Annotated in this window: 52 protein-coding genes (2 of these 52 only partly in view); 21 read left to right on the top strand and 31 right to left on the bottom strand. The window is 67.4% G+C overall.

Features of this window, described 5'->3' with window-relative positions:
* The 17 genes from B7P44_RS00525 to B7P44_RS00445 form a co-directional block, all read right to left on the bottom strand.
* A protein-coding gene (locus tag B7P44_RS00525) for an ATP synthase subunit I (RefSeq protein WP_084899494.1) crosses the window boundary here: on the bottom strand, window positions 1-380 show its 5' portion. It extends 148 nt beyond the left edge of the window; only the first 380 of its 528 coding nucleotides appear in the window; the start codon lies at window positions 378-380; the stop codon falls past the left edge of the window.
* A gap of 390 nt (window positions 381-770) precedes the next feature.
* Entirely contained in the window at window positions 771-1,901 is a 1,131-nt protein-coding gene (locus B7P44_RS00520; protein ID WP_084906310.1) for an SLC13 family permease, read from the bottom strand.
* 13 nt (window positions 1,902-1,914) lie between these two features.
* Window positions 1,915-2,808, bottom strand: coding sequence for a ParB/RepB/Spo0J family partition protein (locus B7P44_RS00515; RefSeq protein ID WP_084906308.1), 894 nt, complete (start codon window positions 2,806-2,808; stop codon window positions 1,915-1,917).
* Between the two features lie 31 nt (window positions 2,809-2,839).
* Window positions 2,840-3,616: a ParA family protein gene (locus tag B7P44_RS00510; protein WP_010093111.1), complete on the bottom strand. Its 777-nt coding sequence runs from the start codon at window positions 3,614-3,616 to the stop codon at window positions 2,840-2,842.
* 51 nt (window positions 3,617-3,667) lie between these two features.
* Window positions 3,668-4,354, bottom strand: coding sequence for a 16S rRNA (guanine(527)-N(7))-methyltransferase RsmG (gene rsmG / locus B7P44_RS00505; RefSeq protein ID WP_084899491.1), 687 nt, complete (start codon window positions 4,352-4,354; stop codon window positions 3,668-3,670).
* Complete coding sequence (gene mnmG, locus B7P44_RS00500; protein WP_084899489.1) at window positions 4,351-6,321, bottom strand: tRNA uridine-5-carboxymethylaminomethyl(34) synthesis enzyme MnmG; 1,971 nt, start codon at window positions 6,319-6,321, stop codon at window positions 4,351-4,353. Before mnmG ends, rsmG begins: the two co-directional genes overlap by 4 nt.
* 708 nt (window positions 6,322-7,029) lie before the next feature.
* The gene (locus B7P44_RS00495; RefSeq protein WP_084899486.1) at window positions 7,030-7,785 is read right to left on the bottom strand and encodes an ABC transporter ATP-binding protein; all 756 of its coding nucleotides are present in this window, start codon (window positions 7,783-7,785) and stop codon (window positions 7,030-7,032) included.
* The gene (locus B7P44_RS00490; protein ID WP_084899484.1) at window positions 7,782-9,566 is read right to left on the bottom strand and encodes a branched-chain amino acid ABC transporter ATP-binding protein/permease; all 1,785 of its coding nucleotides are present in this window, start codon (window positions 9,564-9,566) and stop codon (window positions 7,782-7,784) included. The genes B7P44_RS00495 and B7P44_RS00490 overlap by 4 nt, the downstream gene beginning before the upstream one ends.
* Before the next feature lie 4 nt (window positions 9,567-9,570).
* On the bottom strand, window positions 9,571-10,626 hold the full coding sequence (locus tag B7P44_RS00485) for a branched-chain amino acid ABC transporter permease (RefSeq protein ID WP_084899481.1): 1,056 nt from the start codon (window positions 10,624-10,626) through the stop codon (window positions 9,571-9,573).
* 193 nt (window positions 10,627-10,819) lie between these two features.
* Window positions 10,820-11,977 carry an ABC transporter substrate-binding protein gene (locus B7P44_RS00480; protein ID WP_084899478.1) on the bottom strand — a complete coding sequence of 386 codons (1,158 nt, stop codon included), beginning with the start codon at window positions 11,975-11,977 and terminating at the stop codon, window positions 10,820-10,822.
* A gap of 898 nt (window positions 11,978-12,875) precedes the next feature.
* Complete coding sequence (locus tag B7P44_RS00475) at window positions 12,876-13,850, bottom strand: branched-chain amino acid ABC transporter permease (RefSeq protein ID WP_084906306.1); 975 nt, start codon at window positions 13,848-13,850, stop codon at window positions 12,876-12,878.
* Window positions 13,850-14,734 (bottom strand): branched-chain amino acid ABC transporter permease, encoded by an 885-nt coding sequence (locus B7P44_RS00470; RefSeq protein ID WP_084899476.1) that lies wholly within the window; start codon window positions 14,732-14,734, stop codon window positions 13,850-13,852. The genes B7P44_RS00475 and B7P44_RS00470 overlap by 1 nt, the downstream gene beginning before the upstream one ends.
* A 121-nt stretch (window positions 14,735-14,855) precedes the next feature.
* A complete protein-coding gene (locus B7P44_RS00465; protein WP_084899473.1) occupies window positions 14,856-16,055 on the bottom strand; it encodes an ABC transporter substrate-binding protein in 1,200 nt (399 codons plus the stop codon).
* A gap of 76 nt (window positions 16,056-16,131) precedes the next feature.
* Window positions 16,132-16,887 (bottom strand): ABC transporter ATP-binding protein, encoded by a 756-nt coding sequence (locus B7P44_RS00460; protein WP_084899470.1) that lies wholly within the window; start codon window positions 16,885-16,887, stop codon window positions 16,132-16,134.
* Window positions 16,884-17,663: an ABC transporter ATP-binding protein gene (locus B7P44_RS00455; RefSeq protein WP_084899467.1), complete on the bottom strand. Its 780-nt coding sequence runs from the start codon at window positions 17,661-17,663 to the stop codon at window positions 16,884-16,886. Before B7P44_RS00455 ends, B7P44_RS00460 begins: the two co-directional genes overlap by 4 nt.
* Window positions 17,664-18,151: 488 nt before the next feature.
* Window positions 18,152-19,837: a GMC family oxidoreductase gene (locus tag B7P44_RS00450; protein ID WP_084899463.1), complete on the bottom strand. Its 1,686-nt coding sequence runs from the start codon at window positions 19,835-19,837 to the stop codon at window positions 18,152-18,154.
* Window positions 19,838-20,042: 205 nt separating this feature from the next.
* The gene (locus tag B7P44_RS00445) at window positions 20,043-21,557 is read right to left on the bottom strand and encodes a CoA-acylating methylmalonate-semialdehyde dehydrogenase (protein ID WP_084899459.1); all 1,515 of its coding nucleotides are present in this window, start codon (window positions 21,555-21,557) and stop codon (window positions 20,043-20,045) included.
* A 144-nt stretch (window positions 21,558-21,701) separates the two neighbouring features.
* On the opposite strand from B7P44_RS00445, the gene B7P44_RS00440 reads away from it, so the two are divergent.
* Together B7P44_RS00440 and B7P44_RS00435 are read left to right on the top strand one after the other, a co-directional pair.
* Complete coding sequence (locus B7P44_RS00440) at window positions 21,702-22,601, top strand: LysR family transcriptional regulator (protein WP_084899457.1); 900 nt, start codon at window positions 21,702-21,704, stop codon at window positions 22,599-22,601.
* Between the two features lie 269 nt (window positions 22,602-22,870).
* Window positions 22,871-23,404 carry a class IV adenylate cyclase gene (locus B7P44_RS00435; RefSeq protein ID WP_084899454.1) on the top strand — a complete coding sequence of 178 codons (534 nt, stop codon included), beginning with the start codon at window positions 22,871-22,873 and terminating at the stop codon, window positions 23,402-23,404.
* Window positions 23,405-23,470: 66 nt separating this feature from the next.
* Here B7P44_RS00435 and B7P44_RS00430 read toward each other — a convergent pair whose 3' ends face one another.
* Complete coding sequence (locus B7P44_RS00430) at window positions 23,471-23,956, bottom strand: Lrp/AsnC family transcriptional regulator (protein ID WP_010093131.1); 486 nt, start codon at window positions 23,954-23,956, stop codon at window positions 23,471-23,473.
* A 138-nt stretch (window positions 23,957-24,094) separates the two neighbouring features.
* Here B7P44_RS00430 and phhA point away from each other — a divergent pair, with 138 nt between their 5' ends.
* Both phhA and B7P44_RS00420 read left to right on the top strand, forming a co-directional pair.
* Window positions 24,095-24,988: a phenylalanine 4-monooxygenase gene (phhA, locus tag B7P44_RS00425; protein WP_231716634.1), complete on the top strand. Its 894-nt coding sequence runs from the start codon at window positions 24,095-24,097 to the stop codon at window positions 24,986-24,988.
* 120 nt (window positions 24,989-25,108) lie between these two features.
* Window positions 25,109-25,417: a 4a-hydroxytetrahydrobiopterin dehydratase gene (locus B7P44_RS00420; RefSeq protein ID WP_084899449.1), complete on the top strand. Its 309-nt coding sequence runs from the start codon at window positions 25,109-25,111 to the stop codon at window positions 25,415-25,417.
* 90 nt (window positions 25,418-25,507) lie between these two features.
* Here B7P44_RS00420 and B7P44_RS00415 read toward each other — a convergent pair whose 3' ends face one another.
* Window positions 25,508-25,738 carry a DUF3717 domain-containing protein gene (locus tag B7P44_RS00415; protein ID WP_084899447.1) on the bottom strand — a complete coding sequence of 77 codons (231 nt, stop codon included), beginning with the start codon at window positions 25,736-25,738 and terminating at the stop codon, window positions 25,508-25,510.
* Window positions 25,739-25,861: 123 nt separating this feature from the next.
* Here B7P44_RS00415 and B7P44_RS00410 point away from each other — a divergent pair, with 123 nt between their 5' ends.
* Both B7P44_RS00410 and B7P44_RS00405 read left to right on the top strand, forming a co-directional pair.
* Window positions 25,862-26,554 (top strand): response regulator, encoded by a 693-nt coding sequence (locus B7P44_RS00410; RefSeq protein ID WP_006401494.1) that lies wholly within the window; start codon window positions 25,862-25,864, stop codon window positions 26,552-26,554.
* 129 nt (window positions 26,555-26,683) lie between these two features.
* A complete protein-coding gene (locus tag B7P44_RS00405) occupies window positions 26,684-28,171 on the top strand; it encodes a sensor histidine kinase (RefSeq protein ID WP_084899444.1) in 1,488 nt (495 codons plus the stop codon).
* Between the two features lie 81 nt (window positions 28,172-28,252).
* On the opposite strand, the gene B7P44_RS00400 is transcribed toward B7P44_RS00405, so the two are convergent.
* The 7 genes from B7P44_RS00400 to mnmC all read right to left on the bottom strand — a co-directional run bounded on the left by B7P44_RS00400 (window position 28,253) and on the right by mnmC (window position 37,063).
* On the bottom strand, window positions 28,253-28,774 hold the full coding sequence (locus B7P44_RS00400) for an SET domain-containing protein (protein ID WP_084899441.1): 522 nt from the start codon (window positions 28,772-28,774) through the stop codon (window positions 28,253-28,255).
* 156 nt (window positions 28,775-28,930) lie between these two features.
* On the bottom strand, window positions 28,931-30,043 hold the full coding sequence (locus B7P44_RS00395) for an NADH:flavin oxidoreductase/NADH oxidase (protein ID WP_084899438.1): 1,113 nt from the start codon (window positions 30,041-30,043) through the stop codon (window positions 28,931-28,933).
* A 114-nt stretch (window positions 30,044-30,157) separates the two neighbouring features.
* Entirely contained in the window at window positions 30,158-30,868 is a 711-nt protein-coding gene (locus B7P44_RS00390; protein WP_084906303.1) for a glutamine amidotransferase, read from the bottom strand.
* Window positions 30,869-30,896: 28 nt separating this feature from the next.
* The gene (locus B7P44_RS00385; protein ID WP_084899435.1) at window positions 30,897-31,541 is read right to left on the bottom strand and encodes a MarR family winged helix-turn-helix transcriptional regulator; all 645 of its coding nucleotides are present in this window, start codon (window positions 31,539-31,541) and stop codon (window positions 30,897-30,899) included.
* A gap of 529 nt (window positions 31,542-32,070) precedes the next feature.
* Window positions 32,071-33,186: a YbdK family carboxylate-amine ligase gene (locus B7P44_RS00380; protein WP_084899432.1), complete on the bottom strand. Its 1,116-nt coding sequence runs from the start codon at window positions 33,184-33,186 to the stop codon at window positions 32,071-32,073.
* 15 nt (window positions 33,187-33,201) lie between these two features.
* On the bottom strand, window positions 33,202-34,416 hold the full coding sequence (locus B7P44_RS00375; protein ID WP_084899430.1) for a cation:proton antiporter: 1,215 nt from the start codon (window positions 34,414-34,416) through the stop codon (window positions 33,202-33,204).
* 676 nt (window positions 34,417-35,092) lie between these two features.
* Window positions 35,093-37,063: a bifunctional tRNA (5-methylaminomethyl-2-thiouridine)(34)-methyltransferase MnmC2/FAD-dependent 5-carboxymethylaminomethyl-2-thiouridine(34) oxidoreductase MnmC1 gene (gene mnmC / locus B7P44_RS00360; RefSeq protein WP_084899424.1), complete on the bottom strand. Its 1,971-nt coding sequence runs from the start codon at window positions 37,061-37,063 to the stop codon at window positions 35,093-35,095.
* On the opposite strand from mnmC, the gene B7P44_RS37330 reads away from it, so the two are divergent.
* Window positions 37,062-37,238, top strand: a complete 177-nt coding sequence (locus tag B7P44_RS37330; protein ID WP_157915382.1) for a hypothetical protein — start codon at window positions 37,062-37,064, stop codon at window positions 37,236-37,238. The two genes, mnmC and B7P44_RS37330, sit on opposite strands and share 2 nt — an antisense overlap.
* 214 nt (window positions 37,239-37,452) lie before the next feature.
* A complete protein-coding gene (locus B7P44_RS00355; RefSeq protein WP_006401505.1) occupies window positions 37,453-37,731 on the top strand; it encodes an HU family DNA-binding protein in 279 nt (92 codons plus the stop codon).
* A gap of 105 nt (window positions 37,732-37,836) precedes the next feature.
* Here the strand turns inward: B7P44_RS00355 and B7P44_RS00350 are convergent, their stop codons facing one another.
* Window positions 37,837-39,159 (bottom strand): GTP-binding protein, encoded by a 1,323-nt coding sequence (locus B7P44_RS00350; RefSeq protein WP_084899422.1) that lies wholly within the window; start codon window positions 39,157-39,159, stop codon window positions 37,837-37,839.
* Between the two features lie 148 nt (window positions 39,160-39,307).
* The gene (locus B7P44_RS00345; protein WP_010090227.1) at window positions 39,308-39,757 is read right to left on the bottom strand and encodes a lytic transglycosylase domain-containing protein; all 450 of its coding nucleotides are present in this window, start codon (window positions 39,755-39,757) and stop codon (window positions 39,308-39,310) included.
* Window positions 39,758-40,123: 366 nt separating this feature from the next.
* On the opposite strand from B7P44_RS00345, the gene gspD reads away from it, so the two are divergent.
* Genes gspD through gspF form a run of 3 tightly spaced genes read left to right on the top strand, consistent with a single transcriptional unit; the run spans window position 40,124 to window position 45,169 of the window.
* Window positions 40,124-42,454: a type II secretion system secretin GspD gene (gene gspD / locus B7P44_RS00340; RefSeq protein WP_133117982.1), complete on the top strand. Its 2,331-nt coding sequence runs from the start codon at window positions 40,124-40,126 to the stop codon at window positions 42,452-42,454.
* Window positions 42,451-43,947: a type II secretion system ATPase GspE gene (gene gspE, locus B7P44_RS00335; RefSeq protein WP_084906302.1), complete on the top strand. Its 1,497-nt coding sequence runs from the start codon at window positions 42,451-42,453 to the stop codon at window positions 43,945-43,947. Before gspD ends, gspE begins: the two co-directional genes overlap by 4 nt.
* A 4-nt stretch (window positions 43,948-43,951) precedes the next feature.
* Window positions 43,952-45,169 carry a type II secretion system inner membrane protein GspF gene (gene gspF, locus B7P44_RS00330; RefSeq protein ID WP_084899419.1) on the top strand — a complete coding sequence of 406 codons (1,218 nt, stop codon included), beginning with the start codon at window positions 43,952-43,954 and terminating at the stop codon, window positions 45,167-45,169.
* Window positions 45,170-45,195: 26 nt separating this feature from the next.
* On the opposite strand, the gene B7P44_RS00325 is transcribed toward gspF, so the two are convergent.
* Complete coding sequence (locus B7P44_RS00325; RefSeq protein WP_084899417.1) at window positions 45,196-45,606, bottom strand: general secretion pathway protein GspC; 411 nt, start codon at window positions 45,604-45,606, stop codon at window positions 45,196-45,198.
* Between the two features lie 180 nt (window positions 45,607-45,786).
* On the opposite strand from B7P44_RS00325, the gene gspG reads away from it, so the two are divergent.
* The 8 genes from gspG to B7P44_RS00285 are packed head-to-tail and all read left to right on the top strand — an operon-like array spanning window position 45,787 to window position 51,759.
* Entirely contained in the window at window positions 45,787-46,239 is a 453-nt protein-coding gene (gene gspG, locus B7P44_RS00320; protein WP_084899414.1) for a type II secretion system major pseudopilin GspG, read from the top strand.
* 41 nt (window positions 46,240-46,280) lie between these two features.
* Window positions 46,281-46,814 carry a GspH/FimT family pseudopilin gene (locus B7P44_RS00315; protein ID WP_084899411.1) on the top strand — a complete coding sequence of 178 codons (534 nt, stop codon included), beginning with the start codon at window positions 46,281-46,283 and terminating at the stop codon, window positions 46,812-46,814.
* A gap of 2 nt (window positions 46,815-46,816) precedes the next feature.
* Window positions 46,817-47,254, top strand: coding sequence for a type II secretion system minor pseudopilin GspI (gene gspI / locus B7P44_RS00310; protein ID WP_157721040.1), 438 nt, complete (start codon window positions 46,817-46,819; stop codon window positions 47,252-47,254).
* Entirely contained in the window at window positions 47,232-47,909 is a 678-nt protein-coding gene (locus tag B7P44_RS00305; RefSeq protein ID WP_084899406.1) for a PulJ/GspJ family protein, read from the top strand. Before gspI ends, B7P44_RS00305 begins: the two co-directional genes overlap by 23 nt.
* On the top strand, window positions 47,906-49,021 hold the full coding sequence (gene gspK, locus B7P44_RS00300) for a type II secretion system minor pseudopilin GspK (RefSeq protein WP_084899404.1): 1,116 nt from the start codon (window positions 47,906-47,908) through the stop codon (window positions 49,019-49,021). Before B7P44_RS00305 ends, gspK begins: the two co-directional genes overlap by 4 nt.
* Before the next feature lie 24 nt (window positions 49,022-49,045).
* Window positions 49,046-50,428, top strand: coding sequence for a type II secretion system protein GspL (gene gspL, locus B7P44_RS00295; RefSeq protein WP_084899402.1), 1,383 nt, complete (start codon window positions 49,046-49,048; stop codon window positions 50,426-50,428).
* Entirely contained in the window at window positions 50,425-50,928 is a 504-nt protein-coding gene (gene gspM / locus B7P44_RS00290) for a type II secretion system protein M (RefSeq protein ID WP_084906300.1), read from the top strand. The genes gspL and gspM overlap by 4 nt, the downstream gene beginning before the upstream one ends.
* A 42-nt stretch (window positions 50,929-50,970) precedes the next feature.
* Complete coding sequence (locus B7P44_RS00285) at window positions 50,971-51,759, top strand: type II secretion system protein N (protein WP_084899401.1); 789 nt, start codon at window positions 50,971-50,973, stop codon at window positions 51,757-51,759.
* A 27-nt stretch (window positions 51,760-51,786) separates the two neighbouring features.
* Here the strand turns inward: B7P44_RS00285 and B7P44_RS00280 are convergent, their stop codons facing one another.
* Together B7P44_RS00280 and B7P44_RS00275 are read right to left on the bottom strand one after the other, a co-directional pair.
* Window positions 51,787-53,316, bottom strand: coding sequence for an efflux transporter outer membrane subunit (locus B7P44_RS00280; RefSeq protein WP_084899399.1), 1,530 nt, complete (start codon window positions 53,314-53,316; stop codon window positions 51,787-51,789).
* A 241-nt stretch (window positions 53,317-53,557) separates the two neighbouring features.
* A complete protein-coding gene (locus B7P44_RS00275; protein WP_084899396.1) occupies window positions 53,558-53,845 on the bottom strand; it encodes a multidrug ABC transporter ATPase in 288 nt (95 codons plus the stop codon).
* 167 nt (window positions 53,846-54,012) lie between these two features.
* Between B7P44_RS00275 and B7P44_RS00270 the strand changes: the two genes are divergently transcribed.
* Together B7P44_RS00270 and B7P44_RS00265 are read left to right on the top strand one after the other, a co-directional pair.
* A complete protein-coding gene (locus B7P44_RS00270) occupies window positions 54,013-54,501 on the top strand; it encodes a MarR family winged helix-turn-helix transcriptional regulator (protein WP_084899393.1) in 489 nt (162 codons plus the stop codon).
* 187 nt (window positions 54,502-54,688) lie between these two features.
* Window positions 54,689-56,020: the 5' portion of a DHA2 family efflux MFS transporter permease subunit gene (locus tag B7P44_RS00265; RefSeq protein ID WP_084899390.1), read on the top strand. It continues 240 nt past the right edge of the window; 1,332 of the gene's 1,572 nt are visible here — the first part of the coding sequence; its start codon is at window positions 54,689-54,691; its stop codon lies beyond the right edge, outside the window.

Below are 56,020 nucleotides of genomic sequence, written 5' to 3'. Positions count from 1 at the left end.
CAGCTCATCACGGTGGCCGAGCCACCTGCCTTCAGTCTTGCCACGAACAACGCACTCGGCACCCAGCCGATCGCTCCGCCCAGAAACGCGGATTGCGCAGCGGCGCCCGGCGACTTCGAAAACAGCCACCACGCCAGCGTTGCAACCAGGGACAAGGCCACTTGCGCGATCACCACCTTGTAGGGGGTGATACGCGAGGGCCGACTCACGTTCGGGCCGAACAGCTTCTCGGCTTCTGCCCGCGTGAGCGGAACGATGTTGTCATCTTGCTGCTCGGCATCCCAGTCATCGCCGGAGGATTCGCGCCGCTCGCCAGCCGCTGAAGCGGTGCGTTGCGCGCGGTGATCATCGTGCCCACTTTTCGGCGCCTGACCCGCCATCGCAGTCTTCCGCAAAATCCCTGAACCCGGCCCCAAGCTTTCCGAAAGCTTTCAGGGGCGCCTAGCTAACAAATCCGGGCGATTGTAAGCGATAGTTGCAGGTGATTCAAGGCTTTAGACGCGACAAAAACCTGCGTAAAACGACGCCTCATGATGTGAAAAACGCGTGAATCCACGAGGTACGATGACAGTTGTAAGGTCAATTTTTTGCACAGTCTTTCGTGCGTGGAGAAGGTCGTGGACGGGATGGGCCGGCGATCGCGTTTGGTGCGAATGATGGGGTGCTGTGGATGAGTCGTTGCGGATGTGACGCTGCGGATGAACTGCTGTGAACGCCCCGCTTTCGATGCATCACTGTGAATACAGCGCATCGAAGCGGTGTTGCGCGACTCACCCGTGAACGAGCAGCCACCCGCCGAGCACGGCGCTTGCGATCGCAAACGGAATCGACACGAGGTGAAACGGCAGCCACATACGCGGCTCCTTCGCGAGCCGCACCGCAATCAGGTTCGCGAGCGAGCCGATCGCGACGCCGAAGCCGCCGACGGATACCCCGAACGCAAGCGCGCGCCAATCCCGCGTGAACTCCGACAACAGGATCGCGGCCGGCACGTTGCTGATCCCTTGCGACAACATCGCGCCAGCCGCGAACACGCGCAGCGGCGTGTCGAGACGCGCATGCGCGATCACATCGTGTATCGCGGGCAGCGCAGCCGCGGTGCGCAGCACGACGAACATCAGCACGAATATCAGCAACAGCAGCCAGTCGATCCTCAACACTGCGTCGCGCCGCACGACCGCCAGCACGACGGCAACAGCGATCAGGCCATGCAGAGCATGATGCGCATCGGCAAGCAGCACGAACGCGGCGAACAGGGCCGTCGCGACGAGTGCCTGCATGCGCTGCACCGGCAACGCGACGACATCGGCGGACAGGTCGAGCGGCTTCGCACGAAACGCACAAGCAGTCACCACGAGCAGCAGGATCATCAACGCAATCGCGAGCGGCCCGAGCGTGAGCACGAAGCGGCTGAACGACACGCCGCTCAACTGCCACAGGAACAGGTTCTGCGGATTGCCGAGCGGCGTCGCGACCGACCCCGCGTTGACGGCCAGCGCGACGACGATCAAGAGCCGCCGGAACGGGAGCGGCGTCAACGAGCGCAGCGACACCATCAACGGCACGACGACGAACAGCGCGACGTCGTTGGTGAGCCACATCGCGAGTGCAGCGGAGAACCCGACGAGCAGCATCGCGAGCGCGCGCTCGGAATGCACGTGATGCACGATGCGATGGGCCAGCCACATCAGGCACCCGGACAGCTCGAGCGCCTTCGTCAGCATCAGCAGGCCGGCAAGCGTCGCGACCGTCTGCCAGTCGACGCGATCAACCAGCACTCCGAATGGTTGCGGACGCATCCATTGCAGCAGGATGAAGCCGGCGACCAGCACGGCCAGCACCGGCTCCTGCGCGAGCCAGCCCAGCCACCGGCGCGGCGCCGAAGCGCCCGCGTTGTCCATCGGCGACACCCCGTTACTCTTCCGCCGTCACGTTGCCGCGCAAACGCGCGAGGATGCCCTCGAGCGCATCGAGGCTGCCGAAATCGACCGTCACCTGCCCTCGCCCGCGCCGTCCGAGCTTGATCTTCACCGTCGACGCCAGCAGGTCGGACAACTCCTCTTCGAGACGGCGCGTGTCGCGGCCGCCGTCGTCCTTCGCGCGCGCCTTCACCGCCGGCGCTTCCTTCGTCGTCTGCGTGACGAGCTTCTCGGTCTCGCGCACCGACATGCGCTTGTTCACGACCTGGTGCGCGAGCGTGATCTGCGTCGCCGCATCGACCGCCAGCAGCGCGCGCGCATGGCCCATGTCGAGATCGCCGGCGAGCAGCATCGTCTGCACCGGTGCCGCGAGATTCAGCAGGCGCAGCAGGTTCGACACCGCGCTGCGCGAACGGCCGACCGATTCGGCGGCCTGCTCGTGCGTGAAGTTGAATTCGTCGAGCAGGCGCTGGATGCCGTGCGCCTCTTCCAGCGGATTCAGGTCTTCGCGCTGGATGTTCTCGATCAGCGCCATCGCGGCGGCGGCTTGATCGGATACATCCTTCACAAGCACCGGCACTTCCTCGAGGCCGGCGAGGCGCGCGGCACGGAAACGCCGTTCGCCCGCGATGATCTCGTATTTGTCTGATGAAATGGGGCGAACCAGGATCGGCTGCATCACGCCCTGCGCGCGGATGCTCGCCGCCAGTTCCTGCAGGCTGCCCTCGTCCATTCGGGTCCGCGGCTGGTACTTGCCTGCCTGCAGCTTCGCAAGCGCGAGCGTGTTCGGCGCACCCTCGATCTTCACCGCTTCGGTGATGTCGGCACTGCCGCCGAGCAGCGCTTCGAGGCCACGACCCAACCCTTTCTTCTTTGGCACCGCGTTCATGTCTTTCTTCCTCGCTTCGCTCATGTCCGGATCACGCATCGAACGCGCGCACGCGCTCGATCATTTCGGCGCCGAACTGGAGATAGGCTTGCGCACCGCGCGAGCCGCGGTCGAACACGACGCCCGGCAACCCGTAACTCGGCGCTTCCGCGAGGCGAACGTTGCGCGGAATCACCACGTCGAACACCTTGTCGCCGAAGTGCGCCTTCAGTTGATCGGAAACCTGCTGCTGCAGCGTGATGCGCGGATCGAACATCACCCGCAGCAAGCCGATGATCTTCAGGTCGCGGTTCATGTTCGCGTGCACCTGCTTGATCGTATTGACGAGATCCGACAGGCCCTCGAGCGCGAAGTACTCGCACTGCATCGGAATCACGACGCCATGCGCCGCGCACAGGCCGTTCAGCGTCAGCAGCGACAGCGTCGGCGGGCAATCGATCAGCACGAAGTCGTAATCGTCGGCCACGCGCTCGAGCGCCGCCTTCAACCGGCGCTCGCGATTGTCGATACCGATCAGCTCGATTTCGGCGCCGGACAGCTCGCGGTTCGCCGGCAGCACGTCGTACGTCACCGCTTCGGGGCGCACACGCGCATCGGCAACCGTGACGCCGTCGACCAGCACCTCGTACACGGTCGACTCGACGCCCGCCTTGTCGATCCCGCTACCCATCGTCGCGTTGCCTTGCGGGTCGAGATCGATCAGCAGGACACGTTGCTCCTGCGCTGCAAGGCTCGCGGCGAGATTGACCGTTGTCGTCGTCTTGCCGACGCCCCCCTTCTGGTTCGCAACGCAGAAGATCTTTGCCATCGTTGGTGTGTCCTTCTAACTTCAAACAATCGGCGCGCCGACAGCGCGCCGTCAATTCGCCTCGCCGACGGCGACTTCGATCAGATGCCGTTCGGCATCGAGCATCGGCACCGCCAGCCGAATGGTCTGCTTCACGTGGCTGCCATCGGGCAGCCGTGCAATCTCGTCGTCCGGGTGCACGCCCTTCATCGCCCAGATCGATCCGCCCGGCGCGACCAGATGTCGAGCAAGTTTAACGAAGTCGGAGAGATCCGCGAAAGCACGCGATACGATTACGTCGAATTTTTCCGGCACTTCGATGCCCGGCTGCAGCGTTTCCACGCGCCCGGTCACGACAGACAGGTTCGCGAGCTTCAGCTCGGCCCGGGTTTGCGTCTGGAATGCAGACTTCTTGTGAACGATATCGTTCAGTGTGATCTGCCAGGCCGGCAGCACGATCGCGAGCACGATGCCCGGTAACCCGCCGCCCGACCCGACGTCGAGCACACGCGCTGACGCGCGGCCACGCAGATGAGGAACGATCGAAAGCGAATCGAGAATGTGCTGAATCAGCATCTGCTGCGGATCGCGAATCGCGGTCAGGTTATAGACCGCGTTCCACTTCCCGAGCAGCGCGACATAGTCGAGCAGCTGGTTCCGCTGGGCATCCGTCAGCGCGACGTCGAGCGTGGCTGCACCGTCGACGAGCATTCTTTCCAGTACGTCCCGATTAACCGCCGGCGCGCGACGCGCCGTCATTGTTGCGTCGGGACGCTGCCGTCCCCCTGCTCCACTGCGTCGGCGGCATTGCCGTTGCGACGACCCAGGCCGCGACGCTTCAGGTGCACCATCAGCAGCGAAATCGCCGCCGGCGTGACACCCGAGATGCGCGACGCCTGGCCGATCGTTTCCGGCCGGAACTGATTCAGCTTCTGGCTCACTTCGAACGACAGGCCGCGTACTTCGCGGTAGTCGATGCCTTCCGGCAAGCGGGTGTTTTCGTTCGCGTCGTTGCGCTCGATCTCGCTCGCCTGACGCTCGATATAGCCCTGATATTTGATGCCGATCTCGACCTGCTCCTTGATCTGCTCGAGCAGCACCGGATCGTCGGCCAGCGGCTCCGCCGGGCCGCATTCACCGCCCTTCAGGCCGCACACGCCGTCGTAGCTGATGCCCGGACGGCGCAGCAGTTCGGCGAGGCTGTATTCATGATCGATCGCCTTGCCGAGCAGCGCATTGGCTTCGTCGGCCGGCAGCGTCTTCGGCGTGACCCACGTCGATTTCAGACGTTCGGTTTCACGTGAAACAGCGTCGCGCTTCCGGCAGAACGCATCCCAGCGCACGTCGTCCACCAGGCCCAGTTCTCGGCCGATCTCGGTCAGGCGCATGTCCGCATTGTCTTCGCGCAGGCTCAACCGGTACTCGGCCCGGCTCGTGAACATCCGGTACGGCTCGGCGACGCCGCGCGTCACCAGATCGTCGACCAGCACGCCCAGATAAGCCTGATCGCGACGCGGGCACCATGCGTCCTTCTCCTGCACATACAGGCCCGCGTTGACGCCGGCCAGCAGCCCTTGAGCCGCCGCTTCCTCGTAGCCCGTCGTCCCATTGATCTGGCCTGCAAAGAACAGCCCGTTGATCGCCTTGGTTTCGAGCGACGCCTTCAGCGCGCGCGGATCGAAGTAGTCGTACTCGATCGCGTAGCCCGGGCGCAGGATGTGGGCCTGTTCGAGGCCGCGCATCGAGTGCACGAGCTCGAGCTGGACGTCGAACGGCAGGCTCGTCGAGATCCCGTTCGGGTAGAACTCGTTGGTCGTCAGCCCTTCCGGCTCCAGGAAGATCTGATGCGATTCCTTGGACGCGAAACGATGAATCTTGTCCTCGATCGACGGGCAGTAGCGCGGCCCGACGCCTTCGATCACGCCCGTATACATCGGCGAGCGATCGAGACCGCCGCGGATGATGTCGTGCGTGCGCTCGTTCGTATGCGTGACCCAGCACGGCATCTGCTGCGGATGCTGCTCCGCACGGCCCAGGAACGAGAACACCGGAATCGGGTCCAGATCACCTGGCTGCTCATCCAGCTGTGAAAAGTCGATCGTGCGGCCGTCGATGCGCGGCGGCGTACCGGTCTTCAGCCGGCCTTGCGGCAGCTTCAGCTCCTTCAGGCGCGACGACAGCGTCACGGCTGCCGGATCGCCGGCGCGGCCGCCCGTGTAGTTGTTCAGGCCGACGTGGATCTTGCCGTCGAGGAAGGTCCCGGCGGTCAGCACCACCGCGCGGGCGCGGAAACGGATACCGATCTGCGTCACGGCCCCCACCACGCGGTCCCCTTCGACCATCAGGTCGTCGACCGCCTGCTGGAACAGCCAGAGATTGGGCTGGTTCTCGAGGCGGTGACGAATCGCGGCCTTGTACAGGATGCGGTCGGCCTGGGCGCGCGTCGCACGCACAGCCGGCCCCTTCGACGAATTGAGGATCCGGAACTGGATACCGCTCTCGTCGGTTGCGGCAGCCATGGCGCCGCCCAACGCGTCGACTTCCTTGACCAGATGCCCCTTGCCGATACCGCCGATCGACGGATTGCAGCTCATCTGCCCAAGCGTTTCGATGTTGTGCGTCAGCAGCAGCGTCTTCACGCCCATGCGGGCGGACGCGAGCGCGGCTTCCGTGCCGGCATGACCGCCACCGACGACGATGACGTCAAATTCTGTGGGAAAAAGCATGGTGGATTCCGCACGCAGGACTGCGCACGAACCTATCTGAGAAATGTATGGGCCGAATTATAGCGGGTTCGCTTTTCACCCGAAGACCGTCCGAATGGTAGGGTCCGTTCATTTCACCGGTTTTCTTCCGGTCGACCGGCAAATCTGTGCCGTCCGACCGGCTCCAGTGGCGAATCCAAGTGCGCTCTGCACACCGTTGGCACTGTGCAGAAATGCGCTCGGGAAGCGGGCTTGCGGAGCAGAAAACGATCGAATCTCGCCAGTGCGAAGGCCCGGTGGCGGCACTTCGCCCGCCGCACCCGCTCCATCTCGCACAGAATTTCGGGCTGCTTGCTTGGTACTTATCCCCATGCTGTGGTCCTCGGAGCTTTCGCCCCGGACTGCAATCACTCCCCGGCTAGGCTCTAGCGACGCACCCAAGCGTGTTCTGCATACCGTTGCACTGTGCGGAAATGTGCTCGGGAACCGAGACGATCGAGTCTCACCAGTGCGACGGCCCCGCAGCGGCACTGCACCCGCTGCACCCACCCCGGCTCACAGAATTTCGGGCTGCTTGCCTGGCACTTATCCACACACTGTGTCCTCGAAGCTTTCGCCCTGACTACGATCACTCCCCGGCCGCAAAACTGCCTCGACGCACCCGCCCCTCAAACAAAAACGGCGTGTTTCACGTGAAACACGCCGTCCGTTTCCCGCCGAACACGTCGTTCAGGCCGTCTTCTTCGCCAACCCGAGGTACGTTTCGATCACCTGTGGATTCTGCGCCAGTTCCGCCGCCTGCCCTTCCAGCGCGAACTCGCCGGTCTCGAGCACGTAGCCATAGTCCGAGATCTGCAGCGCCGCCCGCGCGTTCTGCTCGATCAGCAGCGTCGCGACACCGGTGCCGCGCAGCGCGCTGATGATATGAAAAATCTCCTTCACGATCAGCGGTGCGAGTCCGAGGCTCGGCTCGTCGAGCATCAGCAGGTCGGGCTTGCCCATCAGCGCCCGCCCCACTGCGAGCATCTGCCGCTCGCCGCCGGACAGCGTGCCGGCCGCCTGGTTGCGCCGCTCCTTCAGCCGAGGAAACAGCGCGAACACGTGATCGAGCTGGTCGAGGAAGTTCGCTTCGCCGGCCTGCTTGCGCCGGTACGCGCCCAGCACGAGGTTGTCCTCGACAGACATCGTGCCGAACAGCTCGCGCTTTTCCGGTACGAGGCACATGCCGCGCGCCACCCGCTGCTCGACCGGTAGCGCACCGACGTCCGTGCCGCGATAGACGACCACGCCCGACGCGTGGCCGGTAACCGGCAACGCGCCCATGATCGCGTTCAGCAGCGTCGATTTGCCGGCCCCATTGGGCCCGATCACGCTGACGATCTGTCCCGCGCCGACCTTGATCGCCGCGCCGTGCAGCGCCTCCACCTTGCCGTACCGGACCGAGAGCCCGTGCACATCGAGAATCGGCATCGTGTCCGCCATCATTCCACCCCGCCCAGATACGCTTCGAGCACTGCCGGATCCTGCTGCACGTCCTGTGGCAGCCCCTCCGCGATCCGCGTGCCGAACTCCATCACCACCAGCCGATCGGTGAGATTCATCACGAAATCCATGTCGTGCTCGACGAGCAGCACGCTCATCCCTTCCGACTTCAGCCGCCGCAACAGGTCCGCCAGTTGCTGCTTCTCCTTGTAGCGCAGCCCGGCGGCCGGCTCGTCGAGCAGCAGCAGCGTCGGGTCGCAGCAAAGCGCGCGGGCAATCTCGAGGATCCGCTGCTGGCCGAGCGCGAGGCTCCCCGCTTCGTCGTACATATGGGCGTCGAGCCCCACTCGGCGGATCTGGCGCGCCGCTTCGGCCAGCAACTGCGCTTCCTCGTGCGCGTTGAGCCGCACGACGCTGCGCCAGACGCCGGTCGTGCCGCGCAGATGCGCGCCGAGCGCGACGTTCTCGAGCACCGTCATCCCCGGCAGCAGCTTCACATGCTGGAACGTGCGGCCGATGCCGCGCCGGACGATCTCGCGCGAAGTCAGGCCGTCGATCCGCTCGCCGCGGAACGTGATCGCGCCGCTGGTCGGCCGCAGCACGCCCGTCACGAGATTGAACGTCGTCGACTTGCCGGCGCCGTTCGGGCCGATCAGGCCGATGATCTGCCCCGCGTTGACCTCGAAGCTGACGTCGTTGACGGCCACCAGCCCGCCGAACTGCTTGCGCGCGGTGTCGACGACCAGCAGCGTTTCGCCGGTCGCCGGCCGGGTGCGCTGCGGCAAAGGCTCGGCATCGTGCGGCACGTGCGCACGCGATCCACGTGGAAACAGCCTCGCGACGAACGGCCACACGCCTTGCCGCGCGTACTGCAGCAACAGCACCATCAGCACGCCGAATACGATGACCTCGAAGTTGCCTTCCGAGCCGAGCAGCTTCGGCAGCAGCGTCTGCAGGTAGTCCTGCAGCACGGTGAGGATCGCCGCGCCGAGCACCGCGCCCCACACATGCGCGACGCCGCCGACCACCGCCATGAACAGGAATTCGATCCCGTGGTTCAGGCCGAACGGCGTCGGGTTCACCGCACGCTGCAGGTGCGCGTACAGGAAGCCGGAAACGGCCGCGAGCACCGCCGCGTAGACGAAGATCACGACGCGCATCCACGCGGTGTTCACGCCCATCGCCTCGGCCATCACGCCGCCGCCGTGCAGCGCGCGGATCGCGCGGCCCGGCCGGCTGTTCAGCAGGTTCTGCACGGACACGATCGCCGCGAGCACGACCGCCCAGATCAGGAAATACAGGCTGCGGCCGCTGTCCAGTACGACGCCGAACAGGTTCAGCGCCGGAATGCCGTTGATCCCGTCGTACTTGCCGAGCAGTTCGAGGTTGCCGAACAGATAGAACAGCGCGAGGCCCCAGGCGATCGTGCCGAGCGGCAGGAAATGCCCGGACAGCCGCATCGTCACCGCGCCCAGCACGAGCGCGACGAGCGCCGTCAACACGACGCCGGCGATCAGCCCGAGCCACGGCGACACGCCGTAGCGCGTCGTCAGGTACGCGGTCGCATACGCGCCGATGCCGACGAAGGCCGCCTGCCCGAAACTCGTCATTCCACCGACACCCGTCAGCAGCACGAGCCCGATCGCGACGATCGCGTACAGGCCGATGTAATTCAGCAGCGTGATCCAGTATTCGGGCACCCGCAGCACGCCGGGCAGCACCGGCAGCGCGAACAGCGCCACGAGAAACAGCCAGATCGCCTTGTTGCGCACGATCTTCTTCATCGCGTCACTCCTCGTCCTCTTCCGCGTGCGGCGTCGCGAAGCTGCGCCACAGCAGCACCGGAATGATCAGCGTGAACACGATCACCTCCTTGTACGCACTCGCCCAGAACGACGAATACGATTCGAGCACGCCGACGAGCAGCGATCCGGCCGCGGCGAGCGGATAGCTGACCAGCCCGCCGATGATCGCGCCGACGAAGCCCTTCAGGCCGATCAGGAAGCCGGAGTCGTAGTAGATCGTCGTCAACGGCCCGACGAGGACGCCCGACAGCACGCCGAGCCCCGCCGCGAGCGTGAATGCGAGCCGCCCCGCTTCCGTCGTGCCGATGCCGACGAGCCGTGCGCCGAGCCGGTTCACCGACGTCGCGCGCAGCGCCTTGCCGGCGATCGTGCGGCCGAAGTACACGTAGAGCGCCGCGATCAGCACGAACGCCGTGACGACCACCAGCACGCTCTGCAACGAGATCGCCAGGCTGCCGACCGACAGCGTTGCATCGGAGAACGCGTTGGTCCGCGAGCCCTCCGCGCCGAACATCACGAGCCCGAGGCCCACCATCGCGAAATGGAGCGCGACCGATACGATCAGCAGCAGCAGCGTCGTCGCCTCGGCCACTGGCTGGTAGACGAGCCGGTAGACGAACGGCCCCATCGGCACCACGATCGCGAGCGTCAGCGCGATCTGCGCGAGCATCGGCAGCGGCTGCGCGGCGTAGCTGCGCGTGAGCGCGAACACCGCGAGCGGCAGCAGCACGTAGCGGCTGCCGAGTGTCGTCAGCGTGCGGCCGAGCTGATGACGACGCGTGCGATGCCGGATCAGGCCGCCTATTTCGAGCACGAAGCACGCGATGCCCATCACGAACAGCAGCCAGCAGGTGGCGGGAAATTTCTGCGCCTGTAACGCGGCGAGCGTCAGCGCACCGTAGGCGACGAACTCGCCCTGGGGAATGAAGATCACCCGCGTGACGGAAAACACCAGCACGAGCGCCAGCGACAGCAATGCATAGATGGCGCCGGTCGTGATGCCGTCTTGCGCGAGGATCGCCGCAATCGAGAGATCCATACGTTTCGTGTGTCGAGAAGGCTGCGGGAACACGGCGACCGCCGGCCGTCGCGCATCACGCTGCGGTGCGTGCGCAGGATCGAGCGGATCGCCGTTCCGGGGGGCGGCAGGATGAGCGTCAAGGCACGGTCACCAGCCGAAGGCGCGCACGGCGGCCAACCGCCCGCACGCGCCCTCCTATTTCACATGGAACTCAGTCGGTCTGCAGCTTCCACTTGCCGTCGACGATCTGCACCATCACGCGCGCCCGCGTATCGAAGCCGTTGTGATCGGCCGGCGTCATGTTGATCACGCCGTGCGACACCGGCAGGTCCTTTACGTTCTCGAGCGCCGCGCGCAACGCTTCACGGAACGCCTCGGTGCCCGGCTGGCCCTTCTTCAGCGCCTCGGGAATCGCCCGTTGCAGCAGTTGGCCGGCATCCCACGCATGGCCGCCGAACGTCGACACCGATCCCGCGCCGTACGCCTTCTCGTAAGCCGCCTTGTACGCCTGCGACGGCTTCTTCACCGGGTTCGAATCGGGCAGCTGGTCGGTGACGAGCACCGGGCCGGCCGGCAGGATCTCGCCTTCGCAGTCCTTCCCGCACACGCGCAGGAAGTCGTTGTTCGCGACGCCGTGGGTCTGGTACACCTTGCCCTTGTAGCCGCGCTCTTTCAGCGTCTTCGCGGGCAATGCCGCCGGCGTGCCGGAACCGGCGATCAGCACCGCATCGGGATTCGAGCTGGTCAGCTTCAGCACCTGCCCCATCACCGATGCGTCGGTGCGGTTGTAGCGCTCGTTCGACACGATCTTCAGGCCGTTCGCCGCGGCCGCCGCGCTGAACGTGCTGTACCAGCTGTCACCGTACGCGTCCGCGAAGCCGATGAAGCCGATCGTCTTCACGCCATGCTTCGCCATATAGCCCGCGATTGCGTCGGCCATCAGGCGATCGTTCTGCGGCACCTTGAACATCCACGCGCGCTTCGCGTCCATCGGCGCGATGATCTGCGCGCTCGCGGCGAGCGAGATCGCCGGGGTCTTGGCCTGCGAGACCGGATCGAGCATCGCGAGCGAGTTCGGCGTGACCGACGAGCCGATGATCGCGTCGACGTGGTCCTCGTCGATCAGCTTGCGCACGTTCTGCACCGCGCGGCTCGTGTCGGACGCGTCGTCGAGCACGACGTACTGCACGCTCTTGCCCGCGATTTCCTTCGGCAGCAGCGCGATCGTGTTCTTTTCCGGGATGCCGAGCGACGCGGCCGGCCCGGTCGCCGACAGCGTGACGCCGATCTTCACCTGCGCCGACGCCGTCGCCGCCGCGCACACGAGGCCCGCGGCGAGCACGGCCTCCATCCATCGATTCATTTTCATGACGTGTCTCCAAACGCTGCTCGAAAAATCCTCGGGGCGCTCGGGCGGCGCCCGGTCCCAAACAAGTTAATAATTTAACTATCTCGCATGGCCGCGCCTACGCTCGTTTTCCCGCGATGCGTCCGGGCCGGTCTATCGTGGGGATAACCAGGTTGAAATCGATCGTGAAACAGACCCTGTCTGCTGTGATGCCTGCGCCATGCACGGCTTGTGCATCGCGGGCGCGCGGCGACGGTCATTCGGCCGTGCACCGGACGCTCAGGCGGGCTGCGCATCGGCCGGTTCGATCGGCGTCGCGGCAAGCCCCTGCAACCGTGCAGGAACGCGTCTGGCGACCCCTGCCGCCCCTCCGACTTCGCTCCACCGCGCTGCGCTTCTCATCAAACCGCACTCCGTTTTCTGGATTCTGCTTGTAGGAGAACTGCCGACTGTATTCCCGACCGCCCGGTCGGCGAAAGGCGAGTGTAACGGACGCATGCTGTGCGCGCTAACCGGGTAAGCCCGAAGCGCATGCAGCAGTCGTATGGCGGGAAAACAGAAGAGGAAGGCAGTCGCGCCGAACGCATGAAATGACAGCATGCGAAGCCGGCCGCTGCGCGCTCGGCGGAAAGTTGCGCGCACAAATGAAAAAGCGCTGTTGGATTCCGTCCAACAGCGCTTTGGGTCCGGGCACTTTGTGCCTCGATTGTCTCCTCGTTCTCCACCTGCAAAATTCGTTTCGCGGTGCATCAGAACTGAGACGAAGATTAAAGGACCTTTCACACTGCGGCAACTTAGCATTTACCCCTATGGTGCATCGCCGCACGAAAATGGGGCATCAGTCTGCCGCGCAGCGCCGGCCGGAGTGCGTCTGGGCGCGGTCCGGAACCGGTGCCCGATGGTGCTTCGCATCAACGCGTCACGATGCTCTCAGCGGTTTGAACCGCGCGATCATTTCGCCGACGATGCCGCGCCGGAACGCCAGCACGCACGCGATGAAGATCACCCCGGTCACGATCGTCGCCGATTCGCCGAGCGAGTGGAACCAGCCGATGCCGGTCAGCGACGCGAGCCATTCGCCGATGTCGCCGAGCCGGTCCTCGAGCATGACGATCAGCGCCGCGCCGAGCAGCGGGCCGAACAGCGTGCCCATCCCGCCGACGAGCGTCATCAGCACGACGAGGCCCGACATCGTCCAGTACGCGTCGCCGAGCGTCTCGAAGCCGAGCACGAGCACCTTCAGCGAGCCGGCCAGCCCCGCGAGCCCGGCCGACAGCACGAACGCGAGCAGCTTGAAGCGGTCGGTGTCGTAGCCGAGCGAGACCGCGCGCGCCTCGTTCTCCTTGATGGCGACGAGCACCTGGCCGAACGGCGAATGGACGATCCGCACGATGAACGCGCAGGCCGCGACGATGATCGCGAGCACGACGTAATAGAGCACCAGGTCCGACGACAGGTCGAGCACGCCGAACAGCCGGCCGCGCGGCACGCCCTGGAGGCCGTCCTCGCCGTGCGTGAACGGCGCCTGCAGGTAGATGAAGTAGACCATCTGCGCAAACGCGAGCGTGATCATCGCGAAGTAGATCCCCTGCCGGCGAATCGCGAACAGGCCGACCACGAGGCCGAGCAGCGTCGCAGCCGCGGTGCCCGCGAGCACGCCGAGCTCGGGCGTGAAGCCGAGCGTCTGCAGCGTATAGCCCGTCAGGTAGCCCGACGTCGCGAGGAACATCGCGTGGCCGAACGACAGCAGCCCCGTATAGCCGATCAGCAGGTTGAACGCGGCCGCGAACAGCGCGAACGCGAGCACCTTCATCACGAACACCGGATACGCGCCGGCGAACGGCGCGACGAGCAGTGCGGCAAGCAGCACGCCGTAGAGCACTTTTCTCTGCATCATCTTTCCTTGCCGAAGAGGCCTGCCGGACGGATCAGCAGCACGATCGCCATGATCACGAACACGACCGTCGCCGACGCCTCCGGATAGAACACCCGCGTGAAGCCCTCGATCACGCCGAGCATCAGGCCGGTGAGGATCGAGCCGAGGATCGAGCCCATCCCGCCGATCACGACCACCGCGAATACGGTGATGATCATCGGCTGGCCCATCAGCGGCGACACCTGGATCACCGGCGCGGCCAGCACGCCCGCGAACGCGGCGAGCGCGACGCCGAAGCCGTAGGTGAGCGTGATCATCATCGGCACGTTCACCCCGAACGCCTCGACGAGCTTCGGATTCTCGGTGCCCGCGCGCAGGTATGCGCCCAGCCGGGTCTTCTCGATCACGAACCAGGTCACGAGGCACACCCCCAGCGACGCGACGACGACCCATGCGCGATAGTTCGGCAGGAACATGAAGCCGAGATTGGTCGCGCCGGCGAGCTGCGACGGCACGTCGTAAGGCTGCCCGGACGCGCCGTAGATCGAGCGGAACACGCCCTCGACGACGAGCGTCAGGCCGAACGTCAGCAGCAGCCCGTACAGGTGGTCGAGCTTGTACAGCCAGCGCAGCATCGAGCGCTCGATAACGACGCCGAACGCGCCGACGATCACGGGCGCGATCACGAGCATCGCCCAGTACGGCAGCCCGAAATACGACAGCCCCATCCATGCGAGCATCGCACCCAGCATGAACAGCGCGCCGTGCGCGAAGTTGATCACGTTGAGCAGCCCGAATATCACCGCGAGCCCGAGGCTCAGGATCGCGTAGAACGAGCCGTTGACGAGCCCGAGCAACAACTGGCTCAGCATCGCCGGCAACGGAATGCCAAAGATTTCCATCGCTTCCGCCGTCAGAATGAGGTTCGTTGCGCGCGCAACCGGTCTGCCGCGCGCGCAGGCGGCGGGACGCCGGGCACAGGCGCGATCGCGCCGCCCTGCCCCGCCCGCCGCCGCCGCGCGCTTACTTCCACAACGCGCAGCGCGTCTCCTGCTTGGTCGTGAACGCCTGATCGCCCGGAATCGTCGCGAGCACCTTGTAGTAATCCCACGGTTCCTTCGATTCGGACGGCTTCTTCACCTCCATCAGATACATGTCGTGGATCATGCTGCCATCCGCGCGGATATATCCCTTCGCGTAGAAGTCGTTGACCTTCGCCTTCTTCAGCTCGGCCATCACCTTGTCGGAGTCGGTCGTGCCGGCCGCCTGCACCGCCTTCAGGTAGGTCGTCACCGACGAATAGTCGGCCGCCTGCAGGCTCGACGGCATCTTCTTCATCTTGCCGAAGTAGCGCTGCGCCCACTGGCGCGACGCCGCATCGCGGTTCCAGTACCAGCTGTCGGTCAGCACGAGCCCCTGGGTCGTCTCGAGGCCGAGGCTGTGCACGTCGTTGATGAACATCAGCAGCGCGGCGAGCTTCATCGTCTTCGTGATGCCGAACTCCTTCGCCGCCTTGATCGCGTTGATCGTGTCGCCGCCCGCGTTCGCGAGGCCGAGGATCTGCGCCTTCGACGCCTGCGCCTGCAGCAGGAACGACGAAAAATCCGACGCGGACAGCGGATGGCGCACGTAGCCCAGCACCTGCCCGCCGTGCGCCTTCACGACGTCCGACGTGTTCTTCTCGAGCGCCTTGCCGAACGCGTAGTCGGCGGTCAGGAAGAACCACGACTTGCCGCCCTGCTTCACCACCGCCGAGCCGGTGCCCTTCGCGAGCGCCATCGTGTCGTACGCGTAGTGCACCGTGTACGGCGTGCACTGCTCGTTGGTCAGCGTGTCGGCGCCCGCGCCGATGTTGATGTAGACCTTCTTCTTCTCCGCCGCGACCTGGTTCATCGCCAGCGCCGTCCCCGAGTTCGTGCCGCCGACGAGCAGGTCGAGCCCGCCGCGATCCATCCACTCGCGCGCCTTCGACGCCGCGATGTCCGCCTTGTTCTGGTGATCCGCGTACACGACCTCGATCGGCTTGCCGAGCACCTTGCCGCCGAAGTCCGCGACCGCCATGCGGATCGCCTCGAGGCCGCCCTGCCCGTCGATGTCCGCATAAAGCCCCGACATGTCGGTGATGAAACCGATCTTCACGGTATCCGCGGCCTGCGCGGCGCCGGCGGTGAACGCGGCGGCCGCGAGCGCGAGACAGGCGCGTGCGAGGGTCTTCATTTTCATTGACGTCTCCTGTTCTTCTGATGCGTTGTGGTTATTCGACGGCCGCCACGGCTAGCGGCGCGGGGGCGTCAGACGGTCAGACGCCGAGCAGGTCGTGCAGCACCGGCATCTTGCTGGCGAGCTCGCGCGCGCCGAAATGCTCGACGATCCGGCCGTGCTCCATCACGTAGAACCGGTCGGCAAGCGGCGCGGCAAAGCGGAAATTCTGTTCGACCATCACGATCGTGTAGCCGCGCGCCTTCAGCGCGACGATCATCTTCGCGAGCGTTTGCACGATCACGGGCGCAAGGCCTTCGGAAATCTCGTCGAGCAGCAGCAGGTTCGCGCCGGTGCGCAGGATCCGCGCGACCGCGAGCATCTGCTGCTCGCCGCCGGACAGCCGCGTGCCCTGGCTCTGCCGGCGCGATGCGAGGTTCGGGAACATCGCGTAGATGTCGTCGAGCGACATCGCGTGCTCGCGCGGCCCGATCAGCGGCGGCAGCATCAGGTTCTCCTCGCACGACAGGCTCGAGAAGATGCCGCGCTCCTCCGGGCAATAGCCGACGCCGTAATGCGCGATCCGGTGCGTCGCCAGGCCGATCGTCTCGTTGCCGGCCACCTTGATCGAGCCGCTGCGGCGGCCCGTCAGGCCCATGATCGCGCGCAGCGTCGTCGTGCGGCCCGCGCCGTTGCGGCCGAGCAGCGTCACGACCTCGCCGCGGTGCACCGTGAGGTCGACGCCGTGCAATATGTGGGATTCCCCGTACCAGGCTTCGAGGCCCGAGATCTCCAGCGCAGGCGTGCCGCTTTCGACGCCGCTCAATTCGCGTTCCTCCCGTTCGCTGCGCTTCATGCGTGCGCCCCCGCGAGCGCTGCATCGGCGCTGCCCATGTACGCCTCGATGACGAGCGGATTCTTCGACACCTCCGCATACGAGCCCTCGGCAAGCACCTCGCCGCGCTGCAGGACGGTGATCGTGTCGGAGATGCCGGCAATCACGTTCATGTTGTGCTCGACCATCAGGATCGTGCGCCCGCTCGCGACCTTCTTGATCAGCGCGGTCACGCGGTCGACGTCTTCGTGTCCCATCCCTTGCGTGGGCTCGTCGAGCAGCATCAGCTCCGGCTCCATCGCGAGCGTCGTCGCGATCTCGAGCGCGCGCTTGCGGCCATACGCGAGCTCGACGGTCGGCACGTGCGCGAAATCGGTGAGGCCGACCTGCGTGAGCAGGTCCATCGCGCGGTCGTCGAGCGCCTTGAGCGTCCGCTCGCTGCGCCAGAAATGGAATTCGGTGCCGAGCGCGCGCTGCAGGCCGAGGCGCACGTTGTGCAGCGCGCTCAGGTGCGGGAAGACCGCGGAGATCTGGAACGAACGGATGATGCCGCGCCGCGCGACCTGCGCAGGCCGCTCGTCGGTGATGTCGATGCCGTTGAAGACGATCTGGCCGGCCGTCGGCGTCAGGAATTTGGTCAGGAGGTTGAAGCAGGTCGTCTTGCCCGCGCCGTTCGGTCCGATCAATGCGTGGATCGCCCCGCGGCGCACGCGCAGGTTGACGCCGTTCACGGCGGTGAAGCCCTTGAATTCCTTCGTCAGTCCGCGTGTTTCGAGAATCGTGTCGCCGAGAATCATGTTCCCTTCCGTACGAAATCGGGCGAAGCACCGGGAGGGTTCGCGCAAACGGCCGCAAACATGTCAGCGGATGAGAAGGCTGCCCCCGAGCTTTGCTTCACGCCTCGTGGGTGGTCTCCCGCGCCGACGCGTATTCACACTGCGCAACATTGTCGCGCCGTTGGTGCAGTGCATTCATCGGGATTTGCACTTATAGGGCTGGCCGCCATATCGGACGGATCGGAACCGCGTTTTATGGAATATTTTTGACCGGCATGCCGATTGCGTCACGTGTGCGCACGCGGCTGCGCAGCTGCGCGCACACGCGCTTGCGCCGAAAGTCGCATTCGATTTGCGCATGATTACGCAACAAAAATCCGTCACGCTCACGTGCGGCACATCAGCGAATATTTTCCTAACCGAAATAATCGGCGGGCGCCGGCTTGATATGCATGGCGAACTACCTGGCGCCCGCCTGTCGTTCCGCTGTCTTGACGATCATGCGGCACTCATGCGGCAGATACGGCCGCATCGCGCCCCACCAGCGCCGCGTCGCGCGATGCGCGCCGGTCCGCGCGGATCATGTCGCTCGCGCGCTCCGCGATCATCAGCGTCGGCGAGTTGGTGTTGCCCGACGTGATGGACGGCATCACCGACGCGTCGACCACCCGCAGCCCGGCGACGCCGCGCACGCGCAGCCGGCTGTCGACCACGGCGCCGTCGTCGTCCGCGCGCCCCATCCGGCAGGTGCCGACCGGATGAAAGATCGTCGTGCCGACCGCGCCGGCCGCTTCGATCAGTTCCGCCTCGGTCCGATAGCGCGGGCCCGGCAGGATTTCTTCGGGGCGGTATCGCGCGAGCGCCGGCGCGGACGCGATCCGGCGCGTCAGCCGCAGCGCGTTCGCGGCGACGTGGCGATCGTGGTCGGTCGACAGATAGTTCGGCGCGATCGCGGGCGCCGCCCCCGGATCGGCGCTCGCGATGTGGATGCTGCCGCGCGACGTCGGCCGCAGGTGGCAGACCGATGCGGTAAACGCATTGAAGCTGTGCAGCGGCTCGCCGAAGCGCTCGAGCGACAGCGGCTGCACGTGGTATTCGAGATCGGGCCGCGTGAGCGTCGGGTCGTCCGGATCGGATTTCGCGAACGCGCCGAGCTGCGACGGTGCCATCGACATCGGCCCGCGCTGCAGCAGCGCGTATTCGGCGCCGATCGCGAGCTTGCCCCACCAGTGCGCGGCCAGCGTGTTGAGCGTGCGCACGCCCTCGACGCGAAACGCCATGCGCAGCTGCAGGTGATCCTGCAGGTTTTCGCCGACGCCGCGCAGGTCCTGCACGACGTCGATGCCGAACGCCTGCAGCCGCCGGCCGTCGCCGATGCCGGACAGCTCGAGCAGTTGCGGCGAATTGACGGCGCCCGACGTCAGCAGCACTTCGGCGCGCGCCCGCGCGACGAACGCCGTGCCGTCGCCGCGATATTCGACGCCGGTCGCGCGCCGCCCGTCGAAGATCACGCGCTGCGCCTGCGCGCCGGTGATCACGGTCAGGTTCGGCCGCGACATCGCCGGGCGCAGGAACGCCTTCGACGCGCTCCAGCGCACGCCGCGCTTCTGGTTCACCTCGAAATAGCCGACGCCGGCATTGTCGCCGCCGTTGAAATCGTCGGTCGCGGGGATGCCGGTTTCCTGCGCCGCGTGCGCGAACGATTCGAGAATTTCCCAGCGCAGCCGCTGTTTCTCGACGCGCCAGCAGCCGCCCGCGCCATGCACGTCGCTCGCGCCCGCGTGGTGATCCTCGCTGCGCCTGAAGATCGGCAGCACGCTGTCCCACGACCAGCCCGCGTCGCCCGTGTCGCGCGCCCAGCCGTCGTAGTCCTCGCGCTGGCCGCGCATGTAGATCATCCCGTTGATCGACGACGAGCCCCCGAGCACGCGGCCGCGCGGATACGCCAGCGCGCGGCCGTTCAGCCCCGCTTCCGGCTGCGTCTTGTAGAGCCAGTCGGTGCGCGGATTGCCGATGCAATACAGGTAGCCGACCGGGATATGGATCCAGTGATAGTCGTCCTTGCCGCCGGCTTCGAGCAGCAGCACGCTGACGTCCGGATCTTCGGTCAGACGGTTCGCGAGCACGCAGCCCGCGGTGCCTGCGCCGACGATCACGTAATCGAATTCGCCCTCGAGCGTCCGTTCAGTGTTCACAGCCTGTCCCCTGTCGACCAGCGTTAGTGCTTTAGCACTTACGCTGGTCCCATGCTTCGCGGTCGACCAGCGTTAGCGCTTTAGCGCTTACGCTGGTCCCATGCAAAGCTCGTTTGTTGTCCGCCGCGCGTTTTCGGCATCGCGCGACAGTTCCAGCATAGTGCTTCGGGCGGCAGCCGCCCGATCCGTTCCGTTGGTCCGCCGCCTACTTCGCGACCGGCATCGTGAATTCCGCGCCCTTCGCGATGCTGTCCGGCCAGCGCTGCATGATGCTCTTGTAGCGCGTATAGAACCGCACGCCTTCCTCGCCGTACGCGTGGTGATCGCCGAACAGCGAACGCTTCCAGCCGCCGAACGAATGCCACGCCATCGGCACCGGAATCGGCACGTTGATGCCGACCATGCCGACCTGGATCTGGCGCGAGAACGCGCGCGCAATGCCGCCGTCGGACGTGAAGCACGACACGCCGTTCGCGAACTCGTGCGCGTTGACGAGCTTCACCGCGCTCGCGAAATCCGGCACGCGCACGATCGCGAGCACCGGCCCGAAGATCTCGTCACGATAGATCGACATGTCGGTCGTCACGCGGTCGAACAGCGTGCCGCCGAGGAAGAAGCCCTTCTCGTGGCCCGCGACCACGTGATCGCGGCCGTCGACGACGAGCTTCGCGCCGGCGGCCACGCCCGCGTCGATGTAGCCGGCGACCTTCGCGCGATGTGTGGCGGTGACGAGCGGCCCCATTTCCGCGGCCGGGTCCATCCCGTTCGTGATCTTCAGCGCCCTCACGCGCGGCACGAGGCGCTCGATCAGCGCGTCGCCGACGTCGCCGACCGCAACCGCCACCGAGATCGCCATGCAGCGCTCGCCGGCCGAGCCGTATGCGGCGCCGATCAGCGCGTCGACGGCCTGGTCGAGATCGGCGTCCGGCATCACGACGAGATGGTTCTTCGCGCCGCCGAGCGCCTGCACGCGCTTGCCGCGCTTCGTGCCTTCCGTGTAGATGTATTCGGCGATCGGCGTCGAGCCGACGAACGACAGCGCGGCGACGTCCGGATGCGCGATCAGCGCGTCGACGGCGGTCTTGTCGCCGTGCACGACGTTGAACACGCCGTCCGGCAGCCCGGCCTCCTGCAGCAGCTGAGCGAGCCGCAGCGACGCCGACGGATCGCGCTCGGACGGCTTCAGCACGAACGTGTTGCCGCATGCGAGCGCGACCGGGAACATCCAGCACGGCACCATCATCGGGAAGTTGAACGGCGTCACGCCCACAACGACGCCGAGCGGTTGCCGCAGGTTCCAGTTGTCGATGCCGCCGCCGATCTGGTCGGTGAAATCGGTCTTCAGCAGGTTCGGGATCCCGCACGCGAACTCGACGACCTCGATGCCGCGCATCACCTCGCCCTTCGCGTCGGAAAACACCTTGCCGTGCTCGCGCGTGATCAGCTCGGCCAGCTCGTCGTGATGGCGGTCGAGCAGCTCCTTGAAGCGGAACATCACCCGTGCGCGCTTGATCGGCGCCATCTCGCTCCAGGCCGGGAACGCGACCTGCGCGGCCGCGACCGCCGCGTCGACTTCGGCTGCGCTCGCGAGCGGCACGCGCGCGGCGACCTCGCCGAGCGCCGGGTTGAACACGTCGCCGTAGCGATCGCTCGCGCCGTCGACCGCGCGGCCGCCGATGAAGTGGGTCAGCAGGCGGGGGCGCAGCTCGGTCTCGCTCATCTCTCTCTCCAGATCTCGCTCGTTGGGTGGGATACGTCGGATGACGTGGCCGATGAAGCGTACCGTTGCTGCCGGCCGCCGATCCAATGAGTTATGCTCAACTGCGTCATAAGCCGCGCTTATATCAGAACCGATCACGACACGATGGACCTCACCCTGCTCCGCGCCTTCGCCGCGGTGGCCCGCGAAGGCAACCTGACGCGCGCCGCCGAGCAGCTGCACCTCACGCAGCCGGCCGTCAGCCTGCAGATCAAGCATCTGCAGGAGACGCTCGGCGTCGTGCTGTTCACGCGCACGTCGCGCGGGCTCGCGCTCACGCGCGACGGCCAGACGCTGCTGCCGCATGCGGAACGCGCGCTCGCCGCGGCCGCCGACGTGCAGCGCGCGGCCGCGGCGCTGCGCCACGAGGTGCGCGGCCGGCTGCGGATCGGCACGATCCTCGATCCGGGATTCCTGCGCCTGGGCGGCTTCCTGCGCACGCTCGTCGAGACCCATCCGCAGATCGAGACCGCGCTGCGCCACGGGATGTCGGGCTGGGTGCTCGAGCAGGTGCGCGCGCAGGCGCTGGACGTCGGCTATTACATCGGCCAGCCCGGCGAGGACGATCCGCGCGACGGTGCGCTGTTCCATACCGTCACGCTCACGCATTTCCAGTACCGGGTGCTCGCGCCGGCCGGCTGGAAGGAGCGCGTGCAGCGCGCGCAGGACTGGCGCGCGCTCGCCGCGCTGCCGTGGATCTGGACGCCGCCGCAGTCCGCGCATCACCGGCTGCTGACGCGCCGGTTCGCGGACGCGCGCGCGCAGCCGGTGAAGGTCGCCGAGGTCGACCAGGAGCAGTCGATGCTGGACCTCGTCAAATCAGGGATCGGGCTGACGCTCGCGCGCGACTCGACCGCACTGGCCGAAGCGCACGCGCACGCGCTGACGATCGTCGAGCGCGTCACGGTGCCGACGGAACTGACGTTCGTGACGCTCGCCGCGCGGCGCGACGAGCCGGCGATCGCGGCGGCATTGCGCCTGATCGAGACCCAGTGGGCCGGGTAATCGCGCGGGATGGGTGCGGCGTGTTATCCACCGTCGCCTGCGCATTGCTGCGGTGCGAAACCTGGTTTACACGCGCTCACCCTTTCGACGCACCCGCGCCGGTGGACAACTTCGCGATCCCGTCCCGCCCTGGCGGCTGCGCGCGTCACCCGCCTGATATGAGCGCCGCTGATAATCCCGCGGCGCGCCGCGTCACGCCTGCGTCGCGCGCTTTTTGCTAGATTGTGCGTTCGCACTCGCGAGACCCTTGTCGATCGAAGGAGACCCGCATGGCCCGCAACATCGAGATCAAAGCCCACGCCCGTGAATTCGACCAGCTGCGCGAACGCGCGGCGGCGCTCGCCACCGAAGCGCCGCTGTTCTATCGCCAGCAGGATTTCTTCTACGACGTGCCGCGCGGCCGGCTGAAGCTGCGCCGCTTCGAGGATGGCACACCCGCCGAGCTGATCTTCTACCAGCGCGACGACCGCGACGGCCCGAAAGCGTCGTATTACACCCGCAGCCCGGTGACGAACCCGGACGCGATGCATGCGCTGCTCGCGACCGCACTGACGACCCGCGGCATCGTCACGAAGGAGCGGCACGTGTACCTGGCGGGCCGCACCCGCATTCACCTCGACCGCGTCGACGGCCTCGGCGACTTCATCGAGCTGGAAGTCGTGCTCGCGCCGGACGACGACGAAGCAGGCGGCGAAGCCGAAGCGCACGACGTGTTCGCGAAGCTCGGCGTGTCGCACGACGATCTCGTCGCGGTCGCGTACGTCGACCTTTTGAACGCCGGCGCGCCGGAAACGGCCGCCTGAGCCTGCACCAACAGCGGCGGTGCGCCGCGCGCCGCCACCCGCTTCACCCTCCCCGGCCGCGCACGGTCACGCGGCGCCCGGCTCCAGGTGCGCGAGCGGCAGCGGCCCGTTGCGCTTGAACGTCGTCAGCACGATGTTCGACCGCACGCTGTCGACGCCCGGCACCCGCATCAGCTTCTTCATCACGAACTGCGACAGCGCGTTCAGGTCCGGCGCGACGATCCGCAGCAGGTAGTCCGCGTCGCCGACCACCGCGTGGCATTCGAGCACTTCGGGCAGCACGTCGATCTGCTGCTGGAACTGCTCGATGATCGAATCGCCGTGATGCTTGAGCTTCAGGCTCGTGAACGCGGTGACGCCGAGCCCGAGCTTCTCCGGGCGCAGCATCACGCGATAGCCTTCGATCACGCCCGCCGCTTCGAGCCGCTGCAGGCGCCGGCCGATCTGCGACGGCGACAGCGGCACCTCCTCGCCGAGCTGCTGATGCGTGGCCCGCCCGAAGCGCTGCAGCACGTCCAGCAGCGCCAGATCGAAGTGATCGAGTTCCAACATGAATATTCTCCGCGTGATTTAGCTATTTAATGCGAGATTATCGCATCGACAAGCAAATCATCGCCAACTTTGCGCCCATCCCGCGCGGATGCCGCTCTACACTTGCATGCATCCCAACCGCAACGTGCAGAGCCGAACATGTCCACCGTCGTCACCGCGAAACTGCAGGAGCAGTTCGACGCGGGCCTCGAAACCCGCGCCGATTTCACCATCGACCAGCCGCTCGAACGCTACGGCCAGGTCGACCACGCGGTGTGGAGCCAGCTCTATGCACGCCAGACCGTGCTGCTGCAGGGACGTGCGTGCGACGCATTCGTGTCGGGGCTCGCGAAAATCGACCTGCCCGCCGACCGCGTGCCGTCGTTCGCCGACGTCAACCGCCAGCTGAAGCCGGCGACCGGCTGGGAGATCGTCGCGGTGCCGGGGCTCGTGCCCGACCGCGTGTTCTTCGAGCACTTGGCGAACCGCCGCTTTCCGGTCACCTGGTGGATGCGCCGTCCCGACCAGCTCGACTACCTGCAGGAACCGGACTGCTTCCACGACCTGTTCGGCCACGTGCCGCTCCTGATCGACCCGGTGTTCGCCGACTACATGCAGGCGTACGGCCGCATCGCGCTCGCGGTCGCCGACGATCCGGACGCGCTCGCAAGGCTCGCGCGCCTCTACTGGTACACCGTCGAGTTCGGACTGATCCGCGACCCGCGCGGCACGAACGGGCTGTCGATCTACGGCGCGGGGATCGTGTCGAGCAAGGGCGAGAGCCTGTACAGCCTCGAAAGCGCGAAGCCGAACCGGCTCGGCTTCGACCTCGAGCGCGTGATGCGCACCCAGTACCGGATCGACACGTTCCAGCAGACCTACTTCGTGATCGACGACTTCGCGCAGCTGTTCGCGCTCGCGCACGTCGACGGCCGCGCGCTCGCCGACCGGCTCGCCGGCCGGCCCGAACACCCGGCCGGCGCGGTGCTCGACACCGACCGCGTGCTGCATCGCGGCACCGGCGCCGGCTGGCCGGACGACGCGCACGCATGATGCGAACCAGCGTGCGCGCCGCCTACGCCTGACACACAACTATGGAAGAATGATCGGTGCCGGCGGCCCTCCGGGCGACGCATGTCGCGCGCGGCCCGCCGTTACCGAACGAGGTGCACGATGATCCACAAACTCACATCAGAAGAACGCAAGACCCAACTCGAGCGCCTGCCGCACTGGACGGCCATGCCGGGCCGCGACGCGATCCAGCGCAGCCTACGCTTCGCCGATTTCAACGAGGCTTTCGGCTTCATGACGCGCGTCGCGATCAAGGCGCAGGAAATGAACCACCATCCGGAATGGTTCAACGTCTACAACCGCGTCGACGTCACGCTGTCGACCCACGACGCGGACGGCCTGACCGAACGCGACATCGCGCTCGCCCACTTCATCGACCAGGCCGGCGCGCACGCGACGCCCGCCGCCTGACGTCTCTCCCCGCCGCGCGCGATTCAGGCGCGCGGCGCGTCAACTTTTCATTTCGATGAACGTTTTCTACGATGTAGTGAGCGAAAGCCTTCAGCTTTCCAAGCCATCCTTAAGGTGCACGTAAGCGTCCCACGCTTTCCGTGCCTTGGGGTCCAAACCTTCCAGTTGTATGGCGCTTTGCCGCTGTACAATCAGCAGCGCATACGGCTTGGAGAGCGCGCTAGCCTCTTCGCAGAGTTTGAGTTCGTCGCCGCTCGACGGCGAGCGGGCGCGCCAGAAATTGATCGCGGCTTCGAGGTCGTGGATCGAAATATCGGACATGGTTGTTGGATTGATTCGTTCGCTGGCCGCCTGCTTGACGTCTGGCTCGCGGCGCCCCTGTGGAAACGGCGTCGTGCTGTCCGCGTGCCTGAACCGCCAACCCATTGTACTTGAGCGAACTTCATGCGACTCCTTCTGATCGAAGACGACCGCCCCATCGCACGCGGTATCCAGAGCAGCCTCGAACAGGCTGGCTTCACCGTCGACATGGTGCACGACGGCATCTTTGCCGAGCAGGCGCTCGCGCAGAACCGCCACGAGCTCGTGATCCTCGACCTCGGCTTGCCCGGCATCGACGGGATGACGCTCCTGACCCGTTTCCGCCAGACCAACCGTCACACGCCCGTGATCGTGCTGACCGCGCGCGACGAGCTGAACGACCGGATCCAGGGCCTGAACTCGGGCGCCGACGACTACATGCTGAAACCGTTCGAGCCGGCCGAGCTGGAAGCGCGGATCCGCGCGGTGATGCGCCGCAGCGGCCCGCACAGCGACATGCCGCGTCCGGAAGTGTCGCTCGGCGGCGTCCGCCTGTCGGGCGTCGATCGCCGCATCTTCAACGACGACAAGCCGCTCGAGCTGTCGCCGCGTGAATTCGCGGTGCTCGAAATGCTGCTGCTGCGCCACGGCCGCGTCGTCAGCAAGGCCCAGCTGCAGGATCACCTGACGCACTTCGGCGGCGATCTCGGCGACACCGCGATCGAAGTCTATGTGCACCGCGTGCGCAAGAAACTCGAGCAGTGCCGGGTCGAGATCGTCACGGTGCGCGGCTTCGGCTACCTGCTGCAGGAAATCCGCCAGACGGCGAGCGTTTGAGCGAAGCGACGGCAAGCGCCGGCCGGTTTCCGGTCGCCGGATGCCCGTCGCCCGACCATGCGTTTGCGCCGGCAAACGCCCTGCCCGCGCCGCTCCCCGTGAGCGGCGTTCATCCATTTCATTCTCGAAATGTCTTCTGATCCGGCTGTGACCAGCCTGCGCCGCTCATTGCTGCGGCGCCTCGCCGCGCCGCTGTCGATGCTCGCGCTGATGAGCGGCCTGATTGCGTACTGGCTCGCGTGGCAATACACGCAGCACGTGATCGACCGCTCGCTCGCGGACCTCGCGACCGCCATCTCGAAACAGATCCAGATCGCCGGCCCCGACGCGCCGTTCACGGTGCCGCCGCTCGCGCAGGCGATGTTCTCCGATCCGGCCGAAGCGCTGATCTACCGGATCAGCGACGGCGAGCAGGAACTCGCCGGCGATCCGAAGCTGCCGCTGCAGGGCACCAACGTGCGGCGCATGCATTACGCATACGTGTTCGAGGCCGAATACGACAACCGCGCGGTGCGGGTCGCGCAGGTGCGCGTCGACGAAGTGGACGGCGGCAAGCCGATGGTCGTCGAGGTCGCGCAGCCGGTGCGACACCGCTACCGGATCGCGGCCGAATTCCTCGTCGCGATCATGATGCCGCTCCTGCTGCTGCTGCTCGCCGGCTGGGGCATCGTGTGGCGGGTCGTCAACCAGCAGCTCGGCCCGCTCACGCATCTCGCCGATTCGCTGAACCGGCAGACCCATACGTCGCTGGAGCCGGTCGACGAAACCGACGTGCCGCTCGAGATCCGGCCGCTGACGAGCGCGATGAACGCGCTGCTCGGGCGCCTGAAGACCGCGCTCGACGCGCAGCGCAAGTTCATCGCCGACGCCGCGCACCAGCTGCGCACGCCGCTCACCGCGGTGAAGCTGCATGCGGAACAGGCGGCCATCGCGCGCGACCCGCAGCAGACCTTCGCCGCAGTGCGCGAGCTGCGCGCGGCCGCCGATCGCGCGGTGCGGCTGTCGAACCAGCTGCTGTCGCTCGCGCGCGCGGAACCGGGCGAACAGGCCGCGCGCTTCGTCGACGTCGACCTCGCCGCGATGGCGTTCGAGACGGGCGCCGAATGGGTGCCGCGCGCACTCGCCGCGCACGTCGATCTCGGTTTCCAGCGCAGCGACGACCCGCCCGACGACGACCAGGCGCTGCTCGTGCGCGGCAACCCGGTGCTGCTGCGCGAGGTGATCGCGAACCTGCTCGACAACGCGCTGAAGTACGTGCCGCTCGCGCGGCCGCACGGCGCGCGGATCACGGTGAACGTCGGGCGCGCGATGCTCGATGCCGGCGCGCCGGCGGCCGAGATCGTCGTCGAGGATAACGGCCCGGGCGTGCCCGCGAGCCAGCAGGCGGACCTGTTCAAGCGGTTCTTCCGCGGGGATGCGCAAAGCGGCAACGGCGTCGAGACGGGTGCGGGCCTCGGCCTCGCGATCGTGCACGACATCATCGCGATGCATGGCGGCAGCGTGTCGTATACGGACGCGCCGGAAGGCGGCTCGCGGTTCGTGGTGAAGGTGCCGCTCGTCGCGCAGGCGGCGCAGCCGGCGAGCAATGCCGCGCCGGCCGCGGCGCCGACGCACTGAGGACGGAAGCCGGCAACGCGAGTTCGCCGGCCCGTCAAGCGCACGGGCAAGACCATCGGCGCGCGGCGCGCGCGCCAACGCTTACTTCTTCTTTTTCTTGTCCTTCGACTTCGCGTCGTCTTTCTGCTTCTTTTTCTTCTTCGCATCCGCGTCCGTGTCGGACGTCGCGAGCAGCGTGCCGCGGCACGACGCGGCGCCGCAATGGCACGCGTATTCGCGCTTGAGCTTCTTCGTCAGCTTCGCGTCGATCACGAGGCCGTAGTCGTAGAACAGCTCCTCTTCCGGCTCGATGTCGCGCAGCGCATGGATGAATACGCGGCCGTCGAGCTCCTCGGCTTCGCAGTTCGGCGCGCACGAATGATTGATCCAGCGCGCGCTGTTGCCGTCGACCTTGCCGTCGATCACCCCGCCCTCTTCGAGCGCGAAGTAGAACGTGTGATTCGGCTCGTTCGGATCGTGCGGATGGCGGCGCAGCGCTTCCTTCCACGAAATTCGCTCGCCCTTGTATTCCACAACGCGCTCGCCGGCCTTGATCGGCGCCACGGCGAACACGCCCCTGCCGTGTACGCCCGAGCGGCGCACCGCGATCCTGCGTGAACTCATCGAACGAATCCTTGTGAAGTCGACTTGAAAAGGAATGGGCCGCCGCGGGCCCGCCAAATGAAAACGCGGCGCCGATCGGCGCCGCGTCAGGGCATGCGGCGAATCACCCGCATCCTACACGGTCGGGATTGCAACATTCAACCGCGAACGCGGCATTCAGCGCTGGCCGAACGCAATGTCGCCGAACAGCGTCTTGTGCTCGCGCGGCTGCGAACGCCAGTACTGCGGCGGCGCCGTCACCTGCGCGCCGAGTTCGGCGGCCGCGTGCCACGGCCAGCGCGGGTCGTACAGCATCGCGCGCGCCATCGCGACGAAGTCGGCATCGCCCGCCTCGATCAGCCGGTTCGCGTGCGCGGGCTCGTTGATCAGCCCGACCGCGATCGTCGGCATGCCCACCGCGCGCTTCACCGCCTGCGCGAACGGCACCTGGTAGCCGGCCGACAGCGGGATCTTCTGCAGCGGCGACACGCCGCCCGACGACACGTCGATCCAATCGCAGCCGCAGCGCTTCAGCTCGTGCGCGAACGCGATCGTATCGTCGAGCTCCCAGCCGCCCTCAACCCAGTCGGTCGCGGACACGCGCACGCCGACCGGCCGATCCTGCGGAAACGCCGCGCGCACGATCTCGACGATCTCGAGCGGAAAGCGCATCCGGTTCTCGCGCGAGCCGCCGTATTCGTCGGTGCGCCGATTCGCGAGCGGCGACAGGAACTGGTGCAGCAGATAGCCGTGCGCCGCGTGCACTTCGATCGCATCGATGCCGAGCCGCGCCGCGCGCTTCGCGGTCGCCGCGAACGCGTCGCGGATCCGGTTCAGGCCCGCGGTATCGAGCGCAAGCGGCGGCGTCTCGCCGTCCTTGTGCGGCACGTCCGACGGCGCATGCGGCAGCCAGCCGCCGTCGGCGACCGGAATCAGCTGGCCGCCTTCCCACGGCGCCTGGCTCGACGCCTTGCGGCCCGCATGCGACAGCTGCATCGCGACGCGGATCGGCGCATGCTTGCGGATCGCCGCCAGCACCGGTTTCAGCGCGGCTTCGGTCGCGTCGTCCCAAAGGCCGAGGTCCCGGTGCGTGATGCGCCCGTCCGGCTCGACCGCGGTCGCCTCGATGCAGAGCAGGCCCGCGCCCGACAACGCGAGGTGGCCGAGATGAATCATGTGCCAGTCGGTTGCCTCGCCGCGCTCGGCGGAGTACTGGCACATCGGGGAGATGACGATCCGGTTCGGAAGGGTCACGCCGCGCAGCGTGAAGGGTGAGAACAGCGCAGTCATGGATGCCGCTCGCTCGGAAAGGGAAACAGCGGCTGAGCGTAGCACGCGCGTGCGTTGCGTGCAGGATGCCGACGCGGCGGTAAGCGATTGGTCAGGTGGGGCTGACAGGGGGTATCAGAGCCCGACGCTGTCGAGCCATTCCGCGAACATGCGACGCGCGGCCGTTTCGAGCGCGGGACCGTGCTGCGCGGTCTCGGCGCGCAGCTGGCGCGCATCGATGCCGGGGGTCGCGGCGATTTCGCCGGCGTTGCCGATCAGCCAGGGTTCGAAGCGATCGGCGCGGATTTCCGGATGGCATTGCAGCGCGAGCACGTGCTGCCCCCATGCGAACGCCTGATGGCGGCACGCGGGCGTCGACGCAAGATGGATCGCGCCGCCCGGCAGGTCGAAGGTATCGCCGTGCCAGTGCAGCATCGACGTCGCCGCGCCGTCGAGATGACGCAGCGCGGACGCGCGACCCGCATCGGTGAGCGTGAGCGGCGTCCAGCCGAGCTCCGTGTGCGCGGCCGGATAGACGCGCGCGCCGAGCGCGCGCGCGATGAACTGCGCACCGAGGCAGATGCCGAGGATCGGCAGGCCCGCGTCGATGCGCTGCCTGACGAGCGCCGCGAGCGGCGCAATTGCCGGATACTGCGCGTCGTCGTACACGCTGACCGGCCCGCCGAGCACGACGAAGAGCGCCGGCTCGAGCACGTCGAGCACCTCGACCCGGGATGAACCGACGTCGACGTAACGCACCCGCCTCCCCCGTTCGCCGAGCACTTGCTCGAAACTCCCGAGGTCTTCGAAATGCACGTGGCGGATCGCCACGACTTCAGCGTTCATCATCGGCCTCCCGGTCGATCGACGGACGTCAGGCCGCGAAAATCTTCCAGGTCTTCTTCTGCGTCGCCGCGTCGGCTTCTTCGTGTACCGAACAATCGAGGCGCAGGTCGCTGTCGGCCATCGTCAGGTCCAGCGCCGCGCAGTAGTGCGCGGCGGCTGCCTTCTTCGACGCCTTCGACGGCTGGAAGTGCGCGCACGTCACGCACATCCGGTGCGGCGGCGTCGCGCCGGCCACCTGCAGCTCGCGCAGCGTCTTCAGCAGCGCACGGTACAGCGCGCCCTGCTCGTCCGCGCCGAGCGTGCCGACCGCCTTGGTCAGGAACTCGGGCCACTGCAGCGCCTTCTTCGCCGCGGTGCGGCCGCGGGCGGAGAGCCGCACCGCGAGCGCGCGGCCGTCGTCCAGCGCACGGCGCTTTTCGACCAGCCCCTTGGTCTCGAGCGTGCTGACCGCGTCGCTCGTCGTCGCAGCCGTGAGCTGCGTCTCGCGCGCGATCTCGCCGAGCCGCATCGGGCCCTTGCGTTGCAGCAGCAGCACGAGGATCTCGCCCTGCGTCGGCGTGAGGCCGGCGCCTTCCGCCCAATCCCATGCCTGGCTCCGCATGGCCGTACTCAATCGCAGCAGACTGTGCGTGACACGACCCGCAGCCTGATTCCCGTAAACGCCTTCGCTCATAGTCTTTTCGCTTTGCCGCCGCCCGTCATCCCGGGCAGCCGTAGTGTGGAGATCGAATCTCTGTCTCAAAAGGGGCGCGCGAAACCTCACGCGCCCGACACGGCCGTCGCGAGGCACACACGGCGGCCGCCATCGCGGCAACCGGTGAGACACACGTCGTTCCGGCGTCCGCAAAGCCGACATTCTAAGCGAGAGCGGAAAATCGCACAGCTAAGTTATCCCCTCCAATCTGTGGATAACGGCTGAATAAGACCGGAAAACGTTGTGCCCGGATTTTCTCCAATCGGCGCTGCCGGACCGGCAAGCATTTTCCTACGTCACAGGGAAAGCCGCCACCGGCATGCCATCCACCGGGTTATCCGTTCGGCAGGCCGTTGACTTTGCAGAGGAATATCCGGTTATCCACAGATTTGAAAGAAACCTGCAAACGATTTCGCCATTGACCTGCGTCAACCGCCTCTCAGCACGCCTTCAACCTTCGCTCAGCGAATTGCCTTGCGGTCGAGCCTGCAATCAGCAAAACATTTTTTCATTCGCGCCAACGTAAGCACTGCTGCCGGACGGTCTCATTCAGCGATTTTTCCTGCTTGTAGACCGTGCGCAGCCACGACGCGTCGTTCACGCGCGCTTTCGCGAGCGCGCCGATCTCGTCGAGCGCGGCGCGCGAGCCGAGTTCTGCAGCATGCGGAGCAATCCGGTCGAGCGTGTCGAGGATGTCCTCGGCGATCGTGCGCCGCTCGCCCGTCTGAGGATTCACGCAGGTGCCCTCGAGGCCGAACCGGCACGCCTCGAAGCGGTTGAACGTGTAGACGAGGTAGTCGTCCTCGGACAGCGTCAGCGGCCGGTCGGTCAGCAGGTAGCGCGCGAGCGTCTGGATGTAGCAGGCGATCGCCGCCGCGCGGTCGACCGACAGCGGCGTGTCCATCACGCGCACCTCGATCGTGCCGTAGCCGGGCTTCGGCCGGATGTCCCAGTAGAAGTCCTTCATCGAATTGACGACGCCGGTGTTCACCATCTTCGTGAAGTACTCCTCGAAACTGTTCCAGGTCAGCACGAACGGCGCGCGGCCGGACAGCGGGAACGCGAACACCGAATTCAGGCGCGCCGAATGGAAGCCGGTGTCGACGTTCTGCACGAACGGCGACGACGCCGACAGCGCGATGAAATGCGGAATGAAGCGCGACATCGAGTGCAGCAGGAACAGCGCGCTGTCCGGGTCCGGACAGCCGATGTGCACGTGCTGGCCGAACACGGTGAACTGTTTCGCCAGATAGCCGTACAGCTCGGAGATGTACTGGAAGCGCGGCGCGTCGTAGATCTGCCGCTCGCTCCACTGCTGGAACGCGTGCGTGCCGCCGCCGCACAGCCCGACGTTGAGCTGGTCGGCCGCCTTGACGAGCACGTCGCGGATCGCATGCAGCTCGCTGACCGCCTGCTCGTGCGTGTGGCAGATGCCGGTCGACAGCTCGATCATGCTCTCGGTGATTTCCGGCGTGATGTTGCCCGGGAAGGTTTCGCCCTGGATCAGCCGCATCAGGTCGGACGCCGCTTTCGTCAGATCGTAGTTGTGCGTGTTGACGACCTGGATTTCCAGTTCGACGCCGAACGTGAACGGCTCGGAATTGACGAAGGTTTCGAGTGCCATGGCAGTTTCCGTAAATCAGTTGCTGTCGCTGCGCTCGCCGACCGCCGACAGGCAGCGGTAGACGAGGAACGGGCCGACCAGCTGCAGCACGACGATCGAGCACATCACGATCGCGCGCAGGTGCGGATCGAAATTCGGGTACATCTGGTACGTATCGTCGACGAGCAGGTACGCGAGCGCGGACATCGGCGACAGTGCGATGCCGAGCGCGACGCCCTGCTTCATCCCGATGCCGCTCGGCTTCGCGAACGCGACGACGCCGGCCAGTTTCGCGACCAGCCGCGTCACGATCAGCGCGACGGCGAACAGCCCGCCGAGCGCGATGTCGCCCCACGTGAACGACGTCAGCGTGAGCACGAACAGGACGACCGTCAGCAGCCAGCCGGCGGTGCCGAAGTGCTCGGGCCAGAGCTGCGGACGCGCCTCGAGGTTCTTCACGATGATGCCGGCGAGCAGCAGCGTGAGCAGCGTCGACAGCTTCAGCGCCTGCGCGACCGCGATCGCGAGCATCACGAGCCCGAACAGCGCGACGAACGAATGCTCGTTGCGCATCGTCGCGGTCATGTGGCGGAACAGGTAGATGCACGTGCGCGCGACGAGGTACGCGACGATGAACGAGCCGAGCAGCAGGTAGACCGGCTGCAGGACCGTCGCGAACACGTTGCCGTACGCCTCCTGGTGCAGCCAGGTGGTCACGAGCTTGGTCAGCACGACTGCATAGACGCTGTTGAGCGCGGTCAGCGTGATCAGGCGCTGCGACACCTGCCCTTCCGCGCGCAGCTCGACCTTCAGCTGGATCACCATCGACGGCGACGTCGCGATCGCGATCGCCGACAGCACGAGCGCGACCATGCCCGGCACGCCGAGCGCGAGCATCACGAACAGCACGATCACGAACGTGAGCGTGGCTTCGGCGAGGCTCGACGCGATCAGCCACGGGTTGCGGCGGATCCAGCGCAGGTCGAGCCGGCTGCCGAGTTCGAACAGCAGCAGGCCGAGCGCGACGTCGATCAGCAGTCGCGACGTTTCGTCCGTGCTGGCGTCGATCACGCCGAAACCGAACGAGCCGGCAATGAGGCCGATCACCGCGTAGCCGGTGATGCGCGGCAGCCGCCACGCGCGATAGCAGAGCTCGCCGCACAGGCCGGCGGCGAACAGCGCGAGGCCGGCCCAGAACACGGCATCCGGTGCGAGCGGCCAATTGGGCAGGAATGAGAACGCCGACTTCATCGTGGTGACTTCTCCTTGTTTGGAAGCAACCGCCAGCGACACGGGGTCAAGCGTCAACGTCGAGAGGCGCGCCGGCTGGGTATTGCCCCGAAATGTGATTGTTGTGTGCGACTGCAGGACATGGGAACAGCCTGCTCCGCCACTCGGCGGCGATGTCGTCAGGTATGCCGATCTGGATTGTCGGCCTGGTGTGTGAATGGCCTGCGCGATCTCGAAGATTCAGATTCGAAACTGTGCCGACCGTTCCATTGAAGCATGTCCGGCGCCTGGCCGGACGAACGCGAAGGAAACCGATTGTGCCACAGGTTTTTCGCTCTGGAACCGATTGCCTGGCAGACTGGCCGTCCAGCGGGACGGCTTGCCTTTCGATTCAAAGGTTTACCTGTATATATACGTAGTAGAAGTTAACAAGAACCGCGCAGTTCTGTGGATAACTTCGGTTTACGTAGACAGATCAACATGTTGGCGAAACCATAACCCGCTGCACAGGCTGTGCGCGCACAGCAGTTTGAGTTGAGCAACTTTTGGGGCGTTTCACAGCTGTGCGGACTTGCCCAGTTTACGTCCACTGTGATTGCACACGGAGTACGCATGGATTTCGCGCGGTTATCCACAGGTGATAGTGGATAACCGCGCGCGACGAACTGCGATCACTGTGATGAGGAAGCGCGGCGCGTCAGTTGGCCGCGCCCACCTGTCGGGCGCGTAGCGCGCGGATCAGGAAGCGGGCGGGATCGATCGCTTCGGCGAGCTCGCGCTCGAGCGGCCACGGCTCGCCTTCGAGTTGCGACGCGATCAGCTCGGCGCCGAGCGCCGCCCAGACGAGGCCGCGCGAGCCGTAGCCGAACGCGCCGTAAAGGCCCTCGGTGCGCGGCAGGTCGCGCGCTTTTGCACCGCTGAGTGCCTTTGCGTGGGCGAGCACCTGCGCTTCGTCCGCGAGCGGGCCGATCAGCGGCAGCCGGTCGCCGGCGACCCAGCGGAACGCGACGCGGCCGGGCAGCTGGTCGACGCCGGGCGCGTCGCCGATCAGGCCGGGAAGCAGGCGCCGGACCCGCTCCAGGTTTTCGGCATGACCGGCCGGACGCAGCGCCGGGTCGACGTCGTCGGGTTCGAACGTCGCGCCGATCAGCAGCGTGCCGTCGTCGAGCGGCACCGCGTAGCCGTCGCCGATCACCGGGCAGTCGAGCGGCGCCGCGCTGCCCGGCGGCAGCAGCGTGAGCTGCCCGCGCACCGGCTGCAGCGCGACGTGCCGCAGCCCGGCAAGCCGCACCGCGTCGCCGGCGTTCGCGAGCACGACGGCCGGGGCTTCCGCGAGCGTCCGGCCGGCGGCGTCGAGCGCGCGCCAGTTGGCGCCGCGCCGTTCGAGCCGCGCGACTTCGGTGCGCGTCAGGATCTGCACGCGCTCACCGGCCGCCGCGCACTGCGCGGTGGACAACTCGGCCGGCCGCACTGCGCCGCCGTGCGGAAACAGCAGGCCGCCGTGCGCGACCGGCAGCAACAGGCGCGCGCGCGCTTCGTCGACGTTCAGCAGCCGCGCATAGTCCGGCGGCACGCCGAGCGCGTCGAAGGCCGCGCGCATCCGCTCGAAATCGTCGGCCGATTCCGCGAGCTGGATCATCCCGCGCGTGCTGCGCCCGAACCCGTGGCCCGCGCGTTCGAGCGCGCGCCAGCGGGCGAGCGCGTGGAGGAAGCCGCTGCGCGTGAGCCGGCTCGCGACGTTGTCGTCGCGCGTCATCAGCGGATGGAACACGCCGGCGGGATTGCCCGACGCTTCGCTCGCGATGCGTTCGCGCCGCTCGATCAGCGTGACGTCCCAGCCGCGCGCGGCGAGCCGCTCGACCACCGCGCAGCCCGCGAGGCCCGCGCCGATCACGATCGCGCGGCGCGTTTCGACCGGCAGCGCACGCGGCGGCTCGTGGCGGCGCATCTGCCAGCGCGGCGCGAATTCGCCGACGAGCATCACGTGTTTGCCGGCGAAGCCGTCGACCTTGCGATACGCGAAGCTCGCTTCCTCGAGCGCGTGCTTCACGGCGCCCGAACTCGAATACGTCGCGAACGTCGCGCCGTCGCCGGCGAGGCGCGCGAGCGCGCGAAACACGTCGACCGACCACATGTCCGGGTTTTTCGACGGCGCAAACCCATCCATATAGAACGCGTCGGCGCGCACCGCGAGCTCCGGCAGCATCGCGAGCGCATCGCCGAACACGAGCGTGAGCACCACGCGTCCGCCGTCGAATTCGAGCCGGTGCAGGCCCGGCACGAGCATCGGCCACGCATCGGCGAGCGCGTCGACGTCCGCCGACGTCGTTGCATCTGCAACGACGTGCGATGCGGCGCGGCGCAGGTCGTCGCGCGTGAACGGATGCTTCTCGACCGACACGAAATGGAGCCGTTCGCAGCGCGCGGGATCGTCGCGCCACGCAGCCCAGGTCGCGAGGAAGTTGCCGCCGGCGCCGAAGCCGGTCTCGACGATCGTGAACGTGCGCCTGCCCTGCCAGCGCGCGGGCAGGCCGTTGCCGGCGACGAACACGTGGTTCGCCTGCGCGAGCGCGCCGGCGGCGCTGTGATAGACGTCGCCGTAGGCCGGCGAGACGAGGGTGCCGTCGTCGCGGAACGCGAGCGTGGCGGGAACGAGTCGGTCTGGCATGCGAAACAAATATCGTGGCGACCAAGCCTGGCAAGGGATTGCGCGGACCGGTCCGGCAGCGCCGTTGGCAAAAACCAACGGCGCTGCGCACGGGCCGATCGTGCTGCATATCCTGTCCGGTTGGCGCAGGTCAAGAAACCCGCAGGCTGTGATTCATTCGGCGAAATACCGATGAAAATCTTTGAAACCCTTGTCGTTATTGGGTTTGCGCTGCGCTATCATAGCAAGCGCCGTTCTGCGGGGCGGCCTTCGGCATGCTGGAGGCCGCCCTGCGGGGCCAGGATTCGGCGGAGTGCCGTCGGAGTCCGACTCTCGACGGCACGGTTCGCGCACGTATAATCGGCGCGTTCGCGCTGTTCGTGTCACCCTAACCTGAAAAAGGAACCTTAATGAACAAACAGGAACTGATCGACGCCGTCGCTGCCCAAACGGGCGCCAGCAAGGCTCAAACCGGCGAAACGCTGGACACGCTGCTCGAAGTCATCAAGAAAGCCGTGTCGAAGGGCGACGCGGTTCAGCTGATCGGCTTCGGCAGCTTCGGTTCGGGCAAGCGCGCAGCACGTACGGGCCGCAACCCGAAGACCGGCGAAACCATCAAGATCCCGGCAGCCAAGACCGTCAAGTTCACGGCTGGCAAGGCGTTCAAGGACGCCGTCAACAAGCGTTAAGTTCAGCGCCTGTCAGAAAAAACCCGCCATTCGGCGGGTTTTTTTTCGTGCGGCGCGCGGCTTTTTCGCCACACTTCGCCCCGGATTTGCAAGATTTAACGGTTGTTACGAACGATGCAGGATCTGCGCGTCGCCGTGGTCTTCGTCGTCGTGCGAGTCGATGTCCCAGGCCGGGAACGGGTCGTCGAACAATTCCGTCCACCCTGCGGCGCCGAGGGCGAATTCCGTATCGGTCAACAAGCACGCGTCGAGCTTCGCGCGCCATGCGGCCGCGTCGAGGCCGATGCCGATCAGCACGAGTTCCTGGCGCCGGTCGCCGACCGAGCGGTCGTCGAGGTCGCCCTGCCATTCCGTGCGGATCTCGGCGAGCAGCGCGTCGTCGTCCGGCCATTCCGCGCGATCCTGCGCGGCCCACCACAAGCCCGCCGGCCCGTGCCGGCACACACCGCCCGCCTGCGACAGCGAGCCGGCGATGTCGTTGCGCGTCGCGAGCCAGAAGAACCCCTTGCTGCGCAGCACGCCCGGCCACTCCTGGTGCAGCAGCGCCCACAGGCGTCCCGGATGAAACGGCCGGCGCGCGCGGTAGACGAAGTTGCCGATGCCGAATTCGTCCGCCTCGCCATGCACGTGCGGATGCGCGTGGTGATGGTCGCCGCCGTGCTCATGATCGTGATCATGCGCATGCTCGAGCGACGCGAGCCAGCCCGGCGCGTTCGCCGCCTCGTCGAAATCGAAGCGGCCGGTGTTCAGCAGCTCGCGGGGCGGCACGTTGCCGAACGTCGAAACGAGCTGGTGTGCGCGCGGATTCAGCCGCGCGAGGATGTGCTGCAAGCGCGCCAGTTCGTCCGCGCCGACGAGGTCGGCCTTGTTGATCACGAGCACGTCGCAGAACTCGATCTGCTCGATCAGCAGTTCGACGAGCGTGCGGTCGTCGTCCTCGCTGGCCGCGATGCCGCGCGCGGCCAGCGCGTCGTCCGAGCCGTAGTCGCGCAGGAAATTGAACGCGTCGACGACGGTGACGAGCGTGTCGAGCCGCGCGATCTCGCCGAGCGACGTGCCGTCGTCGTCGACGAACGTGAAGGTTTCGGCGATCGGCATCGGCTCGGCGATCCCGGTCGACTCGATCAGGATCGCGTCGAAGCGGCCTTCCTCGGCGAGCTTGCGGATCTCGACGAGCAGATCGTCGCGCAGCGTGCAGCAGATGCAGCCGTTCGACATCTCGACGAGTCGTTCCTCGACGTGCGACAGCGCCTGCGCGTCGCGCACGAGCGACGCGTCGATGTTGACCGCCGCGAGATCGTTGACGATCACGGCGACCTTCAGGCCCGCGCGGTTCGCGAGGATATGGTTGAGCAGCGTGGTCTTGCCGGCGCCGAGAAAGCCGGACAGCACGGTGACGGGCAACGGCTGTTTCATTGCCGGATTCATAACGATACGCACCAACGGATAAGAGAAAAAAGCGGCCGCGGCGGCCTGGTCGGAGCGCCATCGGCCGGGGCCGGGCGCCGGGGCAAATTCGCGGCGTGAGCCCGCATTGTGCATCAAACGCGCGCCGGCCGGCCGGCGCGGCGCCGGGTCACGGCTGCGGCGGCAGCAATTTCCATTGCGTCAGGATGCCGGCGATCTGCTTCGCGTACTTGTCGCGCAGCGACGGCGTTTCCGAGTGATAGGCGCCGACCGCCTGCCACGTGTTGCCGTACCGGTTCATCTTCTGGCGCAGGTGCCACGCCGCGATATAGACGTTCTTGCACGGCTCCATCAGCGTGTCGCGGCCGATCCCGTAGCGCGACAGCACGGGCAGATGGATCGAATTGATCTGCATCAGCCCGTAGTCGGTCGAGCCGTTCGCATTCTTGTTCCTCGCGTCCGGCCGGTTGCGCGATTCCTGCCACGCGATCGCACGCAGGATCAGCGGATTGACCTGCTGGTATTTGGCTGCTTCGTCGAAACAATCGGCGCGTGCGTTGCCGCTGGCGAGCCATGCGCCGGCGGTCAACAACGCAATCGAAACGAGCCGTCTGTTCATTGATCGAAAAATGCAGAAAATGGGGGCGGGAAAACCCGCGGCCGGAACGGAATTCGCGCGATATGCAATGCGGCGCCCGTATCATACCGGCAGCCGGTCGCGGTGCGGCAAGCGCGGCGCCGCATGCCGGGTTATACCGCATTTTCGTTTCAATTCATCCTGAAATGATGACGGAGACCGAACAAACGGCAGCAAACGCGAAATCTTACATCTCGCATACATACGTCAGGAATACTGTCGTATATGAGACAGTATTCGGATCGATGTGATATTTCGGACATGAAAAACTGCTAATGTCGCTGTTTTCGGAATTGGATCCAGTTCTACCGCCGGATGTGGCCTGAGCCGGCATCGACCCATTCATCCATGACAAGAAATCGCTTCGTTTTGCGGCGCGTCGCCGCGACGCTGATGGTCGCCGGCATCGTCGTTTCGCAGGCCGCCCACGCTCAGGTCACGCTCAATTTCGTGAACGCGGATATCGATCAGGTCGCCAAGGCGATCGGCGCCGCGACCGGCAAGACGATCATCGTCGATCCGCGCGTGAAGGGGCAGCTCAATCTCGTCGCCGAGCGCGCGGTGCCGGAAGACCAGGCGTTGAAGACGCTGCAGTCCGCGCTGCGGATGCAGGGCTTCGCGCTCGTGCAGGACCACGGCGTGCTGAAGGTCGTGCCCGAGGCCGACGCCAAGCTGCAGGGCGTGCCGACCTATGTCGGCAACACGCCGCAGGCGCGCGGCGACCAGGTCGTCACGCAGGTGTTCGAACTGCGTAACGAATCGGCGAACAACCTGCTGCCGGTGCTGCGGCCGCTGATCTCGCCGAACAACACGGTCACCGCCTATCCGGCCAACAACACGATCGTCGTCACCGACTATGCGGACAACGTGCGCCGCATCGCGCAGATCATCGCGGGCGTCGACAGCGCCGCGGGCGCGCAGGTGGTGGTCGTGCCGCTGCGCAACGCGAACGCGATCGATCTGGCCGCGCAGTTGCAGAAGATGCTCGACCCCGGCGCGATCGGCAACAGCGACGCGACGCTCAAGGTGTCGGTCATCGCCGACCCGCGCACCAACTCGCTGATGCTGCGCGCGTCGAGCACGTCGCGCCTCGCGGCCGCGAAGCGGCTCGTGCAGCAGCTTGATGCGCCCAGCGGCGTGCCGGGCAACATGCACGTGGTGCCGCTGAAGAACGCCGAGGCAGTCAAGCTCGCGAAGACGCTGCGCGGGATGCTCGGCAAGGGCGGCGGCGAAACCGGCGCGTCGGCGACGTCGAACGACGCGAACGCGTTCAACCAGGGCGGCTCGTCATCGAGCGGCAACTTCTCGACCGGCACCGCGGGCACCCCGCCGCTGCCGTCGGGCGGCCTCGGCGGCTCGTCGTCGTCATACGGTGGTGGCGGCGGCTCGTCGCAAGGCGGCGGCCTAGGCACCGGCGGCCTCTTGGGCGGCGACAAGGACAAGGGCGACGACAACCAGCCGGGCGGGATGATCCAGGCCGACGCGGCGACGAACTCGCTGATCATCACGGCGCCCGACCCTGTGTACCGGAACCTGCGCGCGGTGATCGACCAGCTCGACGCGCGGCGCGCGCAGGTGTACATCGAGGCGCTCGTCGTCGAGCTGCAGGCGACGACGTCCGGCAACCTGGGGATTCAGTGGCAGGTGGCGAACAACGCGCTCTTTGCGGGCACGAACCTGCCGAGCGGCGCATCGATAAGCGGCGCAGCGCTCGGCAACAGCATCACCGACCTGACCAGCAAGGCCGTGACGACGCCGCTCGGCGCGATCAGCGCGGTCACGCCGGGGCTGAACATCGGCTGGCTGCGCAACATGTTCGGTATACAAGGGCTCGGCGCGCTGTTGCAGTACTTCGCCGGCTCTAGCGACGCGAACGTGCTGTCGACGCCGAACCTCATCACGCTCGACAACGAAGAAGCGAAGATCGTCGTCGGCCAGAACGTGCCGATCCCGACAGGTTCGTACTCGAACCTGACGAGCAGCACGGGGGGCAATGCGTTCAACACGTACGATCGCCGCGACGTCGGCCTCACGCTGCACGTGAAGCCGCAGATCACCGATGGCGGCATCCTGAAGCTGCAGCTCTACACGGAAGATTCGTCGGTGGTTCAGTCGACCGTTTCGACGACGGCCAATAATCCCGGGCCGACGTTCAACAAGCGCTCGATCCAGTCGACCGTGCTCGCGGACAACGGCGAGATCATCGTGCTCGGCGGTTTGATGCAGGACAACTACAACGTATCGAACAGCAAGGTGCCGCTGCTGGGCGACATCCCGTGGATCGGCCAGTTGTTCCGTTCGGAGTCCAAGTCCCGCCAGAAGACCAACCTGATGGTGTTCCTGCGCCCGGTGATCATCAACGACCGTGCGACCGCGCAGGCCGTCACCGCGAACCGCTACGACTACATCCAGGGCGTGACGGGCGCGTACAGGTCGGACAACAACATCATCAAGGACAAGGACGACCCGGTCGTGCCGCCGATGCCGCTCGGCCCGAGCCAGGGCGGCTCGCCCGCGATGAACCTGTTCGATCTCGACAAGATGCGCCGCCAGCAGCAGGGCCAGCAGCCTGTGCCGCAACAGCCGTCGCAACAACAGCCGGCCGTCCAGCCGCAGGCCGTCCCGCAGCAGCAGATGCAGCAGCAGCCGCTGACGGCCCCGTCGGGAGCCTCGCAGTGAGCGACGTGCTCGCCTCCGCCCACGAAGGCGCGCCGGGCGAACGCCCGCCGCCGTCGCCGCTCGCCGCGCGGCTGCTGCCGTACGGCTTCGCGAAGAGCGGCCAGGTGCTGATCGCGCATCAGCACGAGGACACGCTCGAAGTGTGGATCAGCGACCGCACGAGCGACGCGGCGCTCGCGGAGATCGCGCGCAATTTCGGCTCGATCTCGGTGCTGCGCCTGCCCGCCGACGAACTCGCGCACGCGATCAACCAGGCGTACGCGCGCCAGGACGGCAGCGCCGCGCAGGTGGTCGGCGAGGTCGAGGGCGAGGTCGACCTGTCGCGGCTGATGCAGGACATCCCCGAAGTCGAGGACTTGCTCGAATCGGAAGACGACGCGCCGATCATCCGGATGATCAACGCATTGCTCACGCAAGCGGCGCGCGAGCAGGCGTCGGACATCCATATCGAGCCGTTCGAGAATGCGTCGGTCGTGCGCTTTCGCGTCGACGGCACGCTGCGCGACGTGGTGCGCCCGAAGAAAGCGCTGCACGGCGCGCTGATCTCGCGGATCAAGATCATGGCGCAGCTCGACATCGCCGAGAAGCGCCTGCCGCAGGACGGCCGCATCACGCTGCGGGTCGGCGGCCGGCCGGTCGACGTGCGGGTGTCGACGCTGCCGACCGGGCACGGTGAGCGCGCGGTGCTGCGTCTGCTCGAGAAGGACGCGCAGCGGCTGAACCTCGAAGCGCTCGGGATGGGCCGCGACACGCTCACGCAGTTCGACAAGCTGATCGCGCGCCCGCACGGCATCGTGCTCGTCACGGGCCCGACGGGCTCGGGCAAGACGACGACGCTGTACGCGTCGATGTCGCGGCTCGAAACCGCGACGACCAACATCATGACCGTCGAGGACCCGATCGAATACGACCTGTCCGGCATCGGCCAGACGCAGGTGAACGAGCGGATCGGGATGACCTTCGCCCGCGCGCTGCGCTCGATCCTGCGCCAGGACCCGGACGTGATCATGATCGGCGAAATCCGCGACCTCGAAACCGCGCAGATCGCGGTGCAGGCGTCGTTGACGGGCCACCTCGTGCTCGCGACGCTGCACACCAACGATGCGGCGTCGGCCGTCACGCGCCTGACCGACATGGGCGTCGAGCCGTACCTGCTCGCGTCGTCGCTGCTCGGCGTGCTCGCGCAGCGGCTCGTGCGGCAGCTGTGCCCGGCCTGCAAGGAAGAGCGGCATGAGGAAGGCCGCACGGTGTGGCATCCGGTCGGCTGCGACAAGTGCGGGCATTCGGGTTATGCGGGCCGGCGCGGCGTATACGAACTGCTGATCGTCGACGAGTCGATCCGCACGCTGATCCACCGCAACGCGGCCGACGCGGAGATTCTCGCGACGGGCCGCGCGCAAGGGATGCGCACGCTGCGCGACGACGCCGAGCGCTGGCTCGCGGCGGGTGCGACGTCGCTCGAGGAAGTGTTGCGCGTGACGGGAGGCGCATAGCGCGATGCCGGCATTCCGTTTCGAAGCAATCGATGCGGCGGGTCATGCGCAAAAAGGCGTCGTCGAAGCCGACAGCGCGCGCGCCGCGCGCGGCCAGCTGCGCACGCAGGGGCTGACGCCGCTCGTCGTCGAGCCGGCGGCCAGCGCAACCCGCGGCGCGCGCTCGCAGCGCCTCGCGCTCGGCCGCAAGCTGTCGCAGCGCGAACAGGCGATCCTCACGCGCCAGCTCGCGAGCCTTTTGATCGCCGGGTTGCCGCTCGACGAAGCCCTCGGCGTGCTGACCGAGCAGGCCGAGCGCGACTACATCCGCGAACTGATGGCCGCGATCCGCGCCGAGGTGCTGGGCGGCCATTCGCTCGCGAACGCGCTCGCGCAGCATCCGCGCGATTTCCCGGAAATCTACCGCGCGCTCGTCGCGGCGGGCGAGCACACGGGCAAGCTCGGCATCGTGCTGTCGCGCCTCGCCGACTATATCGAGCAGAGCAATGCGCTGAAGCAGAAGATCCTGCTCGCATTTACGTATCCGGGAATCGTCACGCTGATCGCGTTCGGCATCGTCACGTTCCTGCTGAGCTATGTCGTGCCGCAGGTCGTCAACGTGTTTGCGAGCACGAAACAGCAGCTGCCGATCCTGACGGTCGTGATGATGGCGCTGTCGGATTTCGTGCGGCACTGGTGGTGGGCGATCCTGATCGCGGTCGTGCTCATCGTCTGGTTCGTCAGGGCGACGCTGTCGCGCGACGGGCCGCGCCTCGCGTTCGACCGCTGGGTGCTGACCGCGCCGCTCGCCGGCAAGCTGGTGCGCGGCTACAACACGGTGCGCTTCGCGAGCACGCTCGGCATTCTCACCGCGGCCGGCGTGCCGATCCTGCGCGCGCTGCAGGCGGCGGGCGAAACGCTGTCGAACCGCGCGATGCGCGCGAACATCGACGACGCGATCGTGCGCGTGCGCGAAGGCTCCGCGCTGTCGCGCGCGCTGAACAACGTGAAGACGTTTCCGCCGGTGCTGGTGCACCTGATCCGTTCCGGCGAAGCGACGGGCGACGTGACGACGATGCTGGATCGCGCGGCCGAAGGCGAGGCGCGCGAGCTCGAACGGCGCACGATGTTCCTGACGAGCCTGCTCGAGCCGCTCTTGATTCTCGCGATGGGGGGCATCGTGCTCGTGATCGTGCTGGCGGTGATGCTGCCGATCATCGAGCTGAACAACATGGTGCAGTGACGGCCGTTGCGGCCGTCACCCGAGGCTCAGCGCATGTAGATCGCCGGGGACGGCGTGTTGGCGGGCAACGCGACTTCGGAGCGGGCGCCGTTGCGCTCGACGATGATCGAGCGGTCGCGGACTTCGGCGAGCTTCGCGCCGGGCGCGACCTCGGCGCCGAGCGACACCGCGCGCGGCGGTTCGCCGCCGACGCCGACGATCGCAGCGGCGCCGCGCTGCAGCGCGAGGATGCCGAACAGGTGGATGTCCTGCACGGGATTCTTGTCGAGCTGTCCGCCGAACAGCGCCGCGGCGTCCTCGGTGCGGATCGGGGGCCGCGCGGCGGCGGCGGGCAGCGGCGCTTCGCGAGCCGACAGCGTGACGACCCAGTAGGTGGCCGTCGCGCACAACGCCGCGAAGAGTGCGAGGGAGAGTATCCGGATCGAGATCGCGTTCATGCGCGCTATTGTACGGATGTATGTGAAATTTGCGTTGAGTGAAAGCCCTTGGCGGAGCGCGCCTTACAATGCGTGCTCCGTGGCCGGCGCAAACGGCGCAGAAGTCCCGCAGGGACCTGACCCGGTTGTTTCGGAAACGTCACTCAATCGACGACATTTTTTTGGAAAGAGGAAGTCAGCATGCAAACGTGGATCACTCGACGCAACGGAGCCGTTCGCCGTCAACGCGGTTTCACGCTGATCGAGATCATGGTGGTGGTCGCGATTCTCGGGATTCTGGCGGCGCTGATCGTGCCGAAGATCATGAGCCGTCCGGACGAGGCGCGCCGCATCGCCGCGAAGCAGGACATCGGCACCATCATGCAGGCGCTCAAGCTGTACCGTCTCGACAACGGCCGCTATCCGTCGCAGGACCAGGGCCTGCAGGCGCTGATCCAGAAGCCGAGCACCGATCCGATCCCGAACAACTGGAAGGACGGCGGCTATCTCGAGCGCCTGCCGAACGATCCGTGGGGCAACGGGTACAAGTACCTGAACCCGGGCGTGCACGGCGAGATCGACGTGTTCAGCTACGGCGCCGACGGCAAGGAAGGCGGCGAAGGCAACGATACCGACATCGGTTCGTGGCAATAAACGATCGCTGACCGGCCCGACGTTCTTTTCCGCCCCCCTCCATGCACGCCATTCGCACGACTTCCCGCTTCGGGCGCGGCTGCCGTGTGCGCCGGGCTCCGGCGCGCGCGGATGGCGTGCGGGCGTCGCAGCGCGGCTTCACGCTGCTCGAGATGCTCGTCGTGCTCGTGATCGCGGGCCTGCTCGTGTCGCTCGCGTCGCTGTCGCTGACGCGCAATCCGCGCACCGACCTGCGCGAGGAGGCGCAGCGGGTGGCGCTGCTGTTCGAGACCGCGGGCGACGAGGCGCAGGTGCGCGCCCGCCCGATCGCCTGGCAGCCGACCGCGCGCGGCTTCCGCTTCGACATGAGGACCGGCGACGGCTGGCGCACGCTGCGCGACGACCTGCTGCGCCCGCGCGACTGGGACGGCGGCGTGACGGGCGCCGACATCGATTACCCGGGTTCCGACACCCACGTGAACCGCGTCGTGTTCGGCACCGAGAGCATCGACACGCCGGTGCGCGTGACGCTGCACTCGACCGTCGGCAGCGTGACGATCGTCGGCACCGGCAATGGCCGCTACGAGGTGCAGTAACGATGCGTCGGCGGCCGTTCTTCCCCCCTTCCCCTGCTTTCGCGATGCGTCCCCGCACGGGACTGGCCGCGGCGCGCGGTTTCACGATGATCGAGGTGCTGGTCGCGCTTGCGATCATCGCGGTCGCGCTTGCCGCGTCGATCCGCGCGGTCGGCACGCTGGCGACCGGCTCGTCGGATCTGCATCGCCGGCTGCTGGCGAGCTGGAGCGCCGACAACGCGCTCGCGCAATTGCGGCTCACGCATGCGTGGCCGCAGATCGGCGAGCAGAGCTTCGATTGCTCGCAGGCCAACGTGCAGCTCGTCTGCACGCAGCGCGTCAGCGCGACGCCGAATCCGGTGTTCCGGCGCGTCCAGATATCGGTGAGCACGCCGGACAGCAAGGGCGTGCTCGCGCAGATGGTCACGGTGGTCGCGAATGAAACCAGCCGCTCGCTCTGAATCGGCGCGTCGGGCCCGCACGCGCGGCTTCACGCTGATCGAACTGATGATCGCGATCGCGATTCTCGCGGTCGTCGCCGTGCTCGCCTGGCGCGGGCTCGACCAGATCATGCGCGGCCGCGACAAGGTGTCGTCGGCGATGGAAGACGAACGCATCTTCGCGCAGATGTTCGACCAGATGCGCATCGACGCGCGCCGCGCGGCGACCGACGACGAGGCGGGCCAGCCCGCGCTCGGCGTCGCCGGCAACACGCTGCAGATCGTCCGCGAGTTCGACGTGCCGGGCGCCGCGCCGCGGCTGCAGGTAATCCGCTACCGGATCGCGGGCGGCCGCGTGGTGCGCTACGCATCGCCGCCGCTCGCCGACGCGAACCGGCTGCGCGACACGCTGAAGGACCCCGACGTCGAAGGCTGGAGCTCGGTGGCGCTGATGGGCGGAGTCGGCGCGATCGATGCGAAGCTCTTCGTGCCGCGCGTCGGCTGGACCACGAACGTGCAGACGGCCGACGAAGCGCTCGCGCAGAACAACGACGCGATCAAGGTGCCGCAGCTCGGCAACGCGCCGCCGCCGCGCGCGGTGACGGGCCTGCAGGTCAGCATCGGCGCGACGTCGCTGCGCGTGCCGGTGACCCGTATCTTCCTCGTCGGGGAATGACGATGCGCACCCCTGCCCCGCTTCCGTTCCTCCGGTCTCCCCGCTCCCCGCGCCGGCAACGCGGCGCCGCGATCATTACCGCGCTGCTCGTCGTCGCGCTGTCGGCGATCCTCGTATCGGGGATGCTGTGGCGCGAGCAGGTGCAGATCCGCCGCATCGAGAACCAGCGCCTGATCGCGCAGGCGCAGTGGGTCGCGCGCGGCGCGCTCGACTGGACGCGGATGATCCTGCGCTCGGAAGGCGACACGGCGCCGGGCATCACGTATCTCGGCGGCATCTGGGGCGTGCCGATCGCGAAGACAAAGCTGTCGGACTTCATGGGCAGGATCGGCGTGGGCGGTGGCGACGAAGGCGAAGACACCTATCTGTCCGGCTCGATCGAGGACGCACAGGCGAAGTTCAACCTGCGCAACCTCGTGTCGACGCCCGCGCCCGGCGTGCTGCAGCTCAACGCCGCGCAGCTCCAGGCATTCCAGCGCCTCATGACGACGCTCGGCTACGACGGCGCGTTCGCGAAGCGCATCGCGCTGCAGGTGCGCGCGGGGCTGAAGCATTCGGCGTCGCGCTTCCAGATGGCGATGCTGCCCGGCGCCGCGGGCGCGCCCTTGCCGGAAGCGGGCACGGGCACGCAGGGCACGACCTTCACCGACGAGCCAGGTCTTGCCGACAGCGATCGCGGGCCGGCGCCGCTCATCATGACGAGCGTCGACAGCCTGCTCGACGTCGACGGCGTCACGCCGGAAATGGTCGAACGGCTGCGCCCGTTCGTCACCGTGCTGCCGACCACGACGCCCGTGAACATGAACACCGCGCCAGCCGAGGTGATCGCGGCCCTGGTGCCGGGGATGAGCGTGGCGTCGGCGCAGGCGCTCGTGTCGCGCCGCGAGACCGTGTTCTTCCGCAACGTCGGCGACGTGCAGCTCGCGCTGCGCGGCGCCGGTGCGCCGCCGAACGTGACGCTCGACTCGACCCTGATCGACGTCAATTCGAACTATTTCATCGTGCATGGCCGGATCCAGCACGATCGCGCCGAGGTCGACCGCACCTCGCTCGTGTATCGTGATCCGACCACGCACTCGACGCGGGTCGTGCGCATCCGCGACCAGCTATAACAACGCCATTCGGGAGAGGAGCCCTTGAGCACGCTGATTGTTTTACTGCCGCCGCGCGAGCCCGCCGTGCCGTTGCAGGAATGGCAATGGCCCGAGCTGCCGTTCATGCTCGTCGACAAGGCCGGCCAGACGCAGCGGGCCGGCCGCGCCGCGCTCGCGCTGCTGCCGCGCGCGGCAGCGACGGTGCTGGTCGTCGCCGCGCGCGACGTGCTGCTGCTGGCCGCGACGGTGCCGCCGCTCAAGGGGCCGAAGCTGCGCCAAGCGCTGCCCAACATCGTCGAGGACCAGCTGATCCAGGACCCGCAGGGCTGCCACGTCGCGGTCGATCCGGCCGCGCTGCCCGACGGGCGCCGCGTGCTCGCGGTCGTCGATCGCGCGTGGTTCCGCGTGATCTGCGACGCGTTCACGGCGGCCGGCCACCGGCATCTGCGCGCGGTGCCCGCGACGCGCTGCCTGCCGTCGCCGCTCGCGGCGGTCACGGCCGCGGCCGATCCGGCGCCGGCAGCCAACGAGGCCGTGGCCGCAGCCGAGGCTGAGGCCACGGGCGACCCCGTCCCGCCGTCGCGCCCGACCGCGGTCGCCGCGGTGCTGGGCGTCGCGGTGTCGGTCGAGCCGGCGCTCGTCGAAGCGGGCGCGCTGCCTGACACATCAGGCTCGCCGCGGCTCGAGCTGGCGGTCGCGCGCGGCGCGCTGGGCGAAGGGTTCGCTGCGCCCGCGCAGCGTGCGTCCGGCACGCTCGCCGCGCTCGCGGGCGGCGCCCCGGTCGAGCTGTACGAGCTCGGCGAGCCGGGCGCGGAACCGCAGCTCGCGTCGGTCAAGCGCACGGACGTCGCGCCGTTGCTGCCGGGCGCGGCGCCGCTGCCGTTCGACACGTTCGCGCGCCGCGCGCTGGCCGAGCGCTTCGATCTGTGCCAGTTCGAATTCGAGTCGCAGCCGTGGCGCTTCGACCGCGCGACGCTCAAGCGGCTGCGGATTCCGGCTGCGCTCGTCGCGGCGACGCTCGGCGTCGCGGTGATCGGGATGAACGTGCACTGGTGGAAGCTGTCGCGCGAGCGCGATGCGCTGTCGGCGCAGATCACCGAGACGCTGCTGTCCGCGTTCCCGAAAACCACGACGGTGCTCGATCCGCCCGCGCAGATGCAGCGCCAGCTCGACCAGCTGCGCCTCGCGGCGGGCGAGCTGTCGCCGAACGATTTCCTCGCGCTGGCGAGCGGGCTGTCGCGCTCGATGGGCGCGCTGCCGCTGAACGGCATCGCGTCGCTCGATTATCACGACCGTCGGCTCGACGTCGGCTTCAAGCAGGGCGTGACGGTCGATCCCGATTTCACGCAGCGCCTCGCGCGCAACGGGCTGGCCGGCGAAGTCGACAGCAGCACGGGCAAATGGACGATCCGGAGCCGCTCATGAAGGCTGAACTGAACCAGACCCTCACGCAATTCTGGGGTGAACGCACCCCGCGGGAAAAGAACCTGCTCGGCTGGGGCGGCACCGTGCTGGCGGTCGCGATCGCCTATTCGGTGCTGTGGTCACCGGCGCAGGAAGGCCGCGCGCGGATCACGCACGCGCTGCCGGCGATGCGCGCGGAGCTCGCGAAGATGACCGCGCAGGCGAACGAGGCGCGCTCGCTCACGGCGGCCGCGCAGGGCGTCGCGCCGACCGGCGCCGCGCTGAAGGATGCGCTGACGGCGTCGCTGTCCGACCACGGGATGCCCGGCGGGCAATTCCAGCTGGTCGGCACCGGCGTGCAGATCCAGCTGAAGAACGCATCGTTCCCGGCGTGGACCCAGTGGCTCGACGACGCGCGCAAGCAGTTCAAGGTGCAGGTCGGCGAGGCGCACGTCACCGCGCTGAAGGACGACGGCCAGGTCGACCTGACGGCCGTGATGCAGCCGTCGACGCAGAAATGATGCAGAAACGACGCAATGGATGATGCAAGCGGCGGTCGGCCGATGAGGCCGTGGTCGAGGCGGCTTTGGGCCGCGTTGCCGTGGCTCGCGGCGGGCGGGGTCGCGACCGCCGTCACGCTGGTCGCGCTCGCGCCGGCCGCGTGGGTCGCGCCGCAATTCGCGCGCGCGACGGGCGGCCATGTGAATCTCGTCGATCCGGACGGCTCGCTGTGGCACGGCTCGGGCACGCTGATGCTTGCGCCGGGCGCCGACCGCAGCGCGGCGACGCTGCTGCCGGGGCGGGTCGAATGGACCACGCGCTTCTGGCCGCTGCTGACCGGGCGAGTGCGGATGCGGATGCGGCAGACCGAGGCGATGCCCGAGGCGGTCACGCTCGACGCGACGTGGCGCGGCGCGGTGCTGTCCGCGGGCGCGATGGCGGTGCCGGCGTCGCTGCTGGCGGGGCTCGGCACGCCGTTCAACACGCTCGACCTGCAGGGCGACGTGCGGCTCGGCTGGAGCGACTGGCGGCTGATCGGCAGCAACACGTTCGGCCAGCTGACGGTGACGATCGACGACATGAGTTCGCGTGTGTCGCGCGTGAAGCCGCTCGGCTCGTACCGCGCGGTGCTGCAGGCGAAGGGTTCGGGCGCGGATCTCGAGCTCGCGACGACGAAAGGCCCGTTGTTCCTCGACGGGCACGGCGCATTCGGCGCGGGCAGCGGGTCGTTCCGCGGCACCGCGCATGCGGCGCCCGAGCAGCTGGCGAACCTCGCGGGCCTGCTGAACCTGCTCGGCCATCCGGTCGGCGACGGCTCGGTGTCGCTGATCTACGGCGACGCGGCGCGCTGACGCGCGCATCGCGCGTCACCTCCAACGTTACTTCTGCGCGATCGGTGCGGCCGCCGCGCCGCTGGCCGGCGCGGGCGCGGCCACGCTGCCCGTCTCGCGCGCGATCTGCGACACGTCCCAGCCGCCGCCGAGCGCCTTCACGAGGCCGACCGACGACACCATCCGCTGCCCCGCGATCGTCGCGAGCTTCTGGTGCGCGGTGAACGCGGTCGTCTGCGCGGTCAGCACGTTCAGGTAGCCGACCGTGCCGGCCTTGTACTGGTTCGTCACGATCGCGAGCGCATGTTCCGCGCTGTCGACCGCCTGCCGCTGCACGTCGATTTCCTGCGCGAGGATGCGCTGCGACGCCAGGTTGTCCTCGACGTCCTGGAACGCGGAGAGGACCGAGAGCCGGTACGCGGCGACGTCCTGGTCGTAGGTCGCGCGCGCGGCCTCGGTCTGCGCGGCGCGCAGGCCCGCGTCGAACAGCGTCGCCGCGAGCTGCGGGCCGACCGTCCAGAAGCGCGCCGGCAGCGTGAACAGGTTCGACCACACCGAGCTTTGCACGCCGCCCTGCGCCGACAGCGTCAGCGTCGGGAAGAACGCCGAGATCGCGACGCCGATCTGCTCGTTGGCCGCGGCCGCGCGGCGTTCGGCCGCCGCGATGTCGGGCCGCCGCTCGAGCAGCGCCGACGGCACGCCGACCGGCGTGACAGGCGGCTCGGCGGCGAGCGGCAGCGGCGGCAGCGAGAATGTCGACGCCGGTTCGCCGATCAGCGTCGCAATCGCGTGCTCGAACTGCGCGCGCGCGACGCCGTTGTCGATCGCGGCCGCCTGCGCGCTCTGCAGCTGCGTTTGCGCCTGGATCACGTCCGCGCGCGCGGCGACGCCCTGCGCGTACCGGTTCTCCGTGAGCTGCAGCGAGCGTGCGTACGACGCGACGGTGTCGTCGAGCAGCATCTGCAGCGCGTCGGCGGTGCGCAGCTGGAAGTAGGTCTGCGCAAGTGTCGCCTGCTGCGACAGCCGCGCGTTCGCCAGATCGGCGGCGGCCGCGGCTTCGCCCGCGCGCTGCGCGCCGACCGTGCGGCTCACCTTGCCCCACAGGTCGGGCTCCCACGACGCGTCGAGGCCGACGCTGTAGCTGTTGCTGATCGATCCGGAGCTGCCGCCGCCGAAGCTCGACGACGACGCCGACGCGCGCGGCGTGCGGGCGCGCGAGCCCGACGCGGTGAGCCCGACAGTCGGGAAATACGCGGCGCGCGCCTCGGTGACGAGCGCGCGCGCCTGCCGGTACGCGGCCGCCGATTGCGCGATGGTCTGGTTCGACGCGTTGAGCTTGCCGATCAGCGCGTCGAGTTGCGGATCGCCGTAGACACTCCACCACGCGCCGCGGTCGGCGCCGTCGGCCGGCTGCGCGACCTTCCAGCCGGCGGGCGCTTCCTTGAACGCGGCGGGCATCGGCGCGTCGGGGCGGTGATAGTCGGGCCCGACGGCGCAGCCGGCAAGCAGCACGGCGGTCGCGAAGGCGACGGCCGCGGCGAGCGGGCGACGGGCGCGCGGGGATGGGACGTACGGCATGCGTGTGATTCCTGTCTGGGCGAGGCCCGGTGCACGGGCACGCGGGCGCGCGATGCGGCGGGTATGCCGCGGGCGGACAAATGGTAACTGACGGCGGGAAAGCTGCGCAGCCGTTAGGGTAAGGCGCGCGACGGCGGGAATGTGTTACCGGCGCGGCAGGCCGGTTTACCGGGCATTACGGATCGCTTGCGGCGGATGGCGCACGCGGGGCGCGCCGATCGCCGGCGGGTGCCGGGGTCAGTCAGTGGCAGCGTGCGGGTTCGATGGCGGCCGCGCGCCATGACGACGGCTCCGTGGCCGCCGCCGCCTTGCGTTCGCCGTGGCGCGCGCCCTTCGCGTTGCGCTGCCGGCGATGATCGAACCATGCGAACCCGAGCGCCGCGAGCGAGCCGCCCGGCAACACCAGCATCGCGACGTACAGCGCGAGCTTCCAGCCGCGGTGCGGCCCGGAGAACACATGGTGAGCGGTATCGGTCAGGGTGCGGCGCAGCGCGCCGGCGGTATTTTTCAGGAACAGCATCGCGAACATCCTCGGGGCGCCCGCAGCGCGGGCAAGGCAGGTCAGAACATCGTCTCCGGCAGTGCAACATGCACGTCGTAACTGGTTGCCTGAAATAATATTGACTGGGCAACCAATTTTCAAGATACTGGTCGCGTTTTTCCGACAAAGCACTATTGCTGCGCGCGCAATCGAGAATGAACGGCGGCCTCTACGATCCTGACGGCATCGAGCTGGAATCGAGCCTCGGCTATTACCTGACGAAGGCGCGTCAGGCGCTCATCGAGCGGATGGACCGCGCGCTGGAGCCGCTCGACCTGACCGCGCAGCAGGTCGGCGTGATCCTGCTGCTGTCGCGCGGGTACGTGCGCACGCCGTTCGAGCTGTCGCGCAAGATGGCGTACGACAGCGGCTCGATGACGCGGATGCTCGACCGGCTCGAGCGCAAGGGCTTCATCGAGCGGGCGCGCAGCGAGCAGGACCGCCGCGTGATCGAGCTGACGCTGACCGAACGCGGCGCCGACGCCGCCCGCGCGCTGCCGTCGCTGATCGCGACCGCGCTGAACGCGCAGCTCGCCGGCTTCTCGGCCGACGAGCTCGCGACGCTCACGGGCCTGTTGCAGCGCTTCATCGCGAACGGCCCCGGCACCCTCGGGTGTGATTCGTCCGGCTCGCCGGACTGCTGATGCCGCACGAGGCGTCGATATTTGGGTTAAGCATCCGCTTATTTATCTGTCTGGGCAGAAGATGACGCGTCACACGCTCCGCTCCACGTACTTCCCCCCGCCCCCAGCCGGTTCGTGCCGCATTGCGATCCGGCCAGCCGTGTACGCCCGTCGTGCACTTTGTGCGCGCCGCACCTAGGAGATTCCGATGTCCGCCACCACGGCCCCCGCGGGCTCGCCCGCGTCCCCCGCCGCCGAACCGGCGCCGCTGTCCGGCGGCGCCCTCGCGCTGCTCACCGTCGGGCTCGCGCTCGGCACCTTCATGGAAGTGCTCGACACGTCGATCGCGAACGTCGCGGTGCCGACGATCTCGGGCAGCCTCGGCGTCGCGACGAGCGAAGGCACGTGGGTGATCTCGTCGTACTCGGTCGCGTCCGCGATCGCGGTGCCGCTCACCGGCTGGCTCGCGCGGCGGGTCGGCGAGGTGCGCCTGTTTACGATGTCAGTGCTCGCGTTCACGATCGCGTCCGCGCTGTGCGGCCTCGCGAACAACTTCGAGACGCTGATCGCGTTCCGGCTGCTGCAGGGCCTCGTGTCGGGGCCGATGGTGCCGCTGTCGCAGACGATCCTGATGCGCAGCTACCCGCCCGCGAAGCGCGGGCTCGCGCTCGGCCTATGGGCGATGACGGTGATCGTCGCGCCGATCTTCGGCCCGCTGCTGGGCGGCTGGATCAGCGACAACTACACGTGGCCGTGGATCTTCTACATCAACCTGCCGATCGGCGTGTTTTCCGCGATCTGCGCGTTCGTGCTGCTGCGCGGCCGCGAGACGAAGACGACGAAGCAGCGGATCGACGCGGTCGGCCTCGCGCTGCTCGTGATCGGCGTGTCGTGCCTGCAGATGATGCTCGACCTCGGCAAGGACCGCGACTGGTTCAACTCGACGTTCATCGTGGCGCTCGCGCTGATCGCGGTCGTGTCGCTCGCGTTCATGCTGGTGTGGGAGGCGACCGAGAAGGAGCCGGTGGTCGACCTCACGCTCTTCAAGGACCGCAACTTCGCGCTCGGCGCGATGATCATCTCGTTCGGCTTCATGGCGTTCTTCGGCTCGGTCGTGATCTTCCCGCTGTGGCTGCAGACGGTGATGGGCTACACGGCCGGCAAGGCCGGCCTCGCGACCGCGCCGGTCGGGCTGCTCGCGCTCGTGCTGTCGCCGCTGATCGGCCGCAACATGCACCGGCTCGACCTGCGGATGGTCGCGAGCTTCGCGTTCTGCGTGTTCGCCGGTGTGTCGATCTGGAACTCGACGTTCACGCTCGACGTGCCGTTCAACCACGTGATCCTGCCGCGGCTCGTGCAGGGGATCGGCGTCGCGTGCTTCTTCGTGCCGATGACGACGATCACGCTGTCGAGCATCCCCGACGAGCGGCTCGCGAGCGCGTCGGGGCTGTCGAACTTCCTGCGCACGCTGTCCGGCGCGATCGGCACCGCGGCCAGCTCGACGTTCTGGGAGAACGACGCGATCTACCACCACGCGCGG

The organism is Burkholderia ubonensis subsp. mesacidophila (assembly GCF_002097715.1).
In the GTDB taxonomy this organism is placed as follows: Bacteria; Pseudomonadota; Gammaproteobacteria; order Burkholderiales; family Burkholderiaceae; genus Burkholderia; species Burkholderia mesacidophila.
This window is presented reverse-complemented; position numbering and strand designations above follow the sequence as displayed.

What these genes read in the sequence shown, in the direction of transcription:
- B7P44_RS00515 (WP_084906308.1), bottom strand. Translation starts at nt 2,808, where the DNA reads ATGAACGCGGTGCCAAAGAAGAAAGGGTTGGGTCGTGGCCTCGAAGCG.
- B7P44_RS00495 (WP_084899486.1), bottom strand. Translation starts at nt 7,785, where the DNA reads ATGATGGCGGACACGATGCCGATTCTCGATGTGCACGGGCTCTCGGTC.
- B7P44_RS00350 (WP_084899422.1), bottom strand. Translation starts at nt 39,159, where the DNA reads ATGAATCCGGCAATGAAACAGCCGTTGCCCGTCACCGTGCTGTCCGGC.
- B7P44_RS00520 (WP_084906310.1), bottom strand. Translation starts at nt 1,901, where the DNA reads ATGGACAACGCGGGCGCTTCGGCGCCGCGCCGGTGGCTGGGCTGGCTC.
- B7P44_RS00475 (WP_084906306.1), bottom strand. Translation starts at nt 13,850, where the DNA reads ATGCAGAGAAAAGTGCTCTACGGCGTGCTGCTTGCCGCACTGCTCGTC.
- B7P44_RS00420 (WP_084899449.1), top strand. Translation starts at nt 25,109, where the DNA reads ATGATCCACAAACTCACATCAGAAGAACGCAAGACCCAACTCGAGCGC.
- B7P44_RS00395 (WP_084899438.1), bottom strand. Translation starts at nt 30,043, where the DNA reads ATGACTGCGCTGTTCTCACCCTTCACGCTGCGCGGCGTGACCCTTCCG.
- B7P44_RS37330 (WP_157915382.1), top strand. Translation starts at nt 37,062, where the DNA reads ATGCGAAACAAATATCGTGGCGACCAAGCCTGGCAAGGGATTGCGCGG.
- B7P44_RS00305 (WP_084899406.1), top strand. Translation starts at nt 47,232, where the DNA reads ATGAAACCAGCCGCTCGCTCTGAATCGGCGCGTCGGGCCCGCACGCGC.
- B7P44_RS00510 (WP_010093111.1), bottom strand. Translation starts at nt 3,616, where the DNA reads ATGGCAAAGATCTTCTGCGTTGCGAACCAGAAGGGGGGCGTCGGCAAG.
- B7P44_RS00410 (WP_006401494.1), top strand. Translation starts at nt 25,862, where the DNA reads ATGCGACTCCTTCTGATCGAAGACGACCGCCCCATCGCACGCGGTATC.
- B7P44_RS00480 (WP_084899478.1), bottom strand. Translation starts at nt 11,977, where the DNA reads ATGAAAATGAATCGATGGATGGAGGCCGTGCTCGCCGCGGGCCTCGTG.
- gspK (WP_084899404.1), top strand. Translation starts at nt 47,906, where the DNA reads ATGACGATGCGCACCCCTGCCCCGCTTCCGTTCCTCCGGTCTCCCCGC.
- B7P44_RS00355 (WP_006401505.1), top strand. Translation starts at nt 37,453, where the DNA reads ATGAACAAACAGGAACTGATCGACGCCGTCGCTGCCCAAACGGGCGCC.
- B7P44_RS00275 (WP_084899396.1), bottom strand. Translation starts at nt 53,845, where the DNA reads ATGTTCGCGATGCTGTTCCTGAAAAATACCGCCGGCGCGCTGCGCCGC.
- B7P44_RS00280 (WP_084899399.1), bottom strand. Translation starts at nt 53,316, where the DNA reads ATGCCGTACGTCCCATCCCCGCGCGCCCGTCGCCCGCTCGCCGCGGCC.
- B7P44_RS00270 (WP_084899393.1), top strand. Translation starts at nt 54,013, where the DNA reads ATGAACGGCGGCCTCTACGATCCTGACGGCATCGAGCTGGAATCGAGC.
- B7P44_RS00435 (WP_084899454.1), top strand. Translation starts at nt 22,871, where the DNA reads ATGGCCCGCAACATCGAGATCAAAGCCCACGCCCGTGAATTCGACCAG.
- B7P44_RS00460 (WP_084899470.1), bottom strand. Translation starts at nt 16,887, where the DNA reads ATGAAGCGCAGCGAACGGGAGGAACGCGAATTGAGCGGCGTCGAAAGC.
- B7P44_RS00430 (WP_010093131.1), bottom strand. Translation starts at nt 23,956, where the DNA reads ATGTTGGAACTCGATCACTTCGATCTGGCGCTGCTGGACGTGCTGCAG.
- B7P44_RS00405 (WP_084899444.1), top strand. Translation starts at nt 26,684, where the DNA reads ATGTCTTCTGATCCGGCTGTGACCAGCCTGCGCCGCTCATTGCTGCGG.
- mnmG (WP_084899489.1), bottom strand. Translation starts at nt 6,321, where the DNA reads ATGCTTTTTCCCACAGAATTTGACGTCATCGTCGTCGGTGGCGGTCAT.
- gspM (WP_084906300.1), top strand. Translation starts at nt 50,425, where the DNA reads ATGAAGGCTGAACTGAACCAGACCCTCACGCAATTCTGGGGTGAACGC.
- phhA (WP_231716634.1), top strand. Translation starts at nt 24,095, where the DNA reads ATGTCCACCGTCGTCACCGCGAAACTGCAGGAGCAGTTCGACGCGGGC.
- B7P44_RS00470 (WP_084899476.1), bottom strand. Translation starts at nt 14,734, where the DNA reads ATGGAAATCTTTGGCATTCCGTTGCCGGCGATGCTGAGCCAGTTGTTG.
- B7P44_RS00315 (WP_084899411.1), top strand. Translation starts at nt 46,281, where the DNA reads ATGCACGCCATTCGCACGACTTCCCGCTTCGGGCGCGGCTGCCGTGTG.
- B7P44_RS00390 (WP_084906303.1), bottom strand. Translation starts at nt 30,868, where the DNA reads ATGAACGCTGAAGTCGTGGCGATCCGCCACGTGCATTTCGAAGACCTC.
- rsmG (WP_084899491.1), bottom strand. Translation starts at nt 4,354, where the DNA reads ATGACGGCGCGTCGCGCGCCGGCGGTTAATCGGGACGTACTGGAAAGA.
- B7P44_RS00375 (WP_084899430.1), bottom strand. Translation starts at nt 34,416, where the DNA reads ATGAAGTCGGCGTTCTCATTCCTGCCCAATTGGCCGCTCGCACCGGAT.
- B7P44_RS00325 (WP_084899417.1), bottom strand. Translation starts at nt 45,606, where the DNA reads ATGAACGCGATCTCGATCCGGATACTCTCCCTCGCACTCTTCGCGGCG.
- B7P44_RS00380 (WP_084899432.1), bottom strand. Translation starts at nt 33,186, where the DNA reads ATGGCACTCGAAACCTTCGTCAATTCCGAGCCGTTCACGTTCGGCGTC.
- gspF (WP_084899419.1), top strand. Translation starts at nt 43,952, where the DNA reads ATGCCGGCATTCCGTTTCGAAGCAATCGATGCGGCGGGTCATGCGCAA.
- B7P44_RS00485 (WP_084899481.1), bottom strand. Translation starts at nt 10,626, where the DNA reads ATGGATCTCTCGATTGCGGCGATCCTCGCGCAAGACGGCATCACGACC.
- B7P44_RS00385 (WP_084899435.1), bottom strand. Translation starts at nt 31,541, where the DNA reads ATGAGCGAAGGCGTTTACGGGAATCAGGCTGCGGGTCGTGTCACGCAC.
- B7P44_RS00465 (WP_084899473.1), bottom strand. Translation starts at nt 16,055, where the DNA reads ATGAAAATGAAGACCCTCGCACGCGCCTGTCTCGCGCTCGCGGCCGCC.
- B7P44_RS00440 (WP_084899457.1), top strand. Translation starts at nt 21,702, where the DNA reads ATGGACCTCACCCTGCTCCGCGCCTTCGCCGCGGTGGCCCGCGAAGGC.
- B7P44_RS00445 (WP_084899459.1), bottom strand. Translation starts at nt 21,557, where the DNA reads ATGAGCGAGACCGAGCTGCGCCCCCGCCTGCTGACCCACTTCATCGGC.
- gspG (WP_084899414.1), top strand. Translation starts at nt 45,787, where the DNA reads ATGCAAACGTGGATCACTCGACGCAACGGAGCCGTTCGCCGTCAACGC.
- gspD (WP_133117982.1), top strand. Translation starts at nt 40,124, where the DNA reads ATGACAAGAAATCGCTTCGTTTTGCGGCGCGTCGCCGCGACGCTGATG.
- B7P44_RS00400 (WP_084899441.1), bottom strand. Translation starts at nt 28,774, where the DNA reads ATGAGTTCACGCAGGATCGCGGTGCGCCGCTCGGGCGTACACGGCAGG.
- gspI (WP_157721040.1), top strand. Translation starts at nt 46,817, where the DNA reads ATGCGTCGGCGGCCGTTCTTCCCCCCTTCCCCTGCTTTCGCGATGCGT.
- B7P44_RS00415 (WP_084899447.1), bottom strand. Translation starts at nt 25,738, where the DNA reads ATGTCCGATATTTCGATCCACGACCTCGAAGCCGCGATCAATTTCTGG.
- mnmC (WP_084899424.1), bottom strand. Translation starts at nt 37,063, where the DNA reads ATGCCAGACCGACTCGTTCCCGCCACGCTCGCGTTCCGCGACGACGGC.
- B7P44_RS00345 (WP_010090227.1), bottom strand. Translation starts at nt 39,757, where the DNA reads ATGAACAGACGGCTCGTTTCGATTGCGTTGTTGACCGCCGGCGCATGG.
- B7P44_RS00455 (WP_084899467.1), bottom strand. Translation starts at nt 17,663, where the DNA reads ATGATTCTCGGCGACACGATTCTCGAAACACGCGGACTGACGAAGGAA.
- B7P44_RS00285 (WP_084899401.1), top strand. Translation starts at nt 50,971, where the DNA reads ATGAGGCCGTGGTCGAGGCGGCTTTGGGCCGCGTTGCCGTGGCTCGCG.
- B7P44_RS00490 (WP_084899484.1), bottom strand. Translation starts at nt 9,566, where the DNA reads ATGAAGAAGATCGTGCGCAACAAGGCGATCTGGCTGTTTCTCGTGGCG.